The organism is Rhizobium sp. R693, from assembly GCF_002211315.1.
Taxonomy (GTDB): domain Bacteria; phylum Pseudomonadota; class Alphaproteobacteria; order Rhizobiales; family Rhizobiaceae; genus Rhizobium.
The window spans coordinates 172485-229340 of the sequence record NZ_LOKY01000047.1 but is presented as its reverse complement, the minus strand read 5'-3'; the positions used below and the strand labels follow the sequence as shown (position 1 = coordinate 229340).

The window sequence follows — 56856 nt, the reverse complement described above, 5'->3', positions numbered from 1 at the left end:
CGCAGTCCAGCTCTTCGGCTAGCACACTCTGCATGAGCTCTCGCGTCGCGCCCATTGTCAATTGCAGAGAGACGTCGGGCCACAACGATCCGAAGCGCCTGATGACCTCAGGGAGCCGACTTGCAGCCGTGCTCTCCATGGTTCCAACACGCAGCGCTCCGGATGCCATCAGCGGCCGCACGGCCTGCCTTGCTTCCTCGGCTAGGTCAGCAAGACGCGTCGCATAGGACAGGAAGATCGTGCCTTCGCGCGTCAGCGACATCTTCTTGCCGTCGCGAGAAAACAGCGCCACCCCGAGATTCTCTTCGAGCTGCTGGATACGGGTCGTGACATTCGACGGGACACGGCCTACCGCAACCGCCGCCTTCGTGACGCTGCAAGTCGACGCGACCGCCTGAAAGATTTCGATTGACGACAGATCCATGTCTTCACTCATCGAGAATGTTAGAGGCGCTTTATTCTCGATATGGAAATCAAGATCAACCCACGCTTTTGCCGAAACCGCGCTCCGCCGCGCGACTTTCCGCCACAGGGCCGGAAAACAAAAGAGCCGCCGGATCGCTCCAGCGGCTCTTACAAATTCCTAAGTGTCCAGCTCAGTTCGACTCGAACTTCCGCACTTCCATGAAGTTGACCGCGCTGCCACTGAAGCGGCCGGGATCGATGGAGGCTGTCTTCGTGAAGCCGTCGGCATAAACAGAAGTCGGCTGGGCGCGAAGTGTCTGGCTGACAAAGCGCGGCGCCTTGACCGGCTTGGTGACCATCTCCATGCGGGAGTTGGTAAGCGCCCACTGCGAAATGATCTTCTGCGTCAGCTTCGGCTCGGTGCGAATTGTCGCGCGGCTGGCGTCGGCCTCTGCGGCCTCATGCTTCGTCGGACGGCCACCCTTGGTCGGCAGGCCCTGCGACAAGGCGTTGGCATCCGACGGCTTCGGTGCATCAAAGCCATCGCCGAAGCTTGCAGACTTCGTGGAAGGGGCAAGTGCGGCAAGCTGCAACGGTTGCTTCTCGCTCGGAACCTTTTGCGGCGTTGCCGCGTTAATCGCCTGCTCGACGCTCGTGACCGGCGGCTGGGTAGACGCGACCTGACGGTCGCCGCCACCATTCTGCTGGTTAAGGGCATCGGCAACGGCCGGAGAAAGCGTATCCTCCTGGTCTGCTACGTCGTCCTCGGCTTCAGCATCGGCATCCGCCGCGGCCAGAAGCTTTTCGGCAAGCGCCGGTCGTTCACCCGGCGTCGGAACCGCTGCGAGATTCCCCGTCATCGCAGACGGATCAGCCGAAGCGACTTCCGCGTCGCCTGGAGAACGGCGCGGTCCGAGCAGAGAAGGAACCGGTACGCTATAGGCGCTAAGATCCGCGAACTGCTGCTGACCTTGCTCAGTCACGGCAGAAAGGGCTTCTTGCGCTGCATTTCCGGATTGCGGAGCGACGAGGGCACTGGCCATCTCGCTACCGCCTGGCTGATTGGCGAACGCCGGACGCACCTGCGGAATCGGCGCGTTGACGCTTGCGACCTCAGTAGCCTGCGCGGGCGCCTGCTCGCCGGGATCGGCGGCGTTTGGCATATTAGCCGCCGGCGGCGACGCCTTCGCGACCGCGACTGCTGCGCTGCTATCATCATCAGAACTGTCTTCGGCTTCATCCGCACCGCCGCCAAACAGGGCAGCAAACAGTGTCTTATGCTTTGGCTGATCGCTCGACGACGAGCCCGTATAGGCACCGGAGCTTGCCATCTGCACCTGGGTCGAACTTACGCGGCGCTTGTAATCGGCCACGGCCTGCTCGTAACCCGGCAGTGGACGACCATCCGCAGGGATATGCATCGTGTTGCCGTTCGGGAAAAGCCGAACGAGTTCTTCGCGGCTCATCCGCGGCCAGGCGCGAACGCCGCCGACATCCATGTGCACGAAGGGAGAGCCCGATTTCGGATAGAATCCAACGCCGCCAACCTGCATTTTCATGCCGATGCCGCGCAAAGTCGCCAATTTGACGTCAGGAATGAAGAAATCCATTGCCTTGCCGAGCATGTGCTGGCTCTTCTCGGCGACGCCGGAATTGCGCGAGCGCGCCTTCAGCATGGCGTTGGTAGACGGCGAACGGAAGCCGCAGACGACGTTGATATAGTCGCGCGAGCCGCTCTGGCGATAGACTTCCCAGATGAGATCGAAAAGGCGCGGGTCCATCCTCGTCGGCTGGTTCTTGCGCCAGTCGCGAAGGAAGCGATTCAACTGCTCGAGACCCTTCGGATCGTACCTGCCGTTGCGCTTGTAGGTGATGACGGCCTTTTCGCCAGTATGGATGAAATAGAGTTTGAGGCTACGTGTTTCGCCAGCCGCCTCGGAAGGCGAACTGACCAGAACCGGCGACGAAACAGCGAGTGCGAGAAGGGCGGCCATGGCCGTCCTAAACACCTTTCCGCAAAGGTCCGTGTACCTATTGCGCCAGCTCAAGCGCCAAGGTCTCGTATTCCGATTCAGATCCGGCAAACTCAATCCCCGTCAGACAGCCGATGGTCCCTCTTTGACACCGTTGACTGTTAAATGCGGTCACACGATGGCAAAAATGCCACACGTGATCAACCTTTTCCTTACATAATGAACAGGCCACTAACAAGTGGTTTATGATTGGTAACAAAAGATGATTGCCGGAATGTTAATTTGGGGGACTTATGCGGCGTCCTTCTGCGGATTGTCGGGGTCTATGCCGTAATCCTTGAGTTTCCGGTACAATGTGGATCGTCCGATACCCAATTTCCGAGCCACTTGACTCATCTGCCCCCGATAGAATTTAAGGGCGAATCGGATCAATTCCTCCTCGACATCCGCAAGCTTGCGCACGTCCCCGGCGGGGTTCGTGCTCGCAATCGCGTTGTCAGGCGCCTCCGTGATTCGTGCGACAGCCTCTTCGACGCTGGCCTGATGGGCCGGGTACTCGGCGGTCGAAAAGTCACTTTGCCGATCGTGGCGCGTGTTGTCTGCGACCAGCGCCAGATGATCGACGACCTCGTATTCCGGCAGCTGCGCCGCGATCTGCGGGAAGTCTGCCTCGGTCAGCTCGCCGCCCTCGGCAAGGACAACCGCGCGGAAGATCGCGTTCTCGAGCTGGCGGATATTGCCGGGCCAATCGTAGGCGGTGAGCAGAGCCAGCGCGCCGGCGCTGACCGACATGCGTTGGCCGCCCTTCTGCTCGCTAGAGAAGCGCTCGGCGAAGACCCGCACCAGATGCGGAATGTCTTCCTTGCGCTTGCGGAGCGCCGGAATGGTGATCGGGAAGACGTTCAGGCGATAGTAGAGATCCTCGCGGAAGTGGCCGTTCTTGACCTCTTCGATCAGATCTTTGTTGGTCGCAGAAATCAGCCGGACGTTGACCTTGTGCGCCGTACGTGCGCCAACAGTCTCGATTTCCCCCTGCTGGACGGCCCGCAGCAGCTTCACCTGAACCTCAAGCGGCAGGTCGCCGATTTCGTCGAGGAAGATGGTGCCGCCATCGGCTTCCATGAACTTGCCGATGTGCCGTTCGGTTGCGCCAGTGAATGCGCCCTTCTCGTGACCGAACAGAATGCTTTCGACCAGGTTGTGCGGAATGGCGCCGCAATTGACAGTGACAAACGGCTTGCCGGACCGGTCGCTGCCCGACTGGATGGCGCGGGCGACCAGCTCCTTGCCGACGCCGGACTCGCCTTCGAGCACCACGGGAATATTGGACTGCGCTGCGCGCTGCGCCAGATCGATCACGCGCAGCATTGCCGGGCTTGCCGAAACAATGTCGTCGAAGCCGACGCTGCCGGAACGCGACCGGCGGCCAGCGCGCGCCTTGACCTCGCGCTGGTCGAGCTTCAGGGCGTTCAAGATCGAGTTGGCGATCCGCTCTGGCGAGACCGGCTTGACGACGAAATCGAAAGCGCCGGCGCGCATCGCCTGCACCACGGTCTCGATGCCACCCTGCCCCGTCTGGACAATCACCGGAACATGCGTGCCGAATTCGTGCAGTGCCTCGAGGAATTCAAGACCCGTCATCTCGGGCATCATCAGGTCAAGAACGATGACGTTGTAGAGGCCGCTGCCTCTCTTCACCATCTCCAGCCCGATCCGGCCGTTTTCAGCCTGATGGACGACGTGGCCGTGACGCTCGATCGCGTTCTTGAGCAGTCGACGCTGGATCGGGTCGTCCTCGACGACGAGTATCTGCGCTGCTCCCTTGAGCTCATGGTAACCGGTCATTGGTGCCTCACTTCATGCGAAACCTGAGACGCACTCTGGCAGAAAGGCTTGAACATCCAGTTTTGAGAAACAATTGCATTTTAACGTTTGTGGCGGGGTCGAATCCGACCCGAAACGGAGCTTATGGGCTGCCGAAAGCCCCTTGATGCCAAGCCTTTAGGCGCATAGACAGTCAAACCTGTCGCAAAAGAGGAAGAGGACCCCGATGATGAAAAACATGCTCTCCGGCACCGCCATTAATTTTTCGGCAAGTTCCGCTGCCTCTGCGACCGATGCCGCCCTCGGTGACCTGCCGACCTGGAAGTTGCAGGACCTCTACCCTTCCGCAACATCCACGGCCTTCACTGGCGACATGGAGAAAGCCGGCAAGCAGGCAATCGCCTTCGAAGAGAAATGGAAGGGGAAGCTTGCCGACGCCGCGACCAAGAAAGGTGCGGAGGGCATCGGTCAGGCGCTGAAGGAATACGAGGCGCTGGACGACATCATCGGACGCCTCGGCTCCTTTGCCGGCCTCACCTATTTCTCCGACACGTCGAACCCGGTGAACGGCAAGCTCTATGGAGACGCCCAGGCGAAGATCACCGAGTTCTCCAGCCACCTCCTGTTTTTCGCGCTTGAGCTCAATCGCATCGACGACGCCGTGATCGATGCCTGCATGGCAAACGACCCGGATGCCGGCCACTATCGCCCTTGGCTCATCGACCTGCGCAAGGACAAGCCCTACCAACTGGAAGACAAGCTGGAGCAGTTGTTCCTGGAAAAGTCGATGACCTCGGCCGCCGCCTTCAACCGCCTGTTCGACGAGACGATGGCGGAGCTACGCTTTGACGTCGACGGCGAAAAGCTGCCGCTCGAAGTCACGCTGAACATGCTGCAGGAAAAGGATCCTGAAGTCCGCCGCAAGGGCGCGATGGCGCTCGCGCAGACCTTCAAGGAGAACCTGCGCATCTTCACCCTCATTACCAACACGCTCGCCAAGGACAAGGACATCTCCGACCGCTGGCGCGGCTTCGAGGACATTGCCGATTCCAGGCACCTTGCAAACCGCGTCGAACGCGATGTGGTCGATGCGCTCGCCGCCGCCGTCAAGCAAGCCTACCCCCGCCTGTCGCACCGCTATTACAAGATGAAGGCGAAATGGCTCGGCATGGACCAGATGAACTTCTGGGACCGCAACGCGCCACTGCCGGAAACCTCCAATGCCATCATCCCCTGGAACGAAGCAAAAGACACGGTGCTGTCAGCCTACAGCAACTTCGCCCCTGAAATGGCGGCGATCGCCAAGCGTTTCTTCGACGAACAGTGGATCGATGCCCCGGTCCGCCCCGGCAAGGCGCCGGGCGCCTTCGCGCATCCAACGGTTCCGTCGGCGCATCCCTATGTGCTCGTCAACTATCTCGGCAAGCCGCGCGACGTGATGACGCTCGCGCACGAGCTTGGCCACGGCGTCCATCAGGTTCTGGCCGGCGCCCAGGGCGCTCTGATGTGCCAGACGCCGCTGACGCTCGCCGAAACCGCCTCCGTCTTCGGCGAAATGCTGACCTTCCGCGCCCTCCTCGACAAGACCAAGGACAAGCGTGAGCGCAAGGCGATGCTCGCCCAGAAGGTCGAGGACATGATCAATACGGTCGTGCGCCAGATCGCCTTCTACGAGTTCGAGCGCAAGGTTCACACCGCCCGCAAGGCCGGCGAGCTAACATCCGACGATATCGGCGAGCTCTGGCTCTCCGTGCAGTCGGAAAGCCTCGGGCCGGCGATCAAGATCTCGGAAGGCTACGAGACTTACTGGGCCTATATTCCGCACTTCATCCACTCGCCCTTCTACGTTTATGCTTACGCCTTCGGCGATTGCCTGGTGAACTCGCTCTATGCCGTCTACCAGAAGGCCGACAAGGGCTTCCAGGAGAAGTATTTCGAGCTCCTGAAGGCGGGCGGCACCAAGCATCATCAGGAGCTCCTGAAGCCGTTCGGCCTCGATGCCACGGATCCGTCGTTCTGGAGCAAGGGGTTGTCGATGATCGAAGGGCTGATCGACGAATTGGAAGCGCTTGATAAGAGCGCATAAGCTCTCGATCCAAAGGCAGGCATGACCAACGCTGGACGCTACGTTCTGTTCCGGGATGACACGACAGGGCAAGTGATGCTCTTTTCCGATCCGTCGGAGATCATCATAGCCCGGACGCGCGCCGAGTTCCTTGCCGGCCTTGCCGGCATGGAAAAGGCAAAGACCGCCGGTAAATGGCTGGCGGGCTACATGGCCTATGAAGCGGGCTATCTCTTCGAGGAGAAGCTGGCCGCGTTCCTGCCGGAAGGTCGGGAGACACCGCTGCTCGCCTTCGGCGTCTTCGATGCTCCCGAAGCCGATGCCCATCCGCTTGCCCAGGTGAAACAGCGCGGCGAGAACGGTGAGTTCCTCAGCGAGCCCAGGGCCGGTTGGAATTTCGCTACATATAAAGAGCGCTTCGACCGCCTGCACTGGCATCTGCGCCAGGGCGATTGCTACCAGGCAAACCTCACCATGCCGATCACCGCCCGCTGGAATGGCGATCCGCACACGGCCTTCTGGTCGTTGATTTCACGGCAGCCGGTAAAGTACGGCGCACTCGTCGATCTCGGCGGCCCCATCCTGCTTTCGCGCTCGCCCGAACTCTTCTTCCGCACCGACGAGGAAGGCTGGATCGAAACCCACCCGATGAAGGGAACGGCGAAACGCGGGAGTGACGATGCCGAGGACGCCGCGATCATCGCCGCGATGCGCGAGGACATCAAAACCCAGGCCGAAAACCGCATGATCGTCGATCTGCTGCGCAATGACATCTCGCGCATCACGGAGGTCGGCACGTTGGATGTCCCGAAGCTCTTCGACATCGAGACCTACCCGACCGTGCACCAGATGGTCAGCCACGTGCAGGCGAAACTCCTCTCCAATCTGACCATTCGCGACATCTTCGCCGCGCTCTTTCCCTGCGGATCGATCACCGGCGCCCCGAAGCTCAGCGCCATGCGGATCCTGCACGCGCTGGAAGACACGCCGCGCGATACCTATTGCGGCGCTATCGGCATGATTGCTCCATCAGGCGCCATGCGCTTTTCCGTCGCGATCCGCACCATCAGCCTGTTCTCGGGTGGCAGGGCGGTCTTCAATGTCGGCGGCGGCATCGTCTTTGATTCCACCGCCGAAGCCGAATACGAGGAGTGCCTTCTGAAGGCGCGGTTTGCGATCGGCGATCAGGAGATCGCGCGATGAACGACTTCTCGCTGATCGAAACGCTACGCTGGGAGCCGGAGATTGGCTTCATCAGGCTGCGCCTGCATCTTGCACGCCTCTCCCGCTCCGCCCGTCGTATCGGCTTTCCCGATGCCCAAAACGCCGCCACGAAACTGGAGGAGGCCGTTTCCGACGCCACGACGGCCCTGCGAATGCGGCTGACGCTTGATCGGCAGGGGCGGATCGAGGTCACCGCGGCTCCCTTCGTACCGACGCCGGCCGGCACCGAATGGAAGGTACGGATTGCCGACACCCGTCTAGATTCAAGCGACAGATTGCTGCGGCTGAAGACGACGCGGCGCGGCGTTTACGAGACCGCCCGAGCCGAATTTCCGGCCTCGGAGGCTGACGAGGTTCTGCTTCTGAACGAACGCGGCGAGGTCTGCGAAGGCACGATCACATCCGTCTTTCTCGACGACGGATCGGGCACGCTGCGCACCCCGCCAATCTCCTGCGGCCTGCTGGCTGGTGTCTTGCGCACCGAACTGATCTGCCAGCGCAAGGCACGTGTCGGACGCATCTCCGTGAAAGATCTGAAAGCTGGAAAACTTTATATGGGCAATTCGCTGCGCGGGCTGATCCCAGCCCGACTCGTCGGCTAGGCCACGATTTTCAGGCGATCTCGGCCACTCTGCTTGGCGTTATACAGGGCTTCGTCCGCGCGGGCATAGACCTCACGCGCTGTCTCGCCCGGCCGCAACTCGGCCAATCCCGCGGAGCAGGTATAGGAGAAGGAGGGCACGGTGGGTACCGGACAGGCGCCGCGCACCATTCCGATGATGCGTTCGATAATCAGCTCGGCCTGCGCCAACGTCGTATCCGGCAGGATCAGCATGAACTCCTCGCCGCCGATCCGTCCGAAGCTGTCACGCCGGCGGATGACCGGCTGCACGCGGCGCGAGAAATCGATCAGCACATCGTCGCCGAACTGGTGACCATAGATGTCATTGATACGCTTGAAGAAGTCGAGATCGATGATGCAGATGCAGCCGACGCCTGCATTGGCGGTGCCTTGACGCGCGATCAGGCTTTCCAAGGCCGCCATCATGAAACGACGGTTCGAAATGCTTGTCAGCTCGTCCGTCTGCGAGGCCCGCAGCGCAAAATCACGGTCCTGCCGCACGTCGCGCTCGCTCTGCTTCAGATGCGTGATGTCGCTGGCGATGCAGAGCATCCAGCCGTCCTTCTGCACCGTCTCCGTCATCCAGAACCAGCGGCCGTCGACGACGTCCGTTTCGAACGCCCTGAACGGCAGTTTGCCGCGCCGCGATTGTGCGGAAACGAGCCATGTCTCGAAATCGGCGGTGCGAATGATCGTACCCTGGCCCGCCCGGGTGTTGCGACGCATGAGTTCCGACCACAAGGGCGTCTCATCAGGTTCGATGGCGTAGGTCGAACGAAATGCCGCGTTTGCATAGCGCAACCGATCTTCCTGATCATACATGGCGATCAGGACGGCGCTATCTTCCTGCAATTCGGCAAGCCGCTCAGATATCTGGGTCATCCGATTGTTCCGGGCGTGCTGACATCAACGGTTCGCACTTTCGAGCAGAATCCTAAAAAGAATATGGATGGCTCCGCGCCAATTGAATATTCACATGCATCAGAACGCAACACCCTGAAAGGAAATTCTGCGATGTTCATCCTCGCCCTGACTTATGCGAAGCCGAACGAGGAAGCTGACAAGCAGATGGAGCCGCACATGGCCTGGGTCAGGCAAGGCTATGCCAAAGGCTGGTTCCTGGCCTCCGGACGCAAAGTGCCGCGCACCGGCGGCGTGGTCCTCGCGATCGGCCAGCGGGCCGAAATCGAGGCCTATGTCGCGGAAGATCCATTCACGGTGCACGGAATCGCCAAATACGAAATCACCGAAGTCGCCATCACCACGACGGCGGCGGGACTGGATATTCTGAAGCACTGAGCGACGAATCGGCCGCCCGCTCGCTGCCTGGTTCCATCCGGCGGCACGATGCCGACTGTCAGTGCGGATGGTCTTCCATCAGTGCACGTTGACGGCATAGAGTGGGATCATGACGCGTCTGACCTACACGCCCTACGGCGGCTCCACCCGCCCCTTCACCATCGGGTTGATGCCGCTCGATCTTGCCCGTTGGATCGAACCGGATAGCGACCGCGCACGCTATATCGGCGAGAAGCGACGACTGATTCAAACCCATCGTGATGAGATTTTCGTAGCCGAGGGGGAGACCGCAGAGGCACAACAGGAGGTCCTTGATCTCCTGCAGGCTCATCTTGCCGATCACCATCCGGCGCGCGCCCGTAGCATCGCCGATGCCGCCGAGCAGGACACGCCGCCGCTGTTGCGCGCCGGCCTGCTGGTGCAGGACGATCTCGTGATCGTGCGACGCAGGCAAGACGGCTGGCATCTCGTAGCTGGCTTCGTCGCCTTCCCCTCCTCATGGTCGTTGCAGGAGAAATTCGGTCGCCCGATGCATGCAATCCATGCCGACGTTCCCGGTTTCGGCGAAGGCACCCGCAACGCGGCACTCATCACCCGCATCTTTGACAGTCTGCAGGTTTCACAGCCGGTGGAACGACTGAACTGGTCTGTGAACGTCACGGACGATCTCTTCCTCCCGTTCTCGAAGCACCGCCGCCCGCCGTCTGCCGTGCCGTTCACGCTCGCTGAGCGCTTTGCGCGGGTCGAGCGCCAGACGCTGCGCAAATTGCCGAAGTCGGGCGATATACTCTTCACCATCCGCGTTTATGTCGATCCGATTGCCGCGATCGCTCACCATCCGAACGCCAGCAAACTCGCTGTCAGCTTCGCCGCGCAACTGGATGGTCTCGACGAGCACCAGGCGGCCTATAAGGGCCTAACATTGCAAAGGGCGGAGCTCGCCGCGAAGCTTCGGGCGCTCGCAGACACCCTGTCTCCCGCCTGATATTTGCGTTCTCGCTCTTTATTGTGACGCCGTTTTGTGGTTAGAGCCGGTCACTTCGCATTATCTGCGCCATTTCAGATGAATTCTTAAGGCCCACCGCCTTCGTCGCCTTCCACAGGAGAAAAGAATGACGAAACAGACCCACCCGGTATATGCCGAAATTACCGGCCCGATCGTCATGATCGGCTTTGGCTCCATCGGCCGCGGCACCCTGCCGCTGATCGAGCGCCACTTCAAGTTCGACAAGAGCCGGATGGTTGTCATCGACCCGCGCGACGACGCAGATCATACCGAAATCATGGCAAAGCATGGCGTGAAGCACATCAAAGCTCATGTCACGAAGGACAACTACAAGGAGCTGCTGAAGCCGCTTCTGACCGAAGGCGGTGGCCAGGGCTTCTGCGTCAATCTTTCCGTCGATACCGGATCCGTCGACCTCATGAAGCTCTGCCGCAAGCTCGGCGCCCTTTACATCGACACCGTTGTTGAGCCCTGGCTCGGCTTCTATTTCGACAAGAGCATGAAGAACGCCGACCGCACCAACTATGCGCTGCGCGAAACCCTACGCAAGGAAAAGGCCAAGAACCCCGGCGGTCCGACGGCCGTCTCCACCTGCGGCGCAAACCCGGGCATGGTCTCGTGGTTCGTCAAGCAGGCGCTCGTCAACCTCGCCAACGACATCGGCCTGAAGTTCGAAGAGCCGGATCAGCATGACCGCGAAGGCTGGGCAAAGCTGATGAAGAAGGTCGGCGTCAAGGGCGTCCACATCGCCGAGCGCGACACGCAGCGCACCAAGCATCCGAAGCCGCTCAACGTCTTCTGGAATACCTGGTCGGTCGAAGGCTTCATCTCCGAGGGTCTGCAGCCGGCCGAACTCGGCTGGGGCACTCACGAAAACTGGATGCCGAAGAACGGCAAGAAGCACAAGAAGGGCTGCAAGGCGGCGATCTACCTCGAGCAGCCGGGCGCCAACACGCGCGTTCGCACCTGGTGCCCGACGCCCGGCCCGCAGTACGGCTTCCTCGTCACCCACAACGAGTCGATCTCGATCGCCGACTACTTCACGGTTCGCGACAAGGACGGCGAAGTAACCTTCCGTCCGACCTGCCACTACGCCTACCATCCGGCCAACGACGCGGTACTGTCGCTGCATGAAATGTTCGGCAATGGCGGCACGTCGCAGCCAGTCCATCACGTCCTCGATGAGGATGAACTGGAAGACGGCATCGACGAACTCGGCGTCCTGCTCTACGGCCACGAAAAGAACGCCTACTGGTACGGCTCGCGCCTGTCGCTGGAAGAAACCCGCCGCATCGCGCCTTACCAGAACGCGACCGGCCTGCAGGTGACCTCCGCCGTCCTCGCCGGCATGGTCTGGGCGCTCGAGAACCCGAACGCCGGCATCGTCGAAGCCGATGAGGTCGACTACAAGCGTTGCCTGGAAGTCCAGACGCCGTATCTCGGCCCGGTCGAAGGTCACTACACCGATTGGACCCCGCTCGACGGTCGCCCGGGTCTCTTCCCGGAAGAGATCGACACCAAGGATCCGTGGCAGTTCAAGAACATCCTCGTTCGCTGATCTTGGCTCGAACCACATTCGAAGATGCCCGCCGCAAGGCGGGCATTTTTGTAACGCCTGCTGTATAAATGCCGTCTGGCGACCTTGAAGACTTGCCTTCCCGGACGGCCCGCGCCATGTGTTTCACAACCACACGGATAGTTTTCGTTCCGAATCCCCGGGAGAAGCTCATGAAAATCAGAACCCTCCTTGTCCTCCTCGGCGCGTCCGCGGCGCTTGCCGCCTGCACCACGTCGCAACGGCCGATACCGGTCGCGGCAACCCCGGTGCCGACGGGCGTCGAAGGCTCATGGGCGGATCCGAACGGCATCATCTCCACCTTCCAGGCCGGAACCTTCACCACCCGCACGACCGACAGCAACCAACTTCTCGCGTCGGGCACCTATGTGAACACCTCGCCGTCGCTCGTCGAGATCAACATGACATCGCTGGTACGCAAGACGCAATCCAAGGTCAACTGCGCGCTGGTGACCCAGAGCCAACTGAACTGCACCTCGGACGCCGGGTCGCAATTCACCCTGACCCGACGCATGTAAGGTCGCCAAGCACCAAACGATAAAAGCTCCCTTCGCGGGAGCTTTTTTTGTTTACCGCTCTCGGAAAGCGTCAACGCTGTCACAGCTTTTTCTCTTGCGGCCACCAATGCTTAATGGAAACATCACCGCGTAGGGACGGCGGAGCGCAGGGGCTAGCTTCGCTCAAAATCAGGAGAGCAGGATGACGAAATCCTTTCAGTTCGGTCTGCTGACCGCGTCGATGCTGACGCTGTCGAGCGGCGCCGCCTTTGCCGATTACGAACTCAATATCCTTCACATCAACGATTTCCATTCGCGCATCGAGTCGATCAACAAGTTCGATTCCACCTGCTCGGCCGAAGAAGAGGGCAAGAAGGAATGCTTCGGCGGCGCCGCCCGCCTGAAGACCGCGATCGACCAGCGCCGCGACGCTCTTGGTGGCAAGAACGTGCTGCTGCTCAATGCAGGCGACAATTTCCAGGGCTCGCTCTTCTACACCACCTACAAGGGTGCCGCCGAAGCTGAAGTGCTGAACGACATGAAGTTCGACGTCATGACCGTGGGCAACCATGAGTTCGACGACAGCGAGGACGGCCTGGCAACCTTCCTCGACAAGGTGAAATTCCCGGTCATTTCGGCAAACGTCCTGGCCGGTGACGGCTCGAAGCTCGGCGACCGTATCAAGCCTTCTCTGGTGCTTGACGTCGGCGGCCAGAAGATCGGCATCGTCGGCGCGGTGACCAACGACACGGAAGAACTGTCCTCGCCCGGCCCGAAGGTGATGATTGCCGACGACGTGCAGACCATCACGGCCGCCGTCGAAGACCTGAAGAAGCAGGGCATCAACAAGATCATCGCGTTGACACATGTCGGCTATCCGCGCGACCTCGCCGCAATTGCCAAGATCCCCGATGTCGACGTTGTCGTCGGCGGCCATTCGCACAGCCTGCTGTCCAATACCGATCCGAAGGCGGAAGGCCCTTATCCGACGATGGTCGACAATCCCGGCGGCTATAAGGTGCCGGTGGTTCAGGCTGCATCCTACAGCAAGTATCTCGGCGATCTCCTCGTGACCTTCGATGACAATGGGGTCGTCAAGGAAGCCAAGGGCGGCCCGATCGTGATCGACTCTTCCTTCACCCCCGATCCGACACTCACCGCCCGGATCGCCGAGCTCGCCAAGCCGATCGAGGAACTGCGCAAGAAGATCATCGGCTCCAGCGAAGCCCCGATCGAAGGCGACCGCACCGTCTGCCGCGTCAAGGAATGCTCGATGGGCAATCTCGTGGCTGATGCCATGCTCGACCGCGGCAAAAGCCAGGGCATGACGGTCGCGATCCAGAACGGCGGCGGCTTGCGCGCATCGATCGATGCCGGCAACGTTACCCAGGGCGAAGTCATTACCGTTCTGCCGTTCCAGAACACGCTTGCGACCTTCCAGCTGACGGGCGCTGATATCCGCAAGGCATTGGAAAACGGCCTCGGCAAGATCGAGGAAGGCGCCGGCCGCTTCCCGCAGGTGTCCGGCCTGAAATACACCTTCGACAAGACCAAGCCCGCAGGCAGCCGCCTCGTATCGGTCGAGGTCAAGGACGGCGATGCCTTCGTACCGCTCGATGACGCGAAGACCTATGGCGTTGTCACGAACAACTTCATGCGGGCAGGTGGAGACGGCTACTCGATCTTCGAGACGGCGGGTAAGAACGCCTACGACTTCGGACCCGATCTTGCCGACGTGACCGCCGAATACCTGGCAGCCCACTCGCCCTACAAGCCCTACACCGATGGGCGCGTCACCGAGGTTGCGGCATCGGGGACGGAAGCCCCCGCAACGACTGCGCCGGCCACATCCACGCCCGCTGCGGCAGCGCCCACGGCCGAAGCACCCGCAGCAGCCCTTGCCCCCAATACGCCAACCAACCACGTGATCGCCGCCGGTGATACGCTCTGGGATCTTGCCGAGCAGTTCTATGGCAACGGCACACTCTGGAAGAGAATTTCGGATGCAAACGGCAAACCCGCGCCGCACCATCTGACGATCGGCAAGGAACTGCAGATTCCATCGAAGTAAGACGATTTGTCTCGATCCTGAAAGCCGGTCCGGGGTTTCCCGGCCCGGCTTTTGTTTCTATAGGGTGAACCAGCAAGGCCCGGCTGCGCGTGAGCCGGGCAGACAAGATACCGGGGTTTAGATGACGACTGTTGATACTGCGCACCGTCCGGCGGACCATCCGCCCATGAAATCCGGCAAGGTGGGCGTCCTGCTCGTCAATCTCGGCACGCCTGACGGCACCGACTACAACTCGATGCGCCGTTACCTAAAGGAATTCCTGACCGACAAGCGGGTCATCGAATGGTCGCCCTGGAAGTGGTATCCGATCCTGTTCGGCATCGTTCTCAACACCCGCCCGCAAAAGGTGGGCAAGGCCTATGAGACGATCTGGAACAAGGACGAGAATGAGAGCTACCTGCGAACCTACACGCGCAACCAAGCAAAGCTAATGGCAGAGCGTCTGGACGACCTGCCGAATGTACGTGTCGACTGGGCCATGCGCTACGGCACGCCGTCGATCCCCTCGCGCATTCAAGCGCTGAAAGATGAGGGCTGTGATCGTATCTTGCTGTTCCCGTTATATCCGCAATATGCCGCAGCGACGACGGCAACGGTCAATGACAAGGCGTTCCAGAAGCTCCTGAAGATGCGTTGGCAACCGGCGCTGCGCACCGTGCCGGATTATCACGACGACAAGACTTATATCAAAGCGCTTGCCAATTCGGTGACGAGCCATCTGGCGACGCTCGACTGGCAGCCGGACATGGTGCTTGCCTCCTTCCACGGAATTCCGCTCTCCTATTCCGAGCAAGGCGATCCCTATTACTGGCAGTGCCAGAAAACCGGCCAGTTGCTGCGCGAACGGCTGGGACTGCCGAAAGATAAATTCATGGTGACCTTCCAGTCCCGGTTCGGCCCGGAAGAATGGCTCCAGCCCTATACCGACAAGACCGTCGAGAAGCTCGCACAGGATGGCGTCAAGAAGATCGCCGTTCTCAACCCCGGTTTCGTCTCCGACTGTCTGGAGACGCTCGAAGAAATCGCCGAGCAGGCCGCCCATTCCTTCCACGAAAACGGCGGCGAGAAGTTCACCCACATCCCCTGCCTCAACGACAGCGAAGACGGCATGCGGGTGCTGGAGAAGGTCGTCCGCCGCGAACTGCTCGGCTGGGTTTGATCAGACACCGCGTTTGTTACCCCACAGCAGGACATGCAGCTGGGGCAGCACACGTGCCTCGAACCACCGGTCCTTGGTAACCATGTCGACCAGCCACAGCATCCTGTCCATGATGCCGTCGATATCGACGCGCGCATCGTCGTCGTCGGGCGGTGGTGGCGTGTGGTTTCCCGGCTGCAGATAGACGGGCAGATGTGGATAACGGGCCGCCGCCTCGCGGGCATAAGCATAGTCGCGCTCGTCGAAAACGACGATCTTCAACGCGATGTTAGGCCCGTCGGCGGCCATCTTGAGACAGTCTTCGAAGGCATCCCAATCCGTCGCCATGCCGCTCGATGGTGGCTTCGGACTCAGCACCAGCACATCGAGATCGGCAAACCATTCCCTGGCGACGCTGCCCTGCGTTTCCAGCGCGAACTTGTAGCCTTGGTCATGTCCATGCGCGATAAGACCGCCAAGCGGCTGGATCGCCGGGTTGCCGCCGGAAAGCGACACCATCAGCGGCTTGCCGCCGGAGAGCCGGGTTACCTCCGCCCAGATACCGTCGACCGTCATCGGCAGCCATTGATCGCGATACTCGCTATCAACCGCATGCAGGCTGTCGCACCACGAACAACGATAATCGCAGCCACCGGTGCGGACGAAGACCGTCGGCAGGCCGATCAGCACGCCTTCCCCCTGGATCGTCGGCCCGAAGATCTCGCTGACGCGGATCTGCGCCTCGCGAGCCCCACTCATGGTCGATATTCCGCCCACGTCTTCGGCGTCTCGCTGACGCGCACGGCCGAGGTCTCCGGCAGCCGCTCCTTGCACCAGTCGTAGAAGTGCTTGGCGAGATATTCCGAGGTTACGCGGTCATGGCCGAAGACTTCGTTCAGGTGCCGATGGTCAAAGCGCTCGTCGATATAGCGCTTCAGCGGCGAAAGCTCGTGATAGTCGCGAACGAAGCCGTTCTCATCGAGCTCGGCGGCCGCAAGCTCCACCACAACGATATAGTTGTGCCCGTGCAGCCGCGCGCACTGGTGATCGGCAGGCAGATGCGTGAGCTGGTGAGATGCGGAGAAGTGGAATTCCTTGGTGATGCGAAACATCACTTCACCTCCCTGGCCGAATAGCCAGACGTTGCGGCCTCCCAGAAATCCGGATCCTCGTATTCCGTAGGATCGGAGATGCCGGCCAGGTGAAAAGCCTCGCGTCGCTCGACGCAGGTGCCGCAGCGTCCGCAATGACGCGTACCACCCTTGTAGCAGGACCATGTCTCAGCAAAGGGCGTCCCGTATTTTGCGCCATCGGTGACGATATCGGCTTTCGAGATGTTGACATAAGGAGCCAGCAGCGAAACGCTGGCATAGCCGTCGAGTGCCTGGTTCTGCATCTCCTGGAAGGCATCGATGAAGCCCGGGCGGCAATCGGGATAGATGAAATGGTCCCCGCCATGCACCGCAACGGCCACGGCATCGGCCTTCTGAGCCGCAGCGAGGCCGAAAGCGATGGCTAGCATGATGGCGTTGCGGTTCGGCACGACGGTCGCCTTCATCGTCTCCTCGGCATAGTGGCCGTCTGGCACGTCGACGTCGTCGGTCAACGCCGATCCTGTTAGGTGGCGGCCGATGGTGCGGATGTCGATGATCTGGTGCGGCACGCCCAGCCGTTTGGCGCAGGCGGTGGCAAAATCCAGCTCCTTGCGGTGTCGCTGTCCATAGTCGAAGGAAAGCAGACTGATCAGCTGATGTTCCGCCGCCACACGATGGGCGAGCGAAATGGAGTCCAATCCGCCGGAGCAGATGACGATAGTCTTCATGATGAGGATCCCTTGTTTTGACCGGGTGGGCTGCGACCGGTATTTCCTGTGGGTCTTCTAGGCCAAAGCGGCGCCGTTGTGAATAGCCAGCGGGCTCCCCATATCGAATCCATGAGCAAATAGCATCGCCGGCCGAAGCTACTGGCGTTTGAGGTCGGCTCGTTTAAGGTTGCGTCAGTCGATTCTATCGCGGGGGAGTTTTATGGTTCTGAGTGGCTTCGACATCGTCGTCATTGCACTGGTGGTCTTCGTCATCCTGGTCCTGTTTGCCGGCATCAAGACGGTGCCGCAGGGCTACCGCTACACCATCGAGCGCTTCGGCCGCTACACCCGCACTCTTGAACCCGGCCTCAACGTGATCACTCCCTTCATCGAGCGCGTCGGTGCACGGATGAACGTCATGGAGCAGGTCCTCAACGTGCCGACGCAAGAGGTCATCACCAAGGATAACGCCTCTATCTCGACCGACGCCGTCGCCTTCTATCAGGTCCTCAACGCCGCCGAGGCAGCCTATCAGGTCGCGCACCTCGAGAATGCCATTCTGAACCTTACGATGACCAACATCCGCACGGTCATGGGCTCGATGGACCTCGACGAATTGCTGTCGAACCGTGACGCAATCAACGACCGGCTCTTGCGTGTCGTCGACGATGCCGTGCAGCCCTGGGGCATCAAGGTAACCCGCGTCGAGATCAAGGACATCCAGCCGCCGCGCGATCTCGTGGACGCCATGGCGCGGCAGATGAAGGCTGAACGCGAGAAGCGCGCCCAGGTGCTCGAAGCGGAAGGCTCGCGTAACGCCCAGATCCTCCGGGCCGAGGGCTCCAAGCAATCCGCAATTCTGCAGGCCGAGGGCCAGCGCGAAGCAGCCTTCCGCAACGCCGAGGCTCGAGAACGTTTGGCCGAGGCTGAAGCAAAGGCGACGAAGATGGTGTCCGAAGCAATTGCATCGGGCAACGTTCAGGCAATCAACTATTTCGTTGCCCAGAAATACACCGAAGCGCTGGCCTCGATCGGCACCGCCGGCAATTCCAAGGTCGTGCTGATGCCCGTCGAAGCTTCCTCTCTTATCGGCTCGCTTGGCGGTATCGGGGCCATCGCCAAAGAGGTCTTCGGCGATAACCCGACCCCGCCAGCGCCGCGCCCGCAGCCAACGCCGCGTACCACTCCGGCCGTCAACCCTTTCAACCCGCCAACGGAGCGATGAGCCATGATCGCCAGCCTTGTCGCGGAACTCGGACCCTGGAGCTGGTGGATCGCCGGCCTGATCCTGTTGGCAGCTGAATTGATCGCGCCGGGCTTCTTCCTTGTCTGGATCGGCCTTGCCGCCTTGATTGTCGGCATATTGTCGTTGCTGTTCTGGGATAGCAGCTTCTGGTTCTGGCAGGTTCAAGCCATCCTGTTTGCGCTGCTTGCCGTCGCGACGACGCTCATGGGCCGCAAGCTGACTTTGCAGCATGGCGAAACCGATCAGCCGTTCCTCAATCAGCGGGCCGAAAGCCTTGTCGGACGCACCGCAACGTTGGCCGAGCCCATTCGTGAAGGGCGTGGCCGAATTCGCCTCGACGATACGGTATGGCGCGTCAGCGGCCCCGATCTGCCGGTGGGCACTAGGGTCAAGGTGGTGGCAAGCAGCGGCCGCGATCTGACCGTGGAAGCGGCCTGATCAGGCCACGCCGATCCGCAGCAGATCGTGGAAATGCACGAGCCCGACCGGGCGGCTGTCATCGTCGATGACGATCAGGGCTCCGATGCTGTGTTGGTTGAGCATGGCCAGCGCAGCGGTCGCCAGCACCGTCGGCTTCACCGTCTTCGGTGACCGGGTCATGATATCGTCAACCAGCAGTTCGGAGAGGTTGCGCGTCAGGTTGCGCGCCAGGTCGCCTTCCGTAACGATACCACAGAGACGGCCGTCCTCCCCCACGATCCCGACGCAACCGAAATGCTTGCGTGAGAGTGTCGAGATAGCGTCCGGCACCGACGTCCCCTTCGCCACCAACGGCACACGGTCACCCGTATGCATGATATCGGCGACATGGCTGAGGCTCGCACCGAGCTTGCCGCCCGGATGGAAAACATGGAAATCGCGGGCGGTGAAGCCGCGCGCGTCCAAAAGGGCGATTGCCAGTGCGTCGCCCATGGCGAGCTGCATCAATGTCGACGTCGTCGGCGCGAGCCCATGCGGGCAGGCCTCCTCCTCGTTCGGCATCAGCAGGATGATATCGGAAGCAGTCGCAAGAGACGACTTCTCGGAGCAGGTGACGGCAATCAGCGGAATCGAAAAACGGCGCGTATAGGCAACGATGCTGCGAAGCTCAGCACTTTCCCCGCCCTTGGAAAGGGCAAGAACTACATCGGTCGTGCCGATCATCCCGAGATCGCCGTGGTTCGCCTCGGCAGCATGGACGAAGAAGGCCGATGTGCCCGTCGAAGCCAGTGTGGCGGCGATCTTCACCCCGATATGGCCGCTCTTGCCGACACCTGTCACGATGACGCGACCGGTGATCCCGGTAATCGTCTCGACTGCGCGCATGAAGGGCGCGGCAAGGCCGTTGTCAAAAGCACGCTCCAAGGCCTCAAGCGCCGCTCTCTCGGTGCCGATCGTCCGCCTCGCAGACTCCAGGACACCATCCTCGATGACATTTACCGCTCTTTTGATCATGGCACTGGGTTAGCGGTTTTCACCGGCCGAGTCCATTGGCTGCTCCTCACCCCGTGCCCGCGCAACGAATGGTTAACCACAAGCCTTTACGTTCGGGTAACGCTTCGAAGCATGCCAGGATCGAAATGAGCCATTGGAAGGATACGAGCAGTCTCACGCCGCTCCGTGCGGCGGGCTTTGCCGTGTCCATGGTTCTGGCCGCAGGCGCTTTCATTGGTCCCCAAGCCGCATTTGCGCAGTCGACGCCGGTCTCCAACAGCGCGATTCGCCCATCCAACACACCAGCTACCGCGGTGGAGGAGGATGGAGGCGATATCCCTGAAACACCTGACGGCACGACGTCAGCGGCCAACAATGCCACGCAAGGAGCCACCACCGCCCGAACGGCAGCGTCCGATCAGAAACCGAGCGACGAAACCACCGGCGCAATCCTCGACGAGGATATGATGCGCCTCAACACGCGGGAGGCCCCACTCGACGAGCGGCTGCCGGCCCGCAAGCCGGAACCGAATCCAGCTACTGAGGAAACGCCGGGCATCAGCATCGGCACCTTTGTCCTGCGCCCCACCGTCACCCAGAGCATCAACACCGAGACGCAGAAAGACGCCAGTATCAAGCAGACGCGTGGGTTCCTCGAAACGGACCTGCACGCCACCTTGACATCCGACTGGTCGTTGCACCAGCTCTCCGTGACCACCGACGGCGCATGGCAAAAAAACGTGAGCGGCGAAGGCGAAGAACAGCCGGATTTCAAGATCAACGGCGATTTGCGGCTGGATCTTCCGGAAGATACGACCGCGCACATCATCGGCGGCTATCATTTCTATCGTGAAGACACCGATGATCCGAATGCCTTGCAGAACGCGGACAAGCAATCGGATGTTCAGGAATTCAGCGCCGGCGCTTCGATCGAGCGCGACTTCGGTATCCTGCGCGGCAGCACCGGTATCGATATCAGCCGTGCGATCTATTCCGACGCGACGCTGTCCGACGGGACAACCGTTTCGCTGAGCGACCGCAATGAAACCAGCGGCACGATCCGCGGTCGCATCGGCTACGAGCTGTCTCCCGCGCTGATCCCCTTCATCGAGGCCAATGTCGGTAAGACGGTCTATGACGACGCGGTTGATTCGGCGGGCTACCGCCGCTCTGGGGATAGCTATGGCGCCAAAGTCGGCGTCGCGCTCGACATGGGTGAAAAGCTCCGCGGCGAGGTCGGGATCGGCTACCAGACCGCCACCTTCGACGACGACCGCCTCTCGGACATCGACACAGCCGTGGTGGACGCTCAGCTGCTTTGGTCCCCGCTCAGGGGTACCGATGTCACCATCGGCCTGCTGACCAGCATCAACCCGTCAACGACTGCAGGAGAATCCGGCTACGTTTCCCATGCCTTGACGACGGGCGTCACGCATCAGCTGCGTGACAATCTGACGGGCACCGTCCTCGGCGGCATCACCTACCGCGACTATCCATCCGATAGCCCGACGAGCGACGAGACCGTTTACACCACGAGCGCCGGTTTGACCTGGAATATCAACCGCTACCTCGATCTGACCAGTACGATCGGCTACGAGCTGACATCCCGCAAGACGAGCAGCGACTCAGACCAATGGCGTGCCGGCCTCGGCCTGAAACTGAAGCGATGAAAAAAATCCGCCTCCAACTGGGAGACTTGGAGGCGGATTGAATTCGTCCAGTAGGCAGGTGCGCTTCAGAGGCCCTTCAGCAGTTCCTTGAAACCATTCTCGACGGTCGGGCGGATATCCGCACGTTCCAATGCGAATGCCACGTTGGCCAGGATGAAGCCGTCCTTGGCACCACAGTCGTAGGTCGTGCCGCGGAAGTGATAGCCCGCGAAGGTCTGATCCTTGAGCAGCTTCAGCATGCCGTCGGTCAGCTGGATTTCGTTGCCGGCGCCGCGTTCCTGGGTTTCCAGGATCTTGAAGACCTCCGGCTGCAGGATGTAGCGACCGTTAATGAAGTAGTTCGAAGGCGCGGTCCCCTTGGCCGGCTTCTCGACCATCCCGGTGATGCGGAAACCATCACCGATCGCTTCGCCAACACCAACGATACCGTACTTGTGAGCCTGATCGGGTGCGCATTCCTCGACGGCGATAATGTTGCCGCCGCTCTGGGCATAGAGATCGATCATGCCCTTCATGCAGCCCTTGCCTTCGCTCTTCATGATCATGTCGGGCAGCAGCAGCGCAAACGGCTCATTGCCGACGATCTCGCGGGCACACCAGACGGCGTGGCCGAGGCCAAGCGGCTCCTGCTGGCGGGTGAAGCTGACGGTACCAGCCTTGGGAAGCTGGCCGGCGAGCAGCGTCATTTCCGCCTGCTTGCTGCGCTCGCGCAGCGTCTGCTCGAGCTCGAAATGGATATCGAAGTAGTCTTCGATGATGTGTTTGTTACGGCCTGTGACGAAAACGAAATGCTCGATACCCGCTTCCAAAGCTTCGTCGACCACATACTGAATGATGGGTTTGTCGACGACAGTCAGCATTTCCTTCGGCACGGCTTTCGTGGCCGGGAGAAAGCGAGTCCCGAGACCTGCAACCGGAAATACAGCTTTACGAACTTTTTTATGCTCTGCCACACAATCCTCCTGCGATGATTACATCGCTTGAAATAAAAGGCATTTTCGATTGGACTAGATGAGATTTGCTACCGTTTTGCAAATGGTGACTGCGTTCCTGTGTCATGGTAAAGAATTTGTTGACTTCGTTCAGGTAGTCTCAGGCCTGAGCGGATATTCGCGCTCCGCTGTGCCTGAAACGAAAGGACGGATGACCGCCGATGACTCAAAATCACAGAAACTCCCTTCGTGGTCTTGCTATCGCACTCATCGTGACCGCGTCCGCCGGTCTGGCCCCCATTAACGCGAAAGCAGATCAGCGGTTCCAGACGTGGATCGCGGACTTCTATCAAACTGCCGCTCAAAATGGCATCAGCAAGGCAACCTACCGCAAAGCCTTCGCAGGCGTAAGCGATCCCGACCCGACCGTGCTCGAGAAGGCGGCCTATCAGCCTGAATTCACGACAAAAATCTGGGACTATGTGGATTCTCGTGTAAATCCTTACACTGTCCAGATCGGCCGTCAGATGGCAGCCAAATACGCTTCGACTCTGAATTCGATCCAGCGCCAGTACGGCGTGGACAAGACGATTCTCCTTGCCATCTGGTCGATGGAATCGAATTACGGCGCGGTTCTCGGCAAGGACGATCGCTTGCATTATGTGCCGCGTGCGCTGGCGACGCTCGCCTATGCCGACGAACGCCGCGCCAAATTCGCCAAGAAGCAGTTGATTGCCGCGCTAAAGATTCTGCAGAACGGCGACATCTCCCCGGATGGCATGACCGGCTCCTGGGCTGGCGCGATGGGCCACACCCAGTTCATTCCGACAAGCTATCTGCTCTACGCCGTCGACGCCGACGGCAACGGCCATCGCGACATCTGGAACTCCGTGCCCGATGCGCTCGCCACCTCTGCCAACCTGCTGATGAAAAACGGATGGGATGCCGGCAAGACCTGGGGCTATGAAGTTGTTGTGCCGCCGAACGCCAAGAAGCAGGTCGGAAAGACCCACACATTGGCGCAGTGGGCCTCCCTTGGCCTGACCCGGCCCAACGGCAAGAGCTTCCGTGATGGCGGCAGCAACGCCGTGCTGAAGATGCCGGCTGGCCCCGATGGCCCGGGCTTTCTGATGACTGGCAACTTCTTCACGATAAAGAACTACAACGCCTCGGACAGCTATGCGATCGCTGTTGGGCTGTTGGCGGATGAGATTGCGGGCTATGGCGGCGTGAAACAGCGCTGGCCACGGCCGGACGGCACGCTCGACGTGAAGGAGAAATTCGAACTGCAGACCCGCCTGAAGACGCTCGGCTATTATGACGGCGAGGTTGACGGGAACTTCGGCAGCGGATCGAAGGCGGCCATTGCGGCTGTCCAGGCCCGTATGGGCATGCAGCAGGACGGCGAGCCATCACTGCCGCTCTTAAACGCGCTTCGCAAGTAAACGGAGAATAATCGTCGACATGCACTTTGGGGTGTGGACGCGCCTTCCCGCTCCATGCGAGAATGCCGGCAGATGCGAGGCTGCTGACTATGCGTAAACGAGTTCACCGGACAACGCTCCGCTGGGGTGCGATCGGCACCGCGACGCTGGTGCTTGTCTCCAGCGCGCTGCCGGTGCGTGTGGCCGATGCGCAGGAGCGGTATTACTATCGCCAGTCAATTCTCGACTTCTTCCTCGGCCGTCGCTACATCCAGGAATATCCGCCACAGGCACCGTCTCAGAACGCGCCGCAGCGACAGCCCGCTCCAAAGAGAAAGGTCGCGCCGAAGGCCGCTTCCACCCCGCGTCCGGCTGCCCCGATTATCGCTGAGGAGAAGGCCGTCGAAAAACTTGCCAACGCCCAGAAAATCCTCGTCGTCGGCGATTTTCTCGCAGGCGGCCTCGGCGTCGGCATGGACGCCGCCTTCAAGGATTCTCCCGGCATCGTCGTCGAGACACATAGCAACGTTGCCTCCGGCCTGGTGCGAGACGATTACTATGACTGGCCACAACAGCTGACCAAGTTCATGGACGAGACCAAGCCCGCCATGGTCATCATCATGCTCGGTGCGAATGACCGCCAGCAGATGGTGACGGATATCGGCAAGGAGAAATTCAGGACGGACGGATGGTATGCTGAGTATCAGCGTCGCGTCGTGGCGTTCGGCAAGCAGGTCACCAGCCGCAGGATCCCATTACTTTGGGTCGGCCTACCAGCCTTCGATTCGCCTGCAATGACCGCCGATGCCGCGCAGCTCAATCAACTGTTTCGCAAGCAGATGGAAGGCATGGGAGGCGAGTTCGTCGACATCTGGGACGGTTTTGTCGACGAAGGCGGTGACTTCATCGTCACCGGCTCGGATATCAACGGCCAGCAGGTTCGCCTTCGCACCTCCGACGGCATCAACTTTACAGAAGCCGGCCGGCGCAAGTTGGCCTTCTATGTCGAGAAGCCTGTGCGCCGGATTCTCGGAATACAGGCAAGCCCTGATCTCGTTCGCCTCGATACTGGCAACGCGCCGGCGCTCGACGCTGTTGCAATGCCCGGTCGTACAGAGCCGATCAGCCTCTCCGACCCCAACCTGGATGGCGGCGCGGAACTCCTTGGCGGTAGAGCATTGCCGGTCAGCGCCACCAAGTCGCCACGCGATCTGCTGGTTCAGGATGGCGAGATGGCGGCTCCCCCTGTCGGCCGCGTCGATGACTACCGCATGACGCCGGTGAAGCCAACGGCACAGGTTTCCATTAAATAGTCCGCCTGCACGCAGCAGCTCTCATGCTTACGGTGTAGGGCTAAGCGCCGTACGTCGGCAAAACTGACAACCCAATACGAGGCCTTACGCCGGCGTCCAGAGATGAACACTATGCATTCACAAACGCCGATTGATCACGGCGCATGGTCCGCTTGGCATCCAGCGGAACTGGCAAGCCGACTGAGCGGTATCTCAAGACCGTGGTGCATCGTCGGCGGATGGGCACTCGACCTGTGGCATGGACGTCAAACACGCGAGCACGAGGACCTTGAATTTACGGTCCTACGCCAGGATTTCGGTGTCTTTCGCGACGCTTTGAAAGGCATGGAATTCCACACCGCGGGAGATGGCGTTGTTGAGCACCTGCCGGTGAACCAGGAGCCACCGGCAACAATCTCGCAGATATGGTGTCTGGACGTGGAGGTACGGCGCTGGCGTGTCGACATGATGATCGAGCCGGGAACGCGCGAGACCTGGATCTACAGACGGGATCCAGCCATTTCCCGACCCCGCGTCGAGATGGTCGGCACGACGGCTGAGGGATTTCCCTATTTGAAGCCGGCCATCGTTCTTCTATTCAAGGCGAAATACCAACGCGCCAAGGATGAGATCGATTTCGAAAGAGCTCTTCCGAAGCTGCCGGCTTCGGAACGTTTATGGCTAAAAACCTCTCTTGCCGCATCCCACCCCGGCCATGAATGGCTGAAGCGCCTGCAAGAGAGCCAGTGCCCTCGACGTTCGCATCACTGCGACCGGGACACATAAAACGAAAAGGGCCGCTCGACGCGGCCCGAAATCAACCATCAAATATGTCGCCTACCGCGGCAGAACCGTCGAGCCCATCAGGGCTTCGTCGATGGCGCGGGCTGCCTGACGGCCTTCGCGGATCGCCCAGACCACCAGAGACTGGCCGCGGCGCACGTCGCCTGCCGTCCAGAACTTGTCGACCGAGGTCTTGTAGTCCTTGTCGTTGGCAACGACGTTGGTCGAGCCGCGACGGTCGGTGTTGAGCGTGAGCTTGCCGTCGAGTTCCTTCAGCACGCTGTCCTTGAACGGACCGCTGAAACCGATCGCGATGAAGGCGAGGTCGGCCTTGATGATGAACTCCGTGCCGGCGATCGGCTTGCGGCGCTCGTCGACTTCGCAGCACTTCACGCCTGTCAGCACACCGTCTTCGCCGACGAACTCGAGCGTTGCCACCTGGAACTCGCGGATGGCGCCTTCGGCCTGCGAAGACGAGGTGCGCATCTTGGTCGCCCAGAACGGCCAGACGGCGAGCTTGTCTTCCTTCTCCGGCGGCTGCGGGCGGATGTCGAGCTGCGTGACCTTCACAGCGCCCTGACGGAACGCCGTACCGACGCAGTCCGATGCCGTGTCGCCACCGCCGACGACGACGACATGCTTGGCGCCAGCAAGGATCGGGTCCGACGCCCAGCCGACGCTGTCGATGTTTTCGCGGCCGACACGCTTGTTCTGCTGCACGAGGTACGGCATCGCATCGTGGACGCCGGAAAGCTCGATACCCGGGATACCCGCTTCGCGGGGCGTTTCAGAACCGCCGCAATAGAGCACCGCATCGTGGTCGGCGAGCAGCTGCTCGACCTTCACGTCGACGCCGACATTGACGCCGCAATGGAAGGTGACGCCCTCACCCTTCATCTGCTCGACGCGGCGATCGATGAAGTTCTTTTCCATCTTGAAGTCAGGGATACCGTAGCGCAGCAGGCCGCCGGGCTTGCTTTCGCGTTCGTACACGTGGACCTCATGCCCAGCGCGACCGAGCTGCTGGGCAGCCGCCATGCCGGCCGGGCCGGAACCGATGATCGCAACCTTCTTGCCGGTATGGACAGTCGCCGGCTGCGGACGGATGAAGCCGAGCTCGTAGGCCTTGTCGGCGATCGCCTGCTCGACGGTCTTGATCGCAACCGGCGTGTCTTCGAGGTTCAACGTGCAAGCTTCCTCGCAAGGTGCCGGGCAGACGCGGCCGGTGAACTCCGGGAAGTTGTTCGTGGAATGCAGGTTCTGGATCGCCGCTTCCCAGTTGTTGTTGTAGACGAGGTCGTTCCAGTCCGGAATCTGGTTATGCACAGGACAACCGGTCGGACCGTGGCAATAAGGGATGCCACAGTCCATGCAGCGGGCCGCCTGTTTCTGCACTTCCTGGTCCGACATCGGGATCGTGAATTCGCGGAAATGCCGGATGCGATCCGAGGCAGGCTGATACTTCGCTACCTGCCGGTCGATTTCCAGAAACCCTGTGACCTTACCCATATTTTCGTCCCTTACACTCATGACCGCCTCGCCTGCGGCCAGTTGTCCATCGTCAGCCTCGACAGTGGAGGCAAGTTGCTTCTTTCGACCGTCATCAAGCATATCCCTTGAGTGCTATCCACGCGTCTGCGCTGCCTGAGGCTGCTGCCGACGTGTGGGTCATTGAGATATTTCGGTCATCCGCCGCGCCGGCCTTCACCAGCGCAACGGAAGTAAGCGTATTTACTCGGCCGCAATTCCCATGCGGGCGCGTTCCATTTCTTCAAGCGCACGGCGGTACTCGACCGGCATGACCTTGCGGAACTTCGGACGGTAGTCGGCCCAGTTGTCCAGGATCTGCTTGGCGCGGGTGGAGCCCGTGTAGTGCAGATGGTTGGAGATCAGCTGGTAGAGGCGCTCCTCGTCGTGACGCGTCATGTCACCGGAAACGTCGACGCGTCCCTTGTGCATGAGGTCGCCGCCGTGATGATGCAGCTTCTCCAGCATGTCGTCCTCTTCTGGAACCGGCTCGAGCTCGACCATCGCCATGTTGCAGCGCTTGGCGAAATCGCCGGCTTCATCGAGCACGTAGGCAACGCCACCGGACATACCGGCCGCGAAGTTACGACCCGTCGAGCCGAGAACGACAACGACACCGCCCGTCATGTATTCGCAGCCGTGGTCGCCCACGCCTTCGACGATGGCGATCGCACCCGAGTTACGGACCGCGAAGCGCTCACCCGCGACACCGCGGAAGTAGCACTCGCCTTCGGTCGCACCGTAGAGAACGGTGTTGCCGACGATGATCGACTCTTCCGCCACGATCTTCGAGTTCTCAGGCGGCCGGACAATGATCTTGCCGCCCGACAGGCCCTTGCCGACATAGTCGTTGCCGTCACCGATCAGGTTGAAGGTGACGCCGCGCGCCAGGAACGCGCCGAACGACTGGCCGGCCGTGCCCTTGAGCGTCACGCTGATCGTGTCGTCCTTGAGGCCACGGTGGTTGTAGCGCTTGGCAACTTCACCTGACAGCATCGCGCCCGCCGAACGGTCGACGTTCTTGATATCGACTTCGAAGGACACAGGCGTCTTCGAAGACAATGCCGGCTCGGCCTCCGCGATCAACTCGCGATCGAGAATGTCGTCGATCGGGTGCTTCTGGCGTGATGTCCAGTAGGTCGCATCCTTCGGCGCCTCGACCTTGTGGAAGATGCGGCTGAAGTCGAGCCCCTTGGACTTCCAATGCGCCAGCATCTCGTCCTTCTCGAGCAGTTCCGAGGCGCCGATGATGTCATCGAGCTTGGTGAAGCCGAGCGAGGCCAGGATTTCGCGCACTTCGTTGGCGACGAAGAAGAAGTAGTTGACGACGTGCTCCGGCGTGCCCTTGAAGCGTTTTCGCAGAACCGGATCCTGCGTGGCAACGCCGACAGGACAGGTGTTCAGGTGGCACTTGCGCATCATGATGCAGCCGGCGGCGATCAGCGGCGCGGTCGCGAAGCCGAATTCGTCGGCACCGAGAAGCGCACCGATGATGACATCCCGGCCGGTCTTCAGACCGCCATCGACCTGCAGGGCGATACGCGAACGCAGGCCGTTCAAGACAAGCGTCTGCTGCGTCTCGGCAAGGCCGATTTCCCACGGAGAACCGGCATGCTTCAGCGAGGTCAGCGGCGATGCGCCGGTACCACCGTCAAAGCCGGAGACGGTGATGTGATCGGCGCGCGCCTTGGCAACGCCGGCGGCAACCGTGCCGACGCCGACTTCCGAGACGAGCTTGACCGAGACATCCGACGTCGGGTTGACGTTCTTCAGGTCGTAGATCAGCTGCGCCAGATCTTCGATCGAATAGATGTCGTGGTGCGGCGGTGGCGAGATCAGGCCGACGCCCGGCGTCGAATGGCGGGTCTTGGCAACAGTCGCATCGACCTTGTGGCCGGGCAACTGGCCGCCTTCGCCGGGCTTCGCACCCTGCGCGACCTTGATCTGCAGCATGTCGGCGTTTACGAGGTACTCAGTCGTGACACCGAAGCGTCCCGATGCGATCTGCTTGATCGCCGAGCGTTCCGGATTCGACGAACCATCCGGCAGCGGCATGTAACGGTCCGACTCTTCGCCGCCCTCGCCGGTGTTGGACTTGCCGCCGATCTTGTTCATCGCGATCGCCAGCGTCGTATGCGCCTCGCGGCTGATCGAGCCGAAGGACATGGCGCCCGTCGAGAAACGCTTGACGATCTCGGCAGCAGGCTCGACCTCATCGACCGAGACCGGCTTGCGACCGAGCTGCTCGGCACTCTTGATGTTGAACAGGCCGCGGATCGTGTTCATGCGCAGCGCCGAGGTGTTCACCATCTCGGCGAACTCGCGGTAGCGGTCCTCGGCATTGCCGCGAACGGCGTGCTGCAGCGTGGCCACCGCATCCGGGGTCCACGCATGGCTTTCGCCGCGCATGCGGTAGGCATACTCACCACCGATATCGAGCGTGGTCGCGAGCAGCGGGTCCTTGCCGAAGGCGGAGTTGTGACGGGCAACGGTCTCTTCGGCGATCGCCTTGAGATCGACGCCTTCGATCATCGTCGCGGTGCCGAAGAAGTACTTGTCGACCAACTCCTGCTGCAGGCCGATCGCGTCGAAGATCTGACCGCCGCAATAGGACTGATAGGTCGAGATGCCCATCTTCGACATAACCTTGAGGATGCCTTTGCCGACCGCCTTGATGTAGCGGTAGACAACTTCGGAGGCGTCCACTTCCTTGGGGAACTCGCCCTTGGCATGCATGTCAAGCAGCGTGTCGAAGGCAAGGTAAGGGTTGATCGCTTCGGCGCCATAGCCTGCGAGCAGGCAGAAATGATGCACTTCGCGCGGCTCGCCGGTCTCGACGACGAGGCCGACCGAGGTACGCAGGCCCTTGCGGATCAGATGATGGTGCACGGCAGCGGTCGCCAAGAGCGCCGGGATCGCGATACGATCCGGTCCGATCTGGCGATCGGAGAGCACGATGATGTTGTAGCCGCCCTTGACCGCCGCTTCCGCGCGCTCACAGAGACGATCGAGCATCTCGGGCATGCCTTCGGCGCCACGCTCGACGTCATAGGTGAAGTCGAGCGTCTTGGTGTCGAAGCGGTCTTCCGTGTGACCGATCGAGCGGATCTTTTCGAGGTCGCCATTGGTCAGGATCGGCTGACGCACTTCCAGGCGCTTGGCATTCGCCATGCCGGTATGGTCGAGAATGTTCGGACGCGGCCCGATGAACGAAACGAGGCTCATGACGAGCTCTTCGCGGATCGGGTCGATCGGCGGGTTGGTGACCTGCGCGAAGTTCTGCTTGAAATAGGTGTAGAGCAGCTTCGACTTTTCCGACATCGCCGAGATCGGCGTATCGGTGCCCATCGAGCCGACAGCTTCCTGACCCGTCGTCGCCATCGGCGACATCAGGATCTTGGTGTCTTCGGTAGTGTAGCCGAAAGCCTGCTGGCGGTTGAGCAGCGACACGTCGCGACGCAGCGCGCGCGGCTCGACCGGCTTCAGGTCTTCGAGGATCAGCTGGGTGCGATCCAGCCAGTTACGGTAGGGATGCTTGGTCGCGAGTTCGGACTTCACTTCCTCGTCGGAAACGATGCGGCCCTTCTCCATGTCGATCAGCAGCATCTTGCCCGGCTGCAGGCGCCACTTCTGGACGATATCCTCTTCAGCCACCGGCAGCGTACCCGCTTCCGAAGCGAGGATGACGCGATCGTCTGACGTGACAAGATAGCGGGCCGGACGCAGGCCGTTACGGTCGAGCGTCGCGCCGATCTGCTTGCCGTCGGTGAAGGCAACGGCCGCCGGTCCGTCCCACGGCTCCATCAGGGCGGCGTGGTATTCGTAGAATGCCTTGCGATCGGCCGCCATCGACTGGTTTCCGGCCCAGGCTTCCGGGATCAGCATCATGACGGCATGCGCCATGGAGTAGCCGCCGCGCACGAGGAACTCGAGCGCGTTGTCGAAACAGGCCGTATCCGACTGGCCTTCATAGGAGATCGGCCAGAGCTTCGAGATATCGTCGCCGAAGAGCGGCGAGGACACCGAGGCCTGACGTGCCGCCATCCAGTTGACGTTGGAGCGCAGCGTGTTGATTTCGCCGTTGTGGGCGACCATGCGGTAGGGGTGCGCCAGCTTCCACGACGGGAAGGTGTTGGTCGAGAAGCGCTGATGCACAAGGGCAACCGCGGTTTCGAAACGCGGGTCCGACAGGTCCTTGTAGTAGGCGCCAACCTGGTAGGCCAGGAACATGCCCTTGTAGACGACGGTCGCCGACGAGAGCGACACCGGATAGAAGTTGCTCTCCTCGCCGTCGAATTCGTCGTAGATGCGGTTGGAGATCACCTTGCGGAGCGTGAACAGGCGACGCTCGAACTCGTCGTTCGTCGCAGCGTCCTTGCCCGCGCCGATGAAGACCTGCACGTGATGCGGCTCGGTGGCAGCAATCTCAGGCGCCTTCGAAAGCGAGGAATTGTCGACGGGCACGTCGCGGAAGCCGAGGAAGACCTGACCTTCTTCGGTGATGACGTCCTGGATCACCTTCTTGAAATGCGCGATCTGCTTTTCGTCGCGCGGCATGAAGATGTGACCCATGCCGTACTCGCCGACCTTCGGCAAGGTGACGCCCTGCTTGGCCATTTCCTCACGGAAGAAGCGATCGGGGATCTGCACGAGAATACCGGCGCCATCGCCCATCAGCGGATCGGCGCCGACGGCACCACGGTGCGTCAGGTTCTCGAGAATGAAGAGACCGTCCTTGACGATCTGGTGCGACTTCTGACCCTTCATATGGGCGACAAAGCCGACGCCGCAGGCATCGTGCTCGTTGCGCGGGTCATACAGCCCCTGCTTTCGCGGCAGACCGGAGGCGAATTTACGCGTATTGGCCGTCGCGCGCGTCGTTGCTGCTGCGAACTGGTCAAAACCCGTGGATGGCGTCTTCGTCATCTTTCCCTCCTGTCAGAGCCCGCGGGGCTGCTGGCGGCTTCCTGCCGCGCGCCGTCCCTGATCCTAGGTTCGGTGCGTGACAGCGCTGTTGCATTATCGAAGATCCGGTCGCCGGCGGCAGGCTCTCCAGGGGAAAGCAACCGTGCGCTCCTGCGCCTGCCATCCGCCTCCGCGCGCGGGCATTCGCCCGCGTTTGAAGAACTATAGCGTGAAACCCCACGAGTGTAAGGTTTTTTGGCGCCTCTTCGGCCATTGCGGCCAAATAGGACAGCAACCCTGTCCTAATTCACTTGATCTATGGCAGAAACGAGCCGCCTGCGCAAGAGTGCAGATTCAAAAAATCGGCAGTTTGCGATCTAATCTTGCCGAAACATCTATCAGGGAGACATAAAATTACGCATTTCCGCACTATTTTGTTTATTGATTGCCGAAGTCAATTTTTGTGATGGATTCGACGCCGCCCCTTTGACCTGCCGAGGTGATGGCGTAAGGTCGCCGCCCGAACCCCATCCGCATCACATCCCACGTGGTCTCCCTTCATGTATTTTGCATCTGACAACTGGGCAGGCGCCCACCGATCCATCGCCGAACGTCTGCTCAGGGAATCCGACGGCTTTGCCGCGGCCTATGGCGCAAGCGAGCTCGATCGGCGTGTCGAGCGTCGCTTTGCCGAAGTCTTCGAACGTGAGGTCGCAGTGCTTTTCGTCGGCACCGGCACGGCAGCGAACTCGCTGTCGCTCGCGAGCGTCCAGCGGCCGGGCGGCATCACCTTCTGCCATTCCGAAGCGCATGTGATTGCCGACGAATGCGGCGCACCCGACTTCTTCAGCGGTGCGCGCCTGCTTGGCGTTCCCGGCGCGGAAGGAAAGATCGATCCGGGGAAGCTTAGGGAGAAAATCGCGGCTTTCCCGCAGACAGCAGTGCAACACGGGCGCGCAACGGCTGTGACGATCACTCAGGCGACGGAAGCCGGCACAGTCTATAGCCTGTCTGAGATCGACGAGATCGCCGCGATTGCCCAGAAGGACAAGCTGCCCCTCCACATGGACGGCGCGCGCTTTGCCAATGCCCTCGTCTCTCTCGGCGTCAGTCCGGCCGAGATGACCTGGAAGCGCGGCATCGACATGCTGTCCTTCGGTGGCACGAAGAATGGCTGCTGGTGCGCGGAAGCGATCGTCTTCTTCAATCCGGCGCAAGCAAAGGAGATGCCATTCTTCCGCAAGCGCGCTGCCCAGCTGTTCTCAAAGTCGCGCTTCATTGCAGCCCAGTTCGATGCCTATTTCGAGAACGATCTCTGGCTCGATCTCGCCCGCCATGCGAACGGCATGTCCGATCGTCTGCGCGCCGGCATCATCGCAAGCAAGGCATCGCGGCTTGCATGGCCGACGTCTGCCAACGAGGACTTCGCCGTCATCCCAAAAAGCGCCGCGAAAACGGCAGAGGAAAGGGGTGCGAACTTCTATGAATGGCCGGTGCCGCCGGCCACACCCGAGCTCGTCGGCCCGAGTGAAACGCTGATCCGCCTCGTCACCAGTTTTGCGACTGATGAGGCAGATGTCGATGGTTTCCTGGGCTGCCTCGCCCGCTGATTCCTCAGGCTCAATTCTGATGGCCCGTCACGGCAGATTGCGGCTTGCCGCTATCCGTCGTTTTCGCGTCGTGCCCCGCCACGACAATCAGCATCACACAGGCCACCAGCCCGGATATGAAGAGTACACCATACGTCATCGGTCCGTTCTCCTTGCCCCGAAGATCGACCATGGGTAATCGGAGACTAGGCCCCGAACCTAACCAGATGCCTAAGTGACAAGGTTGAGGGCACCTTAAGATGGTAAGCAGGCCATTAACTTTTGGGCGGGGCAGGGAATGCATTGCGCGGCAACGAAGCGTTATTGCGTGATGGGACCATGATTGATTGCCGATCTGCTGGCCACTACGCCGAGGTCGCGCTATCACGGGCCATGCCTTGATACCGGAAGACGACGAGAGAGACGCCGATGGAAATCCGTCCCGAACAGCCGAGCGACGTCGCGGCAATCCGCCAGCTCACCAAGGCGGCCTTCGCGCCGAAGGCATACAGCAGCCAGACAGAGGCGGAAATCGTCGCCGCGCTGCGCGAAGCTAACGCTTTGACAATTTCGCTCGTCGCCGTGGAGGACGGCGACGTCATCGGGCATGTCGCCTTCTCGCCGGTCACTATCGATGGCGGCGACCAGGGCTGGTACGGACTTGGTCCGGTTTCGGTGTGGCCCGACCGCCAGAACGAGGGCATCGGCAGCAAACTCATTCGCGACGGTCTGTCGCGACTGACCGATATCGGAGCCCGTGGCTGCGTTGTTCTCGGCGATCCCGGCTACTACAAGCGTTTCGGTTTCGAAAACGACGATGCCCTGATCTTTGACGGCGCGCCCGCAGAATATTTCATGCTGCTAAGGTTCGATGGTGGCCCGCTGCCGACCGGCAAAGTCAATTATCACGACGGCTTCAACGCCACGGAATAGCCGGGCGACCACGTCGCGCCTCCCGGAAGTGATCGTCATCCGACGTCGCCCCTCATGCCTCACCCGCTGGTACCAAGGCGTCGCACCTTGCCGAGAATGTCTTCCGACAGTGCCGATACCAGCGCCTGATCGGCGCCCTTGCGTGGCACAAGCACGAATTCCACGTCTTCGAGGAGAGGAAGCCTATCGCGCCCAATCTCTTTCAGGCCCGATGGCGCCATGCTGCGCGGTTGCACCAGCACGCCCATGCCGGCCCGCGCGGCCGCGGTCAGCCCGCTGAGGCTGCCGCAGGTACAGACGATCCGCCAGGCGATCTGGCTTCGGCCCAGCGCCTCGAGGGAAATACTGCGCGTAATGCTCGGTGGCGGGAAGGCAATCAGTGGCAGCGGCCCGCTGCTCAGCACATGATCCGGGTCCCGCGCCAGCCAGACGAGCGGCTCGCGGTAGACCAGCCGGCCACGCGCGTCGCCCAGCCGACGCTTTGCCAGCACAAGGTCGATCTCGCCATTGTCCTGCATCTCGTAGAGCGTTCCGGATAGCGCCACCGTCAGCTCCAGATCGACGGAGGGGTGCGAACGAACGAAATCCTCGAGCACCGCCGGAAGCTGGCTGGTCACGAAATCCTCCGAGACGCCGAGCCGCAGATTGCCGCGCAGGTTCTGCCCTTTGAATTGCGACTGCACCTGTGCTTCGATCGCCAGCATCGCCCGCGCGTGGCCGAGCAGTGCTTCGCCGTCCGTCGTCAGCACCACCTTATGGGTATCTCGCGCCAGCAATCGTCGGCCGACCGCACCTTCCAGCCGCTGGATGTGCTGGCTGACGGTCGATTGGCCAAGGCCCAGCCGCTCGGCGGCCAGCGTGAAGCTTCCCATCTGCTCGACGGCCACGAAGCTGCGCAATTGTGTAAGGTCAAGCATAACCTATCCCGAAGCGTGATGACTGTTATTCCTTGCATCCTGTATCATAATGGAAGAAATACCAATGATCCACCGATCCGATGAGTAAAGCCATGCGCCGCTTTCTGCCCGATACGTTCACGATCCTGCTTGCCTGCACGGTCATCCTCGCCTCACTGCTGCCGGCCAAGGGCACCTTTGCGGGCTATTTCGGGATAGCGACGAACCTGGCGATCGCCCTGCTCTTCTTCCTGCACGGCGCCCGCCTGTCACGTGACGTCGTGATCGCCGGCCTGCTTCACTGGCGGCTGCATCTCGCAATCCTGCTGACGACCTTCGGTCTTTTTCCCATCCTCGGCCTGGGCCTCGGTCTTGTGCCCGAATGGATCCTGCCGAAACCCCTCTATCTCGGCATCCTTTATCTCTGCGTCCTGCCTTCGACGGTGCAATCCTCGATCGCCTTCACCTCCATGGCAGGTGGCAACGTACCGGCTGCGATCTGCTCGGCATCGGCATCGAACATCTTCGGCATGTTTCTGACGCCGCTGCTCGTCGGACTGCTCTTCTCCGTCGGCGGCCATGGCGGCTTCTCATGGGACGTGCTCGGCCAGATCCTGCTGCAGCTGCTGCTGCCCTTCATCGTCGGTCAGGTGTTGCAACCATGGATCGGCGGCTGGATCCGCGCCAAAAAGACATTGCTGATGCCGGTCGACCGCGGCTCGATCCTCATGGTCGTCTATCTGGCCTTCAGCAAGGCGGTCGTTGAGGGGCTGTGGCATACATTCTCGATCGGCGACATTGCAGCCGTCATCGTCGCCGACATGGCTTTGCTTGCTCTCGTCCTGTGCGTCACGATGTACGGCAGCCGTCTACTGGGCTTCAACAAGGCCGACGAGATCACCATCACCTTCTGCGGCTCGAAGAAGAGCCTGGCCAGCGGCGCACCGATGGCGAACGTCATTTTCGCCGGGCAATCGGTCGGCGCAATCGTGTTGCCGCTCATGTTGTTCCATCAGATCCAGCTCATGATCTGCGCCGTAATCGCGCAGAAATATGCGGCGAAGACGGCGCACCACATCACGGAAGAGGAAGCCGAAGAAGCGGCAAGCCCGGCCTGACACCGGACAATAAAAAGGCGGCGCTCGAACGAGCGCCGCCGGCATTTTGGGTCTTGGGAGGACCGATTAGTTGGTGATTTGCGCCTCGATGGCCTTCGGCGCGCTGACCGGCTCAGCCGCAATCGCGATCTTGCGCGGCTTCATGGCTTCCGGAATGCTGCGAAGCAGGTCGATGTGGAGCAGACCATTCTTCAGCGAAGCGGCGGTAACCTCGACATGGTCGGCAAGCTGGAAGCGCCGCTCGAAGGCGCGCTTGGCGATGCCGCGATAGAGGAACTCGCTACCATCAGCTTTCTCTTCGCTCTTTTCACCCTTGACGGTGAGAGCGTGGGCCTGTGCTTCGATGGAGATTTCGGTCTCATCGAAACCGGCAACGGCCATGGTGATGCGATAGGTGTTTTCGCCGGTGCGCTCGATGTTGTAGGGCGGATAAGTCTGGCCCTGGTCAGGCTGACCGAGGCTGTCGAGCATGGTGAAGAGGCGGTCGAAACCGACAGTGGAACGATAGAGGGGAGAGAAGTCTACGTGACGCATGATGTCCTCCTGAGGAAGCGACGTGTTGCGATAATTGCCCCTGAAACCCCTCAATCGGCAGTTTCGGGACGGTTCGGCAGGCCCGTTTGGCGCCTGCAAGAATGAGATGGGGATGATTTTTGCGCAGTTCAAGAGCTACGCAGAAGCGAACTCACGTCGCGTGAACCGCATATGAACAGCTGGTTCGGAAGTCATTCATGAGCGGGGGATTAGGAATCATGCCATCGGGTGACACTGGCCCGATGGCTGGAGTGTATCGTCCCTTCGTCTTCAGCCCGATCTCCGGCCGGCATCGCAGAACCCCTCAAGTTCCGCATGCCGGTCTTTTTTATGGCGAGCTCGAAGACGAGATCCCGCAGCTTGTCAGGCCGACAACACTTTGGCGCGTGCGTTGATCTGGTCGCAGGCACCCCCGAACGGATCGAGCATCGGCACCAGGGGCGAAGCGCCAAGCAAGCTTTTTTCTTTGATTTGACACGGCGATCGCCTATCCGCTTTACTCTGAAGGCGAATCCGCGAAGGACACGATCGATCGACCATGGAACAGGTCCTTTTTTCGACCCCCGATAATCCAGCACCCGAAAACCGCACCGAAGGCTTCTTCGAGACGCATGACGGCCATCGGCTGCGCTATGCCGTCTTCCGCGCCGATGCGCCGGTGGCGAAGGGCACCGTCGTGCTCCTCCAGGGTCGAAACGAATACATCGAGAAGTATTTCGAGACGATCCGTGACCTGACGGCCAAGGGCCTCTGGGTCGCGACCTTCGATCTGCGTGGCCAGGGCGGCTCCGACCGGCTTCTGAAGTGGGGCCAGTATGGCCACGTCCGGCGCTTCGTCGACTACGAGCACGACCTCGACACATTCCTCGAGAAGATCGTGTTGCCGGATACCCGTCTGCCATTCTTCATTCTCGCGCATTCGACCGGCGCGCTGATCGCAATGTCGGCTGCCCCGTACCTCTCGACGCGCATCGAGCGAATGGTCCTGACCGCCCCCTTTATCGGCCTCTCGGGTCAGGCAGCGTCGGAAGGCACGATCCGTGCCCTCGCCGGGGTCGCCTGTTCGCTCGGTCTCGGCTCGTTTCCGCTAACGCGCCGGCTTAAAGAGCTGCCGTTCCGCGACAATCCGCTGACATCGGACGAGACGCGGTTCGAGCGCAACGTCGCCGTAGCAGCGGCTCACCCGGAACTGACCCTTGGTCCCCCGACCGCGCGCTGGCTGCACGACTCCTTCCGGACGATCGATCGCGTGACCTCCCCCAGTCATCTGTTTTCGATCACCATACCGACGGTCGTCATCGCACCGACCCGCGACGCCATCGTGCCCTATATCGCGCAGGAGCGTATCTCACGCTACTTCCGCGCCGCTCAGTTCGTGCCGATCAATGGTGCGCGGCATGAAGTGCTGCAGGAGCGCGATGTCTACCGCAAGGCAGCGCTCGCGGCCTTTCACGCCTTCGTCCCCGGCAGTGACGCCGAGGCCGTCGAGGAAGTCGAAGGATTTGGCACCTAGCCCGGCCCTCCAAGAGACCGTGGCAAATGCCGTCGGATACTATCGATTGAGAATGGCCATCGCCTGTTCGTAGACGGCGCGGCTTCCCGCTGCAATGATCGAGCCGCCGTTTTCCGGGCGCCCGCCATCCCAGGTCGTGATGATCCCGCCGGCATTCTCGATGACGGGAATGATGCCGCCGACATCATACGGCTTCAGGCTGTTTTCGATCACTAGGTCGACGTGACCGGCAGCGAGCAGCGCATAGGCGTAGCAATCCGTGCCATACCGGAAGAGTCTTACCTGGCTTTCGACTTCCCGGTATTTCTCCATCTCGGCGCCGGTAAAGAGATGCGGTGAGGTGGTGAAGAGAATGGCGTTTGCCAGAGCGCCGCAATCGCGGACCTGCAGCCGGCGCTCGCCCTCTGGGCCGCTATAGATGGAACCATTCGGATCCGCGAAGTAGCGTTCCCCGGTAAAGGGCTGCTCGATCATTCCCATGATGGCTCTACCGTCGCGCTGCAGACCGATCAGCGTTCCCCAGACAGGAACACCGGAGATAAAGGCGCGCGTACCATCGATTGGGTCGATCACCCAAACATATTCGCGGTCGAGGCCGACATCGCCGTGCTCTTCACCAAGAATGCCGTGCTCCGGGAAATGCTCCTCGATCAGCGCACGAATGGCGACTTCCGCAGCCCTGTCGCCTTCGGTGACTGGGTCAAAGCCGCTCGACAGCTTGTTGGTCACGTCAAGCCCGGACCGGAAACGCGGTAACGTCTCGGCCTTGGCGGCCTCCGCCAGGCGATTGAAGAACGAGCGATCAGGAAGCATGGTGAAATCCATCGGTGGCGCGCGAGTGGCGCTTTTCATAGCGGAATTGCGGTCAGTTGCAAACGAGAGCAGCAGCTTTTAGCCGGCTGCACAATATTTTTGCACCGCAAAATATTGATTGACAATTGTGCACCGCAATAGTAGCGTTTGCTCACAGTCTTTTGACTGTAAATACCCTCCTTGGGTGTTTCCTCCCTAGACTTAGACCGCCGTGAGGCGGTCTTTTTTTAAGCCATCTCGGAAGACTTACTCGGCAGCCAGGGCAGAGTCGGTCGCAAACTGCGCCACATAGATCGCCATCTGACGCATAAAGGCAGTGATCGCTCCGGCGACCAGGGCAAAGTCGGCGCGCTTCTCCAGCGTGATTTCGTCGACATAAATCGACCGGTTGACTTCTATCTGCAGCGCATGAAGCCCGCGTGACGGCCGGCCGTAGTGCTCGGTGATGAAGCCGCCGGCATAGGGCTTGTTGCGGATCGCCGTGAAGCCCATTTCCTCGAAGATGGCGACGGCCGCCCGCGACAGCTCGGCCGAAGCGCTGGTGCCATAGCGATCGCCGATAATGAAATCCGGCCGCGCATTGGTGCCTGCGACGCGGACATTGCCCGGCATGGAGTGGCAGTCGATCAGTACACCGAAGCCGAACTGGACATGCGTGCGTGCGATCAGCCGCCGCAGCGCCGCATGATACGGCTTATAGACGGCCTCGATGCGATCGAGCCCTTCCTGCACCGACAGCCGACGGGCGTAGATCTCCATGTTCTCGGCAACGATACGGGGAATGGTACCGAGGCCGCCTGCGACGCGCAGCGAATTGATGTTGGCGTAGGGCGGTAGCAGACCGTCGAACATGCGCGGATCGAGTTCGTAGGGCTCACGGTTCACATCCAGGTAGGCGCGCGGAAAGTTGGCGAGCAGGAGCGGCGCCCCGAGCGCGCTCGCATCGGCAAACAGCTCATCGACATAGTGGTCCTCGGAACGACGGATGGAAACGCCTTCGAGCCGCGACTGGGCGATGAATTCGGGCGGATAGATGCGCCCGCTGTGCGGCGAGTTGTAGACGAATGGAATGGCGTGCGACAAAGGCTCCCGGATCTCGAAAAGTGCGTATTCGGGGATTTCGTGCACCCTTTTTCCCTTTTTACCATGCCAGGAGGCGACTGCTTCGCCCATGTTGCCAGTTGCCGCACCGCAAGTCCATACTATCTCATGGGGATGACGGCCCAGACAGCCTCTTCACCGGTTGTTTACTGGCCGACTTCTAGTGTAATTGGCTGGAGCCCCACGCATAAATTACTGATTAGCGGTCTGGATAATGACTCAGAAGATACTTCTTGCAGAAGACGACAACGACATGCGCCGCTTCCTCGTGAAGGCGCTTGAAAAGGCAGGCTACAAGGTCCTCTCTTACGACAACGGTGCCAGCGCCTATGACAGGCTTCGCGAAGAACCCTTCTCGCTACTCCTGACCGATATCGTCATGCCCGAAATGGACGGAATCGAACTGGCGCGCCGCGCGACCGAACTCGATCCGGACCTGAAAGTGATGTTCATCACCGGATTCGCAGCTGTCGCTCTGAACCCTGATTCGAAGGCGCCGAAGGATGCGAAGGTTCTTTCCAAGCCTTTCCACCTCCGCGACCTCGTTGAGGAAGTGAACAAAATGCTTGCCGCGTAAGGCTTCCGGCAGTGCATGTCACAAAACCGAAAAAAGTCTATTGACGACAAAAACGGTTTGTGGTCTATGCGCCGCCATCGGATGGGCGTGTAGCTCAGCGGGAGAGCACTACGTTGACATCGTAGGGGTCACAAGTTCGATCCTTGTCACGCCCACCATTCGAATTCAAAGGCTTAGCGAGAAATCGCTAAGCCTTTTTCGTTTCCGGCTCGAACACTATTTCGCGCGTGCGGCGACAACGCATCGCCGCGTCCCCGGGCTCCGGCATCTGACGCTAGGGGTTGTTGTAAAACGATCCGCCGTCGTACGTGCAGGCGTAGTCGAGGACACATTGCTTGCCGGTCTTGTCCCGGAAACTGGCGGTGGTGCGCGCATAGCCCAGGCCGCATTTGGCAGGCGGATAGCGGAAGCTGCTGCCGCCGAAGCCGGAGCGGACGAACACCTTCTTGTTCTGGCGGATGATCTGCGAGATTTGGCTACAGGTGTAAGCGCGCGCATCGACGTTCAAGGCACCCGCAGAAAGTGCCGTCGATGGCAGCACGAGCGTTACGGCCAACAGCGAAGCATGAACGACGACCTGAATGCAGCCCATCTCACCCTCCCCGGCATGAGCATGGCGGGAAAACAACTATACTCGCTTTCGGCGAACCGGACAAAGCAACTGGTACCGTCAAGCGTGCGGCCGGTTGCGAGGTCGTAGGTGACCCGCGACATGCCAAAACAGTCCGATGTCCCCATATGCAGAGCGCCCGCCAAACCAGCGGGCGCTTCGTTCAGTGGGGCCGGGTGAGCCATATTACATGCACGCTGGTGCGGACTTCATGGCCGCCTCGGCGAGCGCTTTTGTCTTGTAGGCGCTACCGACAGCCATCGCGGCCTTGCCGTCAGGACGCTTCGAAACGATGCTGCATTTGCTGCTGTTCGGAGCATGCTCCACATAATAGTGGCTGCTTGCGGCAAGCGCCGGAGCGACGCCGAAGGCCAGGATAGCAACACTCAGAGCGATTTTCCTGATCATCGCATTCCTCCATCTTAGCTAGACTGGCAATCTCGCTGCCAGACGAGAGTTTAGCTATCGCTCGCGATCACTTTGCCCAAGCGTCATATCACCGCATGCAGGGGACGCCCGTATGGAGTACGACGGGCACTTGGATCTCGCCGGCCATCATTCTGGTTTTCCGCCAATTGCCAGAATGGAAAGTCGAGCCTATCGACCAATTTCGAACACAGAACAATGGCAAGTCGCTACCGACAACAGCACTGCTGAGACACGCACTACGAGGTAAAGACATGAGACTGGCAACTTTGGCCACCGCTTCGCTGCTCGCGGCGACACTGACCACGACAGCAGATGCGGCGTCGCAGAATTTCCCCGGCGCCCCCGGTGCCCTGACGCTCGCCGGCAAATGCGCCAAGCTCGTCGTCGGCAAGGTCGACGCGACGAAGGGTTGTGAAAGCGAACTTGCAAGCGTGACACTTGTGAATGGCCAAGTCACCTTCATCTTCACCTCGGGCGGCAAGATGCTGGGCTTTCAAGGCGATGGCACGGCCATCAAGCCTGCTTCGAACGGCAACGCCCGCATGCCGCTCAACCTCGTGGTGACCGGCGTCGGCCAGAAGCTGACAGGTCAGGTAAAGGTTGCCGGCACCTGCACGATGGGCAACCCGTACGGCGGCAAGCCGGTTGACATCGAATGCACGGCCGAAAGCAAGGACACGGCCTTTACGGGCAGCTTCCGCACCAACGGCAAGGCGCCGAAGCAGAAATAGGCGACCGTTTGTTGTTTTAGGTTAGGCTCAGGCACACCAGGCGCCACTCGCGCCCGGTTTGCGGGCCAAGCCCTCGTTGATCATCTGCACACCGATCGACCGACCGTCCCGCGACACGACATGCGGGGCGCCTGCCTTTCCGGGCTGCCCAGCCGGGTTCAACGAGAAGGATCCGGCGTTCAAAATGCTCAGGAGCCGCAGCTTGGCAGCAAAGCCCAGCCGTTTCTCATTGTCGCAGCGAGCCGTCTCGATACCTGGCGTCACGACGTCGGCAATGGCGATCTTCTCGCCCTTGTACCAGAACGTGTCTCCATCGGCGACGCAGTTGATATGCTCTCCCTGCCCGCAATAGCCAAACGCAGCCTTGCCGGTCTGTTCCTGCGCAGGCGAGACGGAAACAGGTACAGGCTTCTCCGGGACGACGGGTGCCTTGGCCGGAATGGGCACGGCAGCAGGCGGCGTCAGGCGTGCCGCGGTTATCGAAGCGGTCTGCCGGGGGCTGGTGTCGCGCTCGGGTTCGTTCCGTGCGACCGTGGCCGGCCGAGCGAATGTCGCTACTGGCGCATGCGCCGCCAGCATCGGTTTCACGCTTTTCCAGTTGTCGTATAGCGCAATACCGCCAACGGCGAGAACACCGATGATTGTCCAGGGGAGCGCGCTTCCGCCTCCTCTTGCCTTCGATCGTGCTGATGATTTGCGGCGGCGTGTCGCGGTCTTTGCCATCTGTCCGATTCCCGTGAATGCGCCGATTATCGCCGGGTAATCCTTTCCGAAACGTTGGCGACCAAGCATTTTGGCGCGGCTGCGGCAAGGCATGTTCGAAAGAGGTCGACCATCTTCCTGGAAATCCAGCATGGGCAGGACGGGACCGGCGCTGCCCCGATGCCGGTTCTCATCGATCGTCGGGCAGCCAGCCATAGCGCAGGTGTCAGGGCGCAGGTGTCAGGGCGCAGGTGTCAGGCGCGAGCCGGCGAGGTCCTCTCCGACGAAGAGCGCATTGGCGAGGCGCAACGAGAGCTCGGCGAAGCTGCGATCTCGCTTCTTTCCGGGTCGACCTGTGTATCAGCGGCGGCGCGAAGCGCCTGCCATTCGATCTCGTGCTTGATGGCAATGTCGTGCGGCACCAAAACTGCTTTCATCTTTTCTCACCGATTGTCGCGAATATGAAGTGGATTGCAGTGGCGGCAGATCAACGACGTGGCTTGGCAAGCGTGGAATCGTCTTCCGCGGCCGGCTTCGGCCCGCCTTTCGAAAGATCGCCGCCAGTGACATGAGCGGGAACGTGAACGTCTTCAAAAACGCCATGCGGCAGCGTCAGGTCGACGTGATGCGGCGGCAGCACCTGCGCCTTCTGCATTCGGTTGGGACGCGCCCGCTTCATACGGTCGGACTTTTCCGTGCGTTTGTCGGGGATGTGGGTCGAGGGGTGCATCGTCGGCCTCCTGTTCATGCGCATATGACGGGTGAAGGTGTAACGATGGCGACGCCGGATAGTTCCCAAGAAAACAACAGAGCGCGCCGCGTCGATCTTGACTGGCGTGGTAAGTTCACTACCTTCGCTCTATCCATCGGCCTCGGACATCGGCCGATGGGTCAACCTGGTGCCGGGCCCCTCTGGCGAGAGTTTTTACGGCGCTCTCGTGATGTCGGTACCGCCTGCAGCTTAAGCCGGCGGATTTTTCATCGATGAAAAAGCTCACCATGCCTCACGCGCATGCCCTTTGTGGTATGCCGCGTTTTTCACGCACATATTCTCTGTTCGAAACCGTTCGTGGCTGCGAGGTGCAGCCATGACCAACAGTTCCCAGCAAAAACCGACGCTCAGCTATTTCCGCTGGGCTTTCATAGTCACCATCCTCGGCCTGATCCTGGGCGCAGCCCTCGGCTGGCAGACGACAGGCACGATCGGCGGCATGGCGACCGTCTTCTTCATCTGCACGGTACTTGCCGTGCTGGAAATCTCACTCTCTTTCGACAATGCCATCGTCAATGCCAACAAGCTCAAGGAAATGACGCCGGTCTGGCAGCATCGCTTCCTGACCTGGGGCATCGTCATTGCCGTCTTCGGCATGCGTATCGTCTTCCCGTTGGCGATCGTCGCGATCGCCGCCAAAATCGGCCCATTGGAAGCACTGGTGCTCGCGGCCCGGGAACCTGCGGAATACGCCCGCATCATGAACGACGCCCATCTGCCGATCGCAGCCTTCGGCGGCACGTTTCTGATGATGGTCGGCCTCAACTACTTCTTCAATCACGAGAAGGACGTCCACTGGATATCAGGGCTTGAAAAGCTGATGGCCCGCTCGGCCACGATCAAGGGCATCGAGATCGCCTTCGTTCTGGCGCTGGTCCTGGTGTTCTCGTCGTTCCTCGGCGAAGAAGAAGCCACGACCTTCGTGCATTGCGCCATCTATGGCCTTCTGACCTTCCTGGCGGTTGAGGTGATCGGCGGTCTGCTCGATGCTTCGCAGCAGACGATGAGCGCTGCTGCCAAGGGCGGTCTCGGTGCCTTCATCTATCTGGAAGTGCTGGATGCCAGCTTCTCCTTCGACGGCGTCATCGGTGCCTTCGCGCTGACGCAGAACCTCTTCGTCATCGCCATCGGCCTCGGCATCGGCGCCATGTACGTGCGCTCGATGACGATCATGCTTGTCGAAAAGGGAACGCTTGCCGAATACCGCTACCTCGAGCACGGCGCCTTCTACGCGATCCTGATCCTCTCGGTGATCATGTACGTGCAGACCATGTACCATATTCCCGAGGTCATCACCGGCCTTGGCGGCGCGGCCCTGATCGGCATCTCGCTCTGGTCTTCCATCCGCTACAACAGGAAGGAGCAGGCGCAAGAGCGCGCCGAGGCGCACAAGGAACTGCACGCCTGATCCCTGCAAGCCGCATCGACCGATGCTGCTTCATCACGGCAAAAATAAAGCCCGCGACCATCCGGTTGCGGGCTGTTTCGTATCCGGCGATCGCGGATCGCCAAAACCGCGCCTAGGCGTTTAGTGGTTGATTCTACCGAACATGCTCGGATCGATACCGAGCTCGCGCAGATCGCGTGCCTTCGGGCGGCGGCCAGCTTCGACAGCGACGCTCGCAGCATTCGCAGCACTGATCATCGCAAAGGCGCGGCCAAGGAAACCATCGCGGATGGACTTACGGAAGGACATTTCTTTCTCGCTTTGCTTTATGATTGACTGCTCATATGTGCGCTTCCCCATGCGTTGCGACAAGCGATGGAACTTCAGCCCTGCCATGCAAAAACACGAGATCAGAATAGACGCACGACAGGCAGCCACCCACGAGCGGCGTCTGCGCACTCGGGCGGGGTCTGGAAATGCATGTTCCGATCATGCTTCCCGATATTTGAGAGCGCCTACTTGGCGATCACGCAAGCGCTACCGTATGAACTCAGCAAAACGAGCCACAGTACGGAGCCGTGGCGTGATCACAAGGATTGGAGGATATGCTGTTGACAGAACCGTTCGTGATCAGACGTGCCGAGTTATCGGAGGCCGAAGCCTTGGCGCAATTTGCGGCGCACCTATTTCGCGATACCTACTATAAAGACACAACGGCGCCCGACATCGACGCTCATATCGAGAGGAATTTCAGCGTCGGACATCAGGCCGCGGAGATCAGCGATCCCTCCGCCGCGGTGTTTCTGGCGACATTTGATGACCGCATCATCGGATACGCGCACGTCATTTTCGACTCGGTCGATCATCGGTCGGCCTTTCTCAATCGCATTTATGTCCACGCCGGTTGGAGAGGCCGTGGATTGGCGACCGAGCTCTTGGAGACCGTTCTGAGCGAGGCTAGGCAACGCGGCGAAACCCGTTTGGAGTTGACTGTATTCGAGCAAAACGCCCGGGCGATCGCGTTTTACAAAAGAGCCGGATTCGCAGTGACCGGTAACACGGCATTTACCGTCGGTCAGGACGTCCAGACCGACCTCGTGATGGCGATAGACCTGGTCGAGGGTCTCGACACCTAACGGCACAACTACGCGAGCAAGACGCCTGATGTGGTGCCGTGTCCGCCACCGGAGCGTCTCGCGGGCCTGAACGAAAAGGCCGGCGATGTGTCCATCGCCGGCCGCAATTGAGGGGTTCGGGGCAGTCTTTTTCTTTTAATCCTCGTTTGCCGCAAGCTGCGACAGAACCTCGCCGCGCCCGCGCAACCGCAGGATCAGCGGAATGATGAAGGCGGCGGCGGCAACAATCAGCAGGCCGGCAGCGATCGGCGACATCACCAGCGTCGTCACATCACCCTGGCTGATCGCAAGTGCGCGGCGCAGCTGCTGCTCGGCCAGTGGGCCAAGGATGAGGCCGACGACCGCGGGCGCGATCGGATAGCCGAAAAGCCGCATGATGTAGCCGAGGACACCGAAGGCGAGCAGCATGCCGAGTTCGAACACCGAGGGGTTGGCGCCGATCGTGCCGAGCGTCGCAAACAGCAGGATGCCGGCATAGAGCCATGGCTTCGGGATCGTCAGCAGGCGCACCCAGAGACCGATCAGCGGCAGGTTGAGCACCAGGAGCATCGCATTGGCGATCAGCAGGCTGGCAATCAGGCCCCAGACGATCTGTGGGTTGTTCGCAAATAACAGGGGGCCGGGCTGCAGACCGTATTGTTGGAAGCCGGCGAGCATGATCGCCGCCGTTGCCGAAGTCGGCAGGCCGAGTGTCAGGAGCGGAACGAGCGTACCGGCAGCCGATGCGTTGTTCGCGGCCTCTGGACCGGCCACACCCTCAATCGCGCCACGGCCGAATTCCTCGGGATTCTTGCTCAGCCGTTTCTCGGTGGCATAGGAGAGGAATGTTCCGATCTCTGCGCCGCCGGCCGGCATTGCACCGATCGGGAAACCAATGAGGGTGCCACGCAGCCACGCTTTCCAGGAACGCGCCCAGTCCTGTGCCGTCATCCACAACGAACCCTTGACCGCCTCGACGGTCTCCTCGCCCCGATTGCCCTGAGCGGCAATATAGAGTGTCTCGCCAATAGCAAACATCGCAACCGCCAGCGTCGTGACCTCGACACCGTCGAGCAGATCCGGAACGCCGAAGGAAAGACGCGCCTGGCCGGTCTGCAGGTCGATACCGATCATTGCAAGCGCAAAGCCGATGAAGAGCGAGGTGAGCCCCCTCAGCGCCGAGTCCCCGAAAGCAGAGGAAACCGTGACGAAGGCAAGAATCATCAGTGCAAAATACTCGCGGGGGCCAAAGACGAGAGCGAGTTTGACGATATAGGGGGCGATGAAGGCCAGTCCGAGCGTGGCGATGAGACCCGCCACGAACGAGCCGATCGCCGCTGTCGCTAGCGCGGGACCGCCCCTGCCCGCCCGGGCCATCTTGTTGCCCTCCAATGCGGTAACGATCGAGGAGCTCTCGCCCGGCGTGTTGAGAAGGATCGAGGTCGTCGAACCACCATACATTCCGCCATAGTAGATGCCGGCGAACATGATGAGCGATCCGCCCGGATCGAGCTTGTAGGTGACCGGCAGCAGGAGTGCGACCGTCAGCGCCGGACCGATGCCCGGTAGAACGCCGACGGCCGTTCCAAGCGTTACGCCGATCAACGCGTAAAGCAGGTTCATCGGCTGCATGGCGACCAGGACGCCCTGAAGGAGGAGTTCGAAAGTGTTCATGGGCATTCGTTCCTAGAAGAAGAGCCTCTCCAGCAGACCGGCAGGCAACAAGAGCTGCAGAAGCTGCGAGAAGATGACCCAGACGACGAAGCTGAGGGCGATACCGGCAGGCAACGATAGCCAAAGCTTGCGCAGTCCGAAGCCACGCGCCGTGAGTGCGAAGAGAACGCCGGTGGCAATCGAAAAGCCGGCCGTCTTCAGGAGCAGCATTTGCCCTGCAAGGCCGGCGACGACCCATATGACCGGCGCGATTTCCTGATGCTCACGTTCGGGAAAATCGCCATGCCAGGCTTCGAACGCCGTCCAGATCCCAAGTGCGATCAGGCCGAGCGCAACCGCCGTCGGAACGGTCGCAGGACCGATGCGCGCGTATTGCGCGACCGCCTTCATGTGAGAAACGTCCCAGAGCATGACCGCGGCCACGGCGAAAAGACAGAGGGCAATGATCAGCGCCGCCCAGTCGGGGCGGCGCTTCGTTGCCAGGGGTTCGTTACCCTCGCTCATTTAACAAGTCCGATCTCTTTGAGGATGCCTTCAGTCGCAGCAACATCCTTTTCGAGCTGCGCCTTGAAGGCGTCGCCGGCGAGGTAGGTATCGGCCCAACCCTTGGTCTTCAGGACTTCCTGCCAGCCGGCGGACTTCGAGACCTTGTCGAAGTCAGCGGTGATCGCTGCGGTCTGTTCGGCCGAAAGCCCTGGAGCGGCAGCCACCATACGCCAGTTCTGCACGGCGACATCGAGTCCGGATTCCTTCAGCGTCGGCGCATCGACGCCCTCGATGCGGTGATCGCTTGACACGGCAAGCAGGCGCAGCTGGCCGGCTTTGACCTGCGATTCAAACTCGCCGTAACCAGAAATGCCCGCCGTCACCTGTCCGCCGAGAATGGCAGCCAGTGCTTCGCCGCCGCCGGAAAAAGCAACATAGTTGATCTTCGTCGGATCGACCCCGGCTGCCTTCGCGATCAGGCCGACCGCGATGTGGTCGGTGCCGCCGGCCGAGCCGCCACCCCAGGAAACGGCACCCGGATCCTGCTTCAGCTTTGCGACGAGATCGGCCATCGTCTTGATGTCGGATGAAGCCGGAACGACGATCGCCTCGTATTCGCCCGTGAGACGGGCGATCGGCGTGACGTCTTTGAGGGTAACCGGCGACTGGTTCGTCAGGATCGCGCCGACCATGACATAGCCGCCAACGATCAGTGCGTTAGGGTTGCCGCTGTTCTGACCGGCAAACTGGGCGAGACCAATGGTGCCGCCGGCGCCTGGAACGTTCTGAACCTGAATGTTGCCTGAGATGCCTTCCTTCTGCATGACGGTCTGCAGCGAGCGAGCAGTCTGATCCCAACCGCCGCCAGGAGCGGCCGGCGCCATGATGGTGTAGTCGGCGGCATAGGCCGGCAACGCGATCGCGGCCGCGAAAATGCTTGCAAGAAGAGTATGCTTCACGAGTGTGTCCTCCGTGGGCACGGCTGAGAAACCGCGCATTGTTCTCGATGGAATCGGGAAGAACACCGCAGACGGACATAGGTCCGGTATGGCCGGCAAGCTCTTCCCGAAACTTCACCTCTCCGCCTCCACGGAGCTGAAGTTCTACAAAGCGGACCACGATAAGCTGTCATTTAGCTGACATCCGCGGAGTATCCACCCCGAAGGACACTTTTTTGCCGCAATTGCACTCGGCGAAAAACTTCGACCGCTGCGGGAACTTGTCTGCCATCGCCGCGTTTAGCGAGATAAGGAGGATTGGGCCATGAGTTCTCACATCGATACCAAGCAAATCGAACATGAGGGCTTACGACAAGTGTGGAGCGTGCGTGAATTTGCGCGTCGCCACCGGTTGGACAAGAAGGAGGAGAAGCGGCTCCTCGTGCTTTTCGGATCGTTCGCGACGAAGCAGGAATTGCTGTCGAACGCCCAGCGGCCCTGCCTTTTCCGGTAACTACCACGATTTTTATTGTGTCCGCAGGACCTCGTTCCAGTGCGCGATCAACCTCGCGCGCTTCACCTGATCCAGGTAGACCATCAGTCCGGGGCTGACGGGGACCGGCCGCAATTGCGCGCCCAGCAGCTCCTGCATCGTGTTGGCTGTGTTCTCACCGGCGACCTCAGGGCTGACAGCCGGAATTTGCAGCTCGCGCGCCATGATCGTCTGCCCCTCCTTCGACATGAAGAAGGAGAGGTAGCGGCGCCCGAGTTCCGGCTCGCCCGCCGCCTGCGGCACGAGGCCAATGCGCGACATCACGACGGTATAGTCCTTTGGCAGGACAATCCCCACATCCGGCTGGCGTTTGGCCCAATCGGCGGCATAGGAGCCGAGGATGTTGTAGCCGAGAACGAAACGGCCGTCGGACACGCGCTCCAGAATGGCCGAGCTGGTCGAATAGAGCTTGACCCCGGCTGCGCCCATGGCGCCGATGACGGACCAGATATCCCCGAACTGCTCCTGGTCACGCGCCATGAACAGGAAGCCGACGCCGGAACGTTCGATGTCGTAGGTGCCGATCCGGCCATGGACCGCATCGCCCTTGCGCTTGAGGTAATCGACGAATTCGGCGCGCGAACTCGGCGGCGGCTCCTTCACGAAACTCGGCCTGTGATAGACGAAAACCGCCGGCTCGAAGGTCAGTGCATAGGCGGTATTGCGCCAGTTGGCCCATTTCGGCCAGCGGGCGCTCATCGGCAGGTTGCTGACCTGCGCGTAACCGTCGTTGGAGAGCTTCACCTGCAGGTCCATCGCCGAGGAAAAGGCGAAATCGGCGGTGCGCTTGCCGGCATCGGTCTCGCGCACGATGCGGTCGTAGATTTCCCCGGTCAGCATGTCCTCGTACTTGACCGCCACATCGGGATTGGCCTTCTGAAATCCGCGGATCATCGGCTGTGCCAGGGGCTCATCGAGCGATGAATAGACAACCAGCGTCGGAGCTTCGGCACTGCCGGAACGCGCAGGATAAAACACCTCGTCCGCTGTCGCCAATGCGGGACAGAGAGACACCAACAGGAAAAGAACACTCCTCATTGCACGACAATGCACCAGCAGCCGCGATCCAGCAAGTCGAGCGCGCCAGTCCCGTTTCCGGCCACAGCGGCTGGTACGCTGCCAAACCGAAAAATCGCTATGACATCGGCCTCACCGCCCTGTATCCTTTTCAAAAATCAAGGGAACATCCGTGCGCATTCTACTGGTGGAGGACAATATCGCGCTGGCCGACGGGCTTTCGGCGATCCTGCGCGGCACCGGCCATGCCGTTGACGTCGTGCATGACGGTGCCTCGGCCAATGCTGTGACGGCGGCTGAGAATTTCGATCTCGTCGTGCTCGACCTGAACCTGCCGGAGATGGACGGCCTCGAAGTGCTGCGCGGCATGCGGGGCCGGCAGAACCAATCGGCCGTCCTCATCCTGACGGCGCGCGGCGCACCAGAGGAGCGGGTGAAGGGCCTTGATCTCGGCGCCGATGACTACCTCATCAAGCCCTTTGACATTTCTGAGTTCGAGGCGCGCGTGCGCGTCCTCCTGCGCCGCCAGGCCGGGCTGCATTCGGCGACTGTCAGTTTCGGCGGCCTCTCGCTCGATCTCAATTCACGCGCTTTCTCCGCAGGCTCGACGCCGCTCGACATCCCCGCCCGCGAGCTTGGCCTTCTGGAAATCCTCTTCATGCGCGCCGGCAAGGTCGTCGCCAAGGAGGCAATCATCCAGTCGCTGACGGCCTTCGACGACGACATTTCGGCCAATGCCATCGAGCAGTATGTCAGCCGCCTCAGAAAACGCCTGTCGCCCTACGGCCTGACGGTGAAGACCGCGCGCGGCATCGGCTACTATCTCGACAAGCTGCCCGAGGCCTCATGACGACGGCCTATTCGCTCCGACGAAGGCTCCTGTTCTGGCTGCTGATCTCGACTGCCATCATCGGCATGGTCGCGCTCGCGGACACCTATCGGGAAGCCGTGCAGACCTCCAACATCGTCTCGGACCGCGTGCTGGCAGGCTCGGCGCTCGCCATCGCCGAACGCGTCGTCGTGGCCGAAGACGGCACGCTCGAGGTCGATATCCCCTATGTGGCGCTTGAAATGCTGACCTCGGCCGCGCAGGACCGGGTCTTCTATCGCGTCGACGGACCGCCGGGGAAATTCATCACCGGCTACCAGGCGCTGCCCGTGCTTGCGGAAACCGTCGGCGACACCGCCGCCTTTGCCGACGACACCTTTCGCGGCGAACCGATCCGGGTGGCGACACTGAAACGCTCAGCCTCGACCGGCATCCGCTCGGTCCCCTTCGCCGTCACCGTCGCGGAGACTACGATTGCCCGCCGCCAACTGGCCCGCGCCATCCTCTTCCGCTCCGCACTCCGCCTCTCCTTCATGATCGCGGGCGCCGCCGTCATTGTCTGGATCTCGGTCACCGTGGCCCTCCGCCCGCTCTACAAGCTGCGCGATGCGATCGGCGAGCGGAGCCCCGACGACCTCCACCCGATCGAACAATCCGTGCCAAGCGAGGTCCAACCGCTGGTCGATACGGTGAACGGCTTCATGGTGCGTCTGGAATCGGCGCTGGATGCGCTTCGCAACTTCACCGGCAACGCCAGCCACCAGCTGCGCACGCCGCTTGCGATCATCCGCACGCAGCTCGCGCTGTCGGCCCGATCAGACACACTGGCAGAAGCGCAGGGCTCCGCCCTGAAGGGTGATCAGGCCGTCGCCCATGCCGAACGCATTCTCGCGCAATTGCTACTGATGGCGAAGATCGATGCGGCAACAGCGAAGGAGGCGCTGACCGCCTCCTCGATCGACCTGACGGCCATCGCCCAGGACATCACCGGGGAGCTCATCCCGGCGGCCGCCGAGGCGGGCATCGATCTCGGTTTCGAAGGCAACCGCCCTGCCTTCATCCGCGCCGAGCCGCTGCTGATCGGCGAGCTGTTGCGCAACCTTGCCGGAAACGCCATCGCCTATGCCGGCAAGGGTGCGGAGGTGACGGTGCGGATAGTTGAAACGGATGAGGCCGTCCGCCTCGAAGTCGAGGACAATGGGCCGGGCATTCCAGCGGAGAAGCTGGCCGCCGTGCGGCGACGCTTTTCACGCGGCAGCGATTCGGGTGCGCCGGGGGCCGGGCTCGGCCTGCCGATTGTCGAAGAGATCGCTGGTCTCTTCAACGCGGCGCTGACGCTGGAGCCCGGCATGGACGGTAGAGGCCTCAAAGCCTCCGTGACCTTTACGAAGGTTGCGTAAAGGCTTAGCCGGCTTGGCCAAACCGCCTTGCATTCTTTCGCTGCATTGCACACACTGCCACCCGGGAACAGCAAATGCCGTCAACGATACGGCAGCGGACAAGGCAATACATGTCGATCAAAGCCAGCATCTATCATCTGACGCATTACAAATACGACAAGCCGGTCCGCCTCGGACCCCAGATCATCCGCCTCAAGCCCGCTTCGCATTCGAAGACGCGGGTGATCAGCCATTCGCTGAAGGTCTCGCCGTCGAACCATTTCGTGAACCTGCAGCAGGATCCCTACGGCAATTACCTTGCCCGCTACGTCTTCCCCGACCCGGTGACCGAGTTCAAGATCGAGGTCGATCTCGTCGCCGACATGACGGTCTACAATCCCTTCGATTTCTTCATCGAGGAGAGCGCCGAAATGTGGCCCTTCTCCTATCCCGAGGAGATCAGGGACGACCTGAAGATCTACATGCTGCCGCAGCTGGTGGAGCCGGCGCTGGCAGCCTATCTCTCAGGCATAGACCGCACCCCGATGCGCACCACCGATTTCATCGTCGGTCTCAATGCCCGGCTGAAGAACGACGTCGAGTACGTCATCCGCATGGAACCCGGCGTGCAGACGCCGGAAGAGACGCTGAAGCTGGCGCTCGGCTCCTGTCGCGATTCGAGCTGGCTGCTGGTCGAGATCCTCCGCAATCTCGGCTTCGCCGCCCGCTTCGTCTCCGGCTATCTCATCCAGTTGACGCCCGATCTGAAAGCGCTCGACGGTCCCTCCGGCACCGAGGTCGATTTCACCGACCTCCACGCCTGGTGCGAGGTCTATATCCCCGGCGCCGGCTGGATCGGCCTCGACCCGACCTCCGGCCTATTGACCGGCGAAAGCCACATCCCGCTCGCCGCCACCCCGCACCATCGCAACGCCGCCCCCATCTCCGGCGCCCTCTACGGCCACGCCAACACCGAATTCGCCTTCGACATGAAGGTCGCGCGCGTCGCGGAGCACCCGCGCATCACCAAGCCTTTTTCCGATGACAGCTGGCACGAGCTCAACGAACTCGGCCTCAAGGTCGACCGCATCCTGGAGGCCGAGGATGTCAGGCTCACCATGGGCGGCGAGCCGACCTTCGTCTCCATCGACGACTTCGAATCCGAGGAGTGGAACACCGCAGCCGTCGGCCCGACCAAGCGCGAGAAGGCCGACGTGCTGATCCGTAAGCTACGCGAACGCTTCGCGCCCGGCGGCTTCCTGCATTACGGTCAGGGCAAGTGGTATCCGGGCGAAAGCCTGCCGCGCTGGACCTTCTCGCTGTACTGGCGCAAGGACGGCAAGCCGATCTGGCGGAATCCGGATCTGATCGCCGATGAGGGCAAGGACACCGGCGTAAAGGCCGACGATGCTGCCAACCTGTTGAATGCCATCGCCCGGGAACTAGCGATCGAAACGGACATGGTGCTGCCCGCCTATGAGGATCCGGCCGAATGGATCCTCAAGGAAGGAAGCCTGCCAGATAATGTCGATCCCTCGAACTCGAAGCTGAAGGACCCGGAAGAGCGCAGCCGCATCGCCCGCGTCTTCGAACGCGGCCTGACGGTACCAACAGGCTATATCCTCCCCGTCCAGGCCTGGAACGCCAGGGCATCCGGCAAGCGCTGGGTCAGCGAGCGGTGGAAGACCCGCCGCGGCAAGATCTTCCTCGTGCCCGGCGACAGTCCCGTCGGCTACCGCCTGCCGCTCGGCACCCTGCCCTACGTGCCGCCGGCGCGCTTTCCCTATATCCACCCGGCCGACCCCTCCATCCCGCGCAGGCCCCTGCCCGATGTCTTCGTGCCATCAGGCCGCGCCATGCCGGAAGCCTCGCGCCACCGCGACGAGACCGGCCAGGACCGCGTCGAGCAGACCATTGGCGAAATCGGCGGCGCCGTGCGCACCGCAATTTCGGTCGAGCCGCGCGACGGCCGGCTTTGCGTCTTCATGCCCCCGGTCGAGCGCATCGAGGATTATCTCGAGCTGATCGCGGCGGCCGAAAACGCCGCCGCCGAACTCGGCCTGCCCGTCCATATCGAAGGCTATTCGCCGCCGCAGGACGAGCGCATCAACGTCATCCGCGTCGCCCCCGACCCCGGCGTCATCGAGGTCAACATCCATCCCGCCTCCAACTGGCAGGACTGCGTCGCGATCACCACGGCTGTCTACGAAGAGGCGCGCCAGTCGCGGCTCGGCGCCGACAAGTTCATGATCGACGGGCGCCACACCGGCACTGGCGGCGGCAACCACGTGGTCGTCGGCGGCGCCAATCCCGGCGACAGCCCGTTCCTGCGCCGTCCCGATCTGTTGAAGAGCCTAGTGCTGCACTGGCAGCGCCATCCGTCGCTCTCCTACATGTTTTCAGGCATGTTCATCGGCCCGACCAGCCAGGCGCCACGCATCGACGAGGCCCGCCACGACAGCCT

General features: G+C 61.1%; 53 protein-coding genes and 1 tRNA gene (2 of these 54 running past the window's edge). 28 read left to right on the top strand and 26 right to left on the bottom strand.

Going from position 1 to position 56856, the window contains the following annotated elements:
• The 3 genes from ATY79_RS27320 to ATY79_RS27310 all read right to left on the bottom strand — a co-directional run.
• Positions 1–424, bottom strand: the 5' end (the start) of a protein-coding gene (locus ATY79_RS27320; protein ID WP_088693308.1) for a LysR substrate-binding domain-containing protein. The gene continues 485 nt to the left of window position 1, outside the view; 424 of the gene's 909 nt are visible here — the first part of the coding sequence; its start codon is at positions 422–424; the stop codon falls past the left edge of the window.
• A 172-nt stretch (positions 425–596) separates the two neighbouring features.
• Positions 597–2489: a DUF882 domain-containing protein gene (locus tag ATY79_RS27315; RefSeq protein WP_088693309.1), complete on the bottom strand. Its 1893-nt coding sequence runs from the start codon at positions 2487–2489 to the stop codon at positions 597–599.
• Positions 2490–2669: 180 nt separating this feature from the next.
• On the bottom strand, positions 2670–4223 hold the full coding sequence (locus tag ATY79_RS27310; RefSeq protein WP_088693310.1) for a sigma-54 dependent transcriptional regulator: 1554 nt from the start codon (positions 4221–4223) through the stop codon (positions 2670–2672).
• Positions 4224–4428: 205 nt separating this feature from the next.
• Between ATY79_RS27310 and ATY79_RS27305 the strand changes: the two genes are divergently transcribed.
• From ATY79_RS27305 to ATY79_RS27295, 3 genes are read left to right on the top strand one after another with little or no spacing between them, the layout of a single operon-like run.
• Entirely contained in the window at positions 4429–6288 is a 1860-nt protein-coding gene (locus ATY79_RS27305) for a M3 family oligoendopeptidase (protein WP_088693311.1), read from the top strand.
• Positions 6289–6309: 21 nt separating this feature from the next.
• A complete protein-coding gene (locus ATY79_RS27300) occupies positions 6310–7470 on the top strand; it encodes an aminodeoxychorismate synthase component I (RefSeq protein ID WP_088693312.1) in 1161 nt (386 codons plus the stop codon).
• Complete coding sequence (locus ATY79_RS27295) at positions 7467–8093, top strand: aminotransferase class IV family protein (RefSeq protein WP_088693313.1); 627 nt, start codon at positions 7467–7469, stop codon at positions 8091–8093. The genes ATY79_RS27300 and ATY79_RS27295 overlap by 4 nt, the downstream gene beginning before the upstream one ends.
• Here the strand turns inward: ATY79_RS27295 and ATY79_RS27290 are convergent.
• Complete coding sequence (locus ATY79_RS27290; protein ID WP_088693314.1) at positions 8090–8995, bottom strand: sensor domain-containing diguanylate cyclase; 906 nt, start codon at positions 8993–8995, stop codon at positions 8090–8092. The genes ATY79_RS27295 and ATY79_RS27290 overlap by 4 nt on opposite strands.
• 132 nt (positions 8996–9127) lie before the next feature.
• Between ATY79_RS27290 and ATY79_RS27285 the strand changes: the two genes are divergently transcribed.
• The 6 genes from ATY79_RS27285 (at position 9128) to hemH (ending at position 15721) form a co-directional block, all read left to right on the top strand.
• Positions 9128–9412 (top strand): YciI family protein, encoded by a 285-nt coding sequence (locus ATY79_RS27285; protein ID WP_088693330.1) that lies wholly within the window; start codon positions 9128–9130, stop codon positions 9410–9412.
• Positions 9413–9521: 109 nt separating this feature from the next.
• On the top strand, positions 9522–10397 hold the full coding sequence (locus ATY79_RS27280) for a DUF3445 domain-containing protein (protein WP_088693315.1): 876 nt from the start codon (positions 9522–9524) through the stop codon (positions 10395–10397).
• A gap of 127 nt (positions 10398–10524) precedes the next feature.
• Positions 10525–11976 carry a homospermidine synthase gene (locus ATY79_RS27275; RefSeq protein WP_088693316.1) on the top strand — a complete coding sequence of 484 codons (1452 nt, stop codon included), beginning with the start codon at positions 10525–10527 and terminating at the stop codon, positions 11974–11976.
• A 170-nt stretch (positions 11977–12146) separates the two neighbouring features.
• Positions 12147–12512 (top strand): outer membrane lipoprotein Omp10, encoded by a 366-nt coding sequence (omp10, locus tag ATY79_RS27270; protein WP_088693317.1) that lies wholly within the window; start codon positions 12147–12149, stop codon positions 12510–12512.
• 181 nt (positions 12513–12693) lie between these two features.
• Positions 12694–14562, top strand: coding sequence for a 5'-nucleotidase C-terminal domain-containing protein (locus tag ATY79_RS27265; protein ID WP_088693318.1), 1869 nt, complete (start codon positions 12694–12696; stop codon positions 14560–14562).
• Positions 14563–14683: 121 nt separating this feature from the next.
• Positions 14684–15721, top strand: coding sequence for a ferrochelatase (gene hemH / locus ATY79_RS27260; RefSeq protein WP_088693319.1), 1038 nt, complete (start codon positions 14684–14686; stop codon positions 15719–15721).
• On the opposite strand, the gene queE is transcribed toward hemH, so the two are convergent.
• The 3 genes from queE to queC are packed head-to-tail and all read right to left on the bottom strand — an operon-like array spanning position 15722 to position 17522.
• Positions 15722–16459, bottom strand: coding sequence for a 7-carboxy-7-deazaguanine synthase QueE (gene queE, locus ATY79_RS27255; RefSeq protein WP_088693320.1), 738 nt, complete (start codon positions 16457–16459; stop codon positions 15722–15724). It abuts the gene before it with no gap.
• Positions 16456–16812, bottom strand: coding sequence for a 6-carboxytetrahydropterin synthase QueD (gene queD, locus ATY79_RS27250; protein WP_088693321.1), 357 nt, complete (start codon positions 16810–16812; stop codon positions 16456–16458). Before queD ends, queE begins: the two co-directional genes overlap by 4 nt.
• Positions 16812–17522, bottom strand: a complete 711-nt coding sequence (gene queC / locus ATY79_RS27245; RefSeq protein WP_088693322.1) for a 7-cyano-7-deazaguanine synthase QueC — start codon at positions 17520–17522, stop codon at positions 16812–16814. Before queC ends, queD begins: the two co-directional genes overlap by 1 nt.
• A gap of 202 nt (positions 17523–17724) precedes the next feature.
• Here queC and ATY79_RS27240 point away from each other — a divergent pair, with 202 nt between their 5' ends.
• On the top strand, positions 17725–18729 hold the full coding sequence (locus ATY79_RS27240; protein ID WP_088693323.1) for an SPFH domain-containing protein: 1005 nt from the start codon (positions 17725–17727) through the stop codon (positions 18727–18729).
• A gap of 3 nt (positions 18730–18732) precedes the next feature.
• Positions 18733–19188: an NfeD family protein gene (locus tag ATY79_RS27235; protein ID WP_088693324.1), complete on the top strand. Its 456-nt coding sequence runs from the start codon at positions 18733–18735 to the stop codon at positions 19186–19188.
• Here the strand turns inward: ATY79_RS27235 and ATY79_RS27230 are convergent, their stop codons facing one another.
• Entirely contained in the window at positions 19189–20184 is a 996-nt protein-coding gene (locus ATY79_RS27230) for a KpsF/GutQ family sugar-phosphate isomerase (protein WP_088705446.1), read from the bottom strand.
• A 125-nt stretch (positions 20185–20309) separates the two neighbouring features.
• Here ATY79_RS27230 and ATY79_RS27225 point away from each other — a divergent pair, with 125 nt between their 5' ends.
• Complete coding sequence (locus ATY79_RS27225; protein WP_088692064.1) at positions 20310–21833, top strand: outer membrane beta-barrel protein; 1524 nt, start codon at positions 20310–20312, stop codon at positions 21831–21833.
• A gap of 65 nt (positions 21834–21898) precedes the next feature.
• Here ATY79_RS27225 and galU read toward each other — a convergent pair whose 3' ends face one another.
• The gene (gene galU, locus ATY79_RS27220; RefSeq protein WP_088692065.1) at positions 21899–22786 is read right to left on the bottom strand and encodes a UTP--glucose-1-phosphate uridylyltransferase GalU; all 888 of its coding nucleotides are present in this window, start codon (positions 22784–22786) and stop codon (positions 21899–21901) included.
• 200 nt (positions 22787–22986) lie between these two features.
• Between galU and ATY79_RS27215 the strand changes: the two genes are divergently transcribed.
• The 3 genes from ATY79_RS27215 (at position 22987) to ATY79_RS27205 (ending at position 26267) form a co-directional block, all read left to right on the top strand.
• Positions 22987–24210, top strand: a complete 1224-nt coding sequence (locus ATY79_RS27215; protein ID WP_088692066.1) for a lytic murein transglycosylase — start codon at positions 22987–22989, stop codon at positions 24208–24210.
• A gap of 62 nt (positions 24211–24272) precedes the next feature.
• Entirely contained in the window at positions 24273–25502 is a 1230-nt protein-coding gene (locus tag ATY79_RS27210) for a DUF459 domain-containing protein (RefSeq protein ID WP_088692067.1), read from the top strand.
• A gap of 102 nt (positions 25503–25604) precedes the next feature.
• Entirely contained in the window at positions 25605–26267 is a 663-nt protein-coding gene (locus tag ATY79_RS27205; protein ID WP_245306783.1) for an amino acid transporter, read from the top strand.
• A 51-nt stretch (positions 26268–26318) separates the two neighbouring features.
• On the opposite strand, the gene ATY79_RS27200 is transcribed toward ATY79_RS27205, so the two are convergent.
• Positions 26319–27773: a glutamate synthase subunit beta gene (locus ATY79_RS27200; RefSeq protein ID WP_088692217.1), complete on the bottom strand. Its 1455-nt coding sequence runs from the start codon at positions 27771–27773 to the stop codon at positions 26319–26321.
• A gap of 222 nt (positions 27774–27995) precedes the next feature.
• The gene (gltB, locus tag ATY79_RS27195) at positions 27996–32717 is read right to left on the bottom strand and encodes a glutamate synthase large subunit (RefSeq protein WP_088692069.1); all 4722 of its coding nucleotides are present in this window, start codon (positions 32715–32717) and stop codon (positions 27996–27998) included.
• Between the two features lie 539 nt (positions 32718–33256).
• Here gltB and ATY79_RS27190 point away from each other — a divergent pair.
• Positions 33257–34306 (top strand): low specificity L-threonine aldolase, encoded by a 1050-nt coding sequence (locus ATY79_RS27190; protein ID WP_088705445.1) that lies wholly within the window; start codon positions 33257–33259, stop codon positions 34304–34306.
• Between the two features lie 10 nt (positions 34307–34316).
• Here ATY79_RS27190 and ATY79_RS31930 read toward each other — a convergent pair whose 3' ends face one another.
• A complete protein-coding gene (locus ATY79_RS31930) occupies positions 34317–34445 on the bottom strand; it encodes a hypothetical protein (RefSeq protein ID WP_280950672.1) in 129 nt (42 codons plus the stop codon).
• 269 nt (positions 34446–34714) lie between these two features.
• Between ATY79_RS31930 and ATY79_RS27185 the strand changes: the two genes are divergently transcribed.
• Positions 34715–35218 (top strand): N-acetyltransferase, encoded by a 504-nt coding sequence (locus tag ATY79_RS27185; RefSeq protein ID WP_088692071.1) that lies wholly within the window; start codon positions 34715–34717, stop codon positions 35216–35218.
• A 59-nt stretch (positions 35219–35277) separates the two neighbouring features.
• Here the strand turns inward: ATY79_RS27185 and ATY79_RS27180 are convergent, their stop codons facing one another.
• Entirely contained in the window at positions 35278–36135 is an 858-nt protein-coding gene (locus ATY79_RS27180; RefSeq protein WP_088692072.1) for a LysR substrate-binding domain-containing protein, read from the bottom strand.
• A gap of 92 nt (positions 36136–36227) precedes the next feature.
• On the opposite strand from ATY79_RS27180, the gene ATY79_RS27175 reads away from it, so the two are divergent.
• Positions 36228–37232, top strand: a complete 1005-nt coding sequence (locus tag ATY79_RS27175) for a bile acid:sodium symporter family protein (RefSeq protein WP_088692073.1) — start codon at positions 36228–36230, stop codon at positions 37230–37232.
• 66 nt (positions 37233–37298) lie between these two features.
• Here the strand turns inward: ATY79_RS27175 and ATY79_RS27170 are convergent, their stop codons facing one another.
• Positions 37299–37766: an Hsp20 family protein gene (locus ATY79_RS27170; protein ID WP_056821004.1), complete on the bottom strand. Its 468-nt coding sequence runs from the start codon at positions 37764–37766 to the stop codon at positions 37299–37301.
• A 538-nt stretch (positions 37767–38304) separates the two neighbouring features.
• Between ATY79_RS27170 and ATY79_RS27165 the strand changes: the two genes are divergently transcribed.
• Positions 38305–39279: an alpha/beta hydrolase gene (locus ATY79_RS27165; protein ID WP_088692074.1), complete on the top strand. Its 975-nt coding sequence runs from the start codon at positions 38305–38307 to the stop codon at positions 39277–39279.
• A gap of 39 nt (positions 39280–39318) precedes the next feature.
• Here ATY79_RS27165 and hisN read toward each other — a convergent pair whose 3' ends face one another.
• Positions 39319–40092, bottom strand: coding sequence for a histidinol-phosphatase (gene hisN, locus ATY79_RS27160; RefSeq protein ID WP_088692218.1), 774 nt, complete (start codon positions 40090–40092; stop codon positions 39319–39321).
• Positions 40093–40338: 246 nt separating this feature from the next.
• On the bottom strand, positions 40339–41220 hold the full coding sequence (locus tag ATY79_RS27155; protein WP_088692219.1) for an N-formylglutamate amidohydrolase: 882 nt from the start codon (positions 41218–41220) through the stop codon (positions 40339–40341).
• Between the two features lie 187 nt (positions 41221–41407).
• Here ATY79_RS27155 and cpdR1 point away from each other — a divergent pair, with 187 nt between their 5' ends.
• On the top strand, positions 41408–41770 hold the full coding sequence (gene cpdR1 / locus ATY79_RS27150) for a response regulator CpdR1 (protein ID WP_007527565.1): 363 nt from the start codon (positions 41408–41410) through the stop codon (positions 41768–41770).
• Positions 41771–41853: 83 nt separating this feature from the next.
• Positions 41854–41928 (top strand) — tRNA-Val (locus ATY79_RS27145).
• 116 nt (positions 41929–42044) lie between these two features.
• Here ATY79_RS27145 and ATY79_RS27140 read toward each other — a convergent pair.
• On the bottom strand, positions 42045–42362 hold the full coding sequence (locus ATY79_RS27140; RefSeq protein ID WP_088692075.1) for a hypothetical protein: 318 nt from the start codon (positions 42360–42362) through the stop codon (positions 42045–42047).
• Positions 42363–42566: 204 nt separating this feature from the next.
• The gene (locus ATY79_RS27135; RefSeq protein WP_088692076.1) at positions 42567–42788 is read right to left on the bottom strand and encodes a hypothetical protein; all 222 of its coding nucleotides are present in this window, start codon (positions 42786–42788) and stop codon (positions 42567–42569) included.
• 272 nt (positions 42789–43060) lie between these two features.
• Between ATY79_RS27135 and ATY79_RS27130 the strand changes: the two genes are divergently transcribed.
• A complete protein-coding gene (locus ATY79_RS27130; RefSeq protein WP_088692077.1) occupies positions 43061–43540 on the top strand; it encodes a hypothetical protein in 480 nt (159 codons plus the stop codon).
• A 27-nt stretch (positions 43541–43567) separates the two neighbouring features.
• Here ATY79_RS27130 and ATY79_RS27125 read toward each other — a convergent pair whose 3' ends face one another.
• The 3 genes from ATY79_RS27125 to ATY79_RS27115 all read right to left on the bottom strand — a co-directional run bounded on the left by ATY79_RS27125 (position 43568) and on the right by ATY79_RS27115 (position 44972).
• On the bottom strand, positions 43568–44263 hold the full coding sequence (locus ATY79_RS27125) for a hypothetical protein (protein ID WP_088692220.1): 696 nt from the start codon (positions 44261–44263) through the stop codon (positions 43568–43570).
• A 233-nt stretch (positions 44264–44496) separates the two neighbouring features.
• The gene (locus ATY79_RS27120) at positions 44497–44679 is read right to left on the bottom strand and encodes a hypothetical protein (RefSeq protein WP_088692078.1); all 183 of its coding nucleotides are present in this window, start codon (positions 44677–44679) and stop codon (positions 44497–44499) included.
• A 50-nt stretch (positions 44680–44729) separates the two neighbouring features.
• On the bottom strand, positions 44730–44972 hold the full coding sequence (locus ATY79_RS27115) for a hypothetical protein (protein WP_088692079.1): 243 nt from the start codon (positions 44970–44972) through the stop codon (positions 44730–44732).
• A 358-nt stretch (positions 44973–45330) separates the two neighbouring features.
• On the opposite strand from ATY79_RS27115, the gene ATY79_RS27110 reads away from it, so the two are divergent.
• Entirely contained in the window at positions 45331–46422 is a 1092-nt protein-coding gene (locus ATY79_RS27110) for a DUF475 domain-containing protein (protein ID WP_088692080.1), read from the top strand.
• A 120-nt stretch (positions 46423–46542) separates the two neighbouring features.
• Here the strand turns inward: ATY79_RS27110 and ATY79_RS31065 are convergent, their stop codons facing one another.
• On the bottom strand, positions 46543–46710 hold the full coding sequence (locus ATY79_RS31065) for a hypothetical protein (RefSeq protein ID WP_088692221.1): 168 nt from the start codon (positions 46708–46710) through the stop codon (positions 46543–46545).
• Positions 46711–47006: 296 nt separating this feature from the next.
• On the opposite strand from ATY79_RS31065, the gene ATY79_RS27100 reads away from it, so the two are divergent.
• Positions 47007–47537, top strand: a complete 531-nt coding sequence (locus ATY79_RS27100; protein ID WP_189637112.1) for a GNAT family N-acetyltransferase — start codon at positions 47007–47009, stop codon at positions 47535–47537.
• A gap of 135 nt (positions 47538–47672) precedes the next feature.
• Here ATY79_RS27100 and ATY79_RS27095 read toward each other — a convergent pair whose 3' ends face one another.
• The 3 genes from ATY79_RS27095 to ATY79_RS27085 are packed head-to-tail and all read right to left on the bottom strand — an operon-like array spanning position 47673 to position 50635.
• Positions 47673–49190 carry a tripartite tricarboxylate transporter permease gene (locus ATY79_RS27095; RefSeq protein ID WP_088692082.1) on the bottom strand — a complete coding sequence of 506 codons (1518 nt, stop codon included), beginning with the start codon at positions 49188–49190 and terminating at the stop codon, positions 47673–47675.
• Positions 49191–49202: 12 nt separating this feature from the next.
• The gene (locus tag ATY79_RS27090; RefSeq protein WP_088692083.1) at positions 49203–49694 is read right to left on the bottom strand and encodes a tripartite tricarboxylate transporter TctB family protein; all 492 of its coding nucleotides are present in this window, start codon (positions 49692–49694) and stop codon (positions 49203–49205) included.
• Entirely contained in the window at positions 49691–50635 is a 945-nt protein-coding gene (locus ATY79_RS27085; protein ID WP_088692222.1) for a tripartite tricarboxylate transporter substrate binding protein, read from the bottom strand. The genes ATY79_RS27090 and ATY79_RS27085 overlap by 4 nt, the downstream gene beginning before the upstream one ends.
• Positions 50636–50939: 304 nt before the next feature.
• Between ATY79_RS27085 and ATY79_RS27080 the strand changes: the two genes are divergently transcribed.
• Positions 50940–51128 (top strand): hypothetical protein, encoded by a 189-nt coding sequence (locus tag ATY79_RS27080; protein WP_088692084.1) that lies wholly within the window; start codon positions 50940–50942, stop codon positions 51126–51128.
• Positions 51129–51140: 12 nt separating this feature from the next.
• Here ATY79_RS27080 and ATY79_RS27075 read toward each other — a convergent pair whose 3' ends face one another.
• The gene (locus tag ATY79_RS27075; RefSeq protein WP_088692085.1) at positions 51141–52205 is read right to left on the bottom strand and encodes an ABC transporter substrate-binding protein; all 1065 of its coding nucleotides are present in this window, start codon (positions 52203–52205) and stop codon (positions 51141–51143) included.
• A gap of 151 nt (positions 52206–52356) precedes the next feature.
• On the opposite strand from ATY79_RS27075, the gene ATY79_RS27070 reads away from it, so the two are divergent.
• The 3 genes from ATY79_RS27070 to ATY79_RS27060 all read left to right on the top strand — a co-directional run.
• Complete coding sequence (locus tag ATY79_RS27070) at positions 52357–53034, top strand: response regulator transcription factor (protein ID WP_088692086.1); 678 nt, start codon at positions 52357–52359, stop codon at positions 53032–53034.
• The gene (locus ATY79_RS27065) at positions 53031–54413 is read left to right on the top strand and encodes a sensor histidine kinase (protein ID WP_088705444.1); all 1383 of its coding nucleotides are present in this window, start codon (positions 53031–53033) and stop codon (positions 54411–54413) included. Before ATY79_RS27070 ends, ATY79_RS27065 begins: the two co-directional genes overlap by 4 nt.
• 110 nt (positions 54414–54523) lie before the next feature.
• Positions 54524–56856, top strand: the 5' portion of a protein-coding gene (locus ATY79_RS27060; protein WP_088692088.1) for a transglutaminase family protein. 988 nt of this gene lie beyond the right edge of the window; only the first 2333 of its 3321 coding nucleotides appear in the window; it begins with the start codon at positions 54524–54526; the stop codon falls past the right edge of the window.

Bases quoted from the DNA above. Each gene is read 5' to 3' on its own strand.
- ATY79_RS27310 (WP_088693310.1), bottom strand. From the start codon at position 4,223: ATGACCGGTTACCATGAGCTCAAGGGAGCAGCGCAGATACTCGTCGTC.
- ATY79_RS27305 (WP_088693311.1), top strand. From the start codon at position 4,429: ATGATGAAAAACATGCTCTCCGGCACCGCCATTAATTTTTCGGCAAGT.
- ATY79_RS27300 (WP_088693312.1), top strand. From the start codon at position 6,310: ATGACCAACGCTGGACGCTACGTTCTGTTCCGGGATGACACGACAGGG.
- ATY79_RS27295 (WP_088693313.1), top strand. From the start codon at position 7,467: ATGAACGACTTCTCGCTGATCGAAACGCTACGCTGGGAGCCGGAGATT.
- ATY79_RS27290 (WP_088693314.1), bottom strand. From the start codon at position 8,995: ATGACCCAGATATCTGAGCGGCTTGCCGAATTGCAGGAAGATAGCGCC.
- ATY79_RS27285 (WP_088693330.1), top strand. From the start codon at position 9,128: ATGTTCATCCTCGCCCTGACTTATGCGAAGCCGAACGAGGAAGCTGAC.
- ATY79_RS27280 (WP_088693315.1), top strand. From the start codon at position 9,522: ATGACGCGTCTGACCTACACGCCCTACGGCGGCTCCACCCGCCCCTTC.
- ATY79_RS27275 (WP_088693316.1), top strand. From the start codon at position 10,525: ATGACGAAACAGACCCACCCGGTATATGCCGAAATTACCGGCCCGATC.
- omp10 (WP_088693317.1), top strand. From the start codon at position 12,147: ATGAAAATCAGAACCCTCCTTGTCCTCCTCGGCGCGTCCGCGGCGCTT.
- ATY79_RS27265 (WP_088693318.1), top strand. From the start codon at position 12,694: ATGACGAAATCCTTTCAGTTCGGTCTGCTGACCGCGTCGATGCTGACG.
- hemH (WP_088693319.1), top strand. From the start codon at position 14,684: ATGACGACTGTTGATACTGCGCACCGTCCGGCGGACCATCCGCCCATG.
- queE (WP_088693320.1), bottom strand. From the start codon at position 16,459: ATGAGTGGGGCTCGCGAGGCGCAGATCCGCGTCAGCGAGATCTTCGGG.
- queD (WP_088693321.1), bottom strand. From the start codon at position 16,812: ATGTTTCGCATCACCAAGGAATTCCACTTCTCCGCATCTCACCAGCTC.
- queC (WP_088693322.1), bottom strand. From the start codon at position 17,522: ATGAAGACTATCGTCATCTGCTCCGGCGGATTGGACTCCATTTCGCTC.
- ATY79_RS27240 (WP_088693323.1), top strand. From the start codon at position 17,725: ATGGTTCTGAGTGGCTTCGACATCGTCGTCATTGCACTGGTGGTCTTC.
- ATY79_RS27235 (WP_088693324.1), top strand. From the start codon at position 18,733: ATGATCGCCAGCCTTGTCGCGGAACTCGGACCCTGGAGCTGGTGGATC.
- ATY79_RS27230 (WP_088705446.1), bottom strand. From the start codon at position 20,184: ATGATCAAAAGAGCGGTAAATGTCATCGAGGATGGTGTCCTGGAGTCT.
- ATY79_RS27225 (WP_088692064.1), top strand. From the start codon at position 20,310: ATGAGCCATTGGAAGGATACGAGCAGTCTCACGCCGCTCCGTGCGGCG.
- ATY79_RS27215 (WP_088692066.1), top strand. From the start codon at position 22,987: ATGACTCAAAATCACAGAAACTCCCTTCGTGGTCTTGCTATCGCACTC.
- ATY79_RS27210 (WP_088692067.1), top strand. From the start codon at position 24,273: ATGCCGGCAGATGCGAGGCTGCTGACTATGCGTAAACGAGTTCACCGG.
- ATY79_RS27205 (WP_245306783.1), top strand. From the start codon at position 25,605: ATGAACACTATGCATTCACAAACGCCGATTGATCACGGCGCATGGTCC.
- ATY79_RS27200 (WP_088692217.1), bottom strand. From the start codon at position 27,773: ATGGGTAAGGTCACAGGGTTTCTGGAAATCGACCGGCAGGTAGCGAAG.
- gltB (WP_088692069.1), bottom strand. From the start codon at position 32,717: ATGACGAAGACGCCATCCACGGGTTTTGACCAGTTCGCAGCAGCAACG.
- ATY79_RS27190 (WP_088705445.1), top strand. From the start codon at position 33,257: ATGTATTTTGCATCTGACAACTGGGCAGGCGCCCACCGATCCATCGCC.
- ATY79_RS31930 (WP_280950672.1), bottom strand. From the start codon at position 34,445: ATGACGTATGGTGTACTCTTCATATCCGGGCTGGTGGCCTGTGTGATG.
- ATY79_RS27185 (WP_088692071.1), top strand. From the start codon at position 34,715: ATGGAAATCCGTCCCGAACAGCCGAGCGACGTCGCGGCAATCCGCCAG.
- ATY79_RS27180 (WP_088692072.1), bottom strand. From the start codon at position 36,135: ATGCTTGACCTTACACAATTGCGCAGCTTCGTGGCCGTCGAGCAGATG.
- ATY79_RS27175 (WP_088692073.1), top strand. From the start codon at position 36,228: ATGCGCCGCTTTCTGCCCGATACGTTCACGATCCTGCTTGCCTGCACG.
- ATY79_RS27170 (WP_056821004.1), bottom strand. From the start codon at position 37,766: ATGCGTCACGTAGACTTCTCTCCCCTCTATCGTTCCACTGTCGGTTTC.
- ATY79_RS27165 (WP_088692074.1), top strand. From the start codon at position 38,305: ATGGAACAGGTCCTTTTTTCGACCCCCGATAATCCAGCACCCGAAAAC.
- hisN (WP_088692218.1), bottom strand. From the start codon at position 40,092: ATGCTTCCTGATCGCTCGTTCTTCAATCGCCTGGCGGAGGCCGCCAAG.
- cpdR1 (WP_007527565.1), top strand. From the start codon at position 41,408: ATGACTCAGAAGATACTTCTTGCAGAAGACGACAACGACATGCGCCGC.
- ATY79_RS27140 (WP_088692075.1), bottom strand. From the start codon at position 42,362: ATGGGCTGCATTCAGGTCGTCGTTCATGCTTCGCTGTTGGCCGTAACG.
- ATY79_RS27135 (WP_088692076.1), bottom strand. From the start codon at position 42,788: ATGATCAGGAAAATCGCTCTGAGTGTTGCTATCCTGGCCTTCGGCGTC.
- ATY79_RS27130 (WP_088692077.1), top strand. From the start codon at position 43,061: ATGAGACTGGCAACTTTGGCCACCGCTTCGCTGCTCGCGGCGACACTG.
- ATY79_RS27125 (WP_088692220.1), bottom strand. From the start codon at position 44,263: ATGGCAAAGACCGCGACACGCCGCCGCAAATCATCAGCACGATCGAAG.
- ATY79_RS27120 (WP_088692078.1), bottom strand. From the start codon at position 44,679: ATGAAAGCAGTTTTGGTGCCGCACGACATTGCCATCAAGCACGAGATC.
- ATY79_RS27115 (WP_088692079.1), bottom strand. From the start codon at position 44,972: ATGCACCCCTCGACCCACATCCCCGACAAACGCACGGAAAAGTCCGAC.
- ATY79_RS27110 (WP_088692080.1), top strand. From the start codon at position 45,331: ATGACCAACAGTTCCCAGCAAAAACCGACGCTCAGCTATTTCCGCTGG.
- ATY79_RS31065 (WP_088692221.1), bottom strand. From the start codon at position 46,710: ATGTCCTTCCGTAAGTCCATCCGCGATGGTTTCCTTGGCCGCGCCTTT.
- ATY79_RS27100 (WP_189637112.1), top strand. From the start codon at position 47,007: ATGCTGTTGACAGAACCGTTCGTGATCAGACGTGCCGAGTTATCGGAG.
- ATY79_RS27095 (WP_088692082.1), bottom strand. From the start codon at position 49,190: ATGAACACTTTCGAACTCCTCCTTCAGGGCGTCCTGGTCGCCATGCAG.
- ATY79_RS27090 (WP_088692083.1), bottom strand. From the start codon at position 49,694: ATGAGCGAGGGTAACGAACCCCTGGCAACGAAGCGCCGCCCCGACTGG.
- ATY79_RS27080 (WP_088692084.1), top strand. From the start codon at position 50,940: ATGAGTTCTCACATCGATACCAAGCAAATCGAACATGAGGGCTTACGA.
- ATY79_RS27075 (WP_088692085.1), bottom strand. From the start codon at position 52,205: ATGAGGAGTGTTCTTTTCCTGTTGGTGTCTCTCTGTCCCGCATTGGCG.
- ATY79_RS27065 (WP_088705444.1), top strand. From the start codon at position 53,031: ATGACGACGGCCTATTCGCTCCGACGAAGGCTCCTGTTCTGGCTGCTG.